At 34.6% G+C, this 44987-nt stretch carries 46 protein-coding genes, 1 tRNA gene and 1 pseudogene; 16 read left to right on the forward strand and 32 right to left on the reverse strand.

Going from position 1 to position 44987, the window contains the following annotated elements:
• Positions 1-167: 167 nt before the first annotated feature.
• From FGF67_RS10675 to FGF67_RS10710, 8 genes are all read right to left on the reverse strand, one after another.
• A tRNA-Val gene (locus tag FGF67_RS10675) sits at positions 168-242 on the reverse strand.
• Between the two features lie 64 nt (positions 243-306).
• Positions 307-1524 (reverse strand): bifunctional folylpolyglutamate synthase/dihydrofolate synthase, encoded by a 1218-nt coding sequence (locus tag FGF67_RS10680; RefSeq protein WP_139697578.1) that lies wholly within the window; start codon positions 1522-1524, stop codon positions 307-309.
• 6 nt (positions 1525-1530) lie between these two features.
• Positions 1531-2379 (reverse strand): energy transducer TonB, encoded by an 849-nt coding sequence (locus FGF67_RS10685; RefSeq protein WP_139697580.1) that lies wholly within the window; start codon positions 2377-2379, stop codon positions 1531-1533.
• Complete coding sequence (locus tag FGF67_RS10690; RefSeq protein WP_139697582.1) at positions 2379-2771, reverse strand: ExbD/TolR family protein; 393 nt, start codon at positions 2769-2771, stop codon at positions 2379-2381. The genes FGF67_RS10685 and FGF67_RS10690 overlap by 1 nt, the downstream gene beginning before the upstream one ends.
• A 1-nt stretch (position 2772) precedes the next feature.
• On the reverse strand, positions 2773-3474 hold the full coding sequence (locus FGF67_RS10695) for a MotA/TolQ/ExbB proton channel family protein (RefSeq protein WP_139697584.1): 702 nt from the start codon (positions 3472-3474) through the stop codon (positions 2773-2775).
• A 59-nt stretch (positions 3475-3533) separates the two neighbouring features.
• The gene (gene nhaD, locus FGF67_RS10700; protein WP_139697586.1) at positions 3534-4925 is read right to left on the reverse strand and encodes a sodium:proton antiporter NhaD; all 1392 of its coding nucleotides are present in this window, start codon (positions 4923-4925) and stop codon (positions 3534-3536) included.
• A gap of 8 nt (positions 4926-4933) precedes the next feature.
• Positions 4934-6160, reverse strand: coding sequence for a Glu/Leu/Phe/Val dehydrogenase dimerization domain-containing protein (locus FGF67_RS10705; RefSeq protein WP_139697589.1), 1227 nt, complete (start codon positions 6158-6160; stop codon positions 4934-4936).
• Between the two features lie 221 nt (positions 6161-6381).
• On the reverse strand, positions 6382-7446 hold the full coding sequence (locus FGF67_RS10710; RefSeq protein ID WP_139697591.1) for an anhydro-N-acetylmuramic acid kinase: 1065 nt from the start codon (positions 7444-7446) through the stop codon (positions 6382-6384).
• 95 nt (positions 7447-7541) lie between these two features.
• On the opposite strand from FGF67_RS10710, the gene FGF67_RS10715 reads away from it, so the two are divergent.
• The 10 genes from FGF67_RS10715 to FGF67_RS10760 all read left to right on the forward strand — a co-directional run bounded on the left by FGF67_RS10715 (position 7542) and on the right by FGF67_RS10760 (position 15985).
• Positions 7542-8684, forward strand: a complete 1143-nt coding sequence (locus FGF67_RS10715) for an acyl-CoA dehydrogenase (protein WP_139697594.1) — start codon at positions 7542-7544, stop codon at positions 8682-8684.
• Between the two features lie 331 nt (positions 8685-9015).
• Positions 9016-9351, forward strand: coding sequence for an arsenosugar biosynthesis-associated peroxidase-like protein (locus tag FGF67_RS10720; protein WP_139697596.1), 336 nt, complete (start codon positions 9016-9018; stop codon positions 9349-9351).
• Between the two features lie 65 nt (positions 9352-9416).
• The gene (gene arsS / locus FGF67_RS10725) at positions 9417-10472 is read left to right on the forward strand and encodes an arsenosugar biosynthesis radical SAM (seleno)protein ArsS (RefSeq protein WP_139697598.1); all 1056 of its coding nucleotides are present in this window, start codon (positions 9417-9419) and stop codon (positions 10470-10472) included.
• A gap of 10 nt (positions 10473-10482) precedes the next feature.
• Positions 10483-10980, forward strand: a complete 498-nt coding sequence (locus FGF67_RS10730; protein ID WP_139697600.1) for a rhodanese-like domain-containing protein — start codon at positions 10483-10485, stop codon at positions 10978-10980.
• Positions 10973-11602, forward strand: coding sequence for a TIGR04282 family arsenosugar biosynthesis glycosyltransferase (locus FGF67_RS10735; RefSeq protein ID WP_139697602.1), 630 nt, complete (start codon positions 10973-10975; stop codon positions 11600-11602). The genes FGF67_RS10730 and FGF67_RS10735 overlap by 8 nt, the downstream gene beginning before the upstream one ends.
• Positions 11595-12407, forward strand: a complete 813-nt coding sequence (locus tag FGF67_RS10740; protein ID WP_139697604.1) for a purine-nucleoside phosphorylase — start codon at positions 11595-11597, stop codon at positions 12405-12407. The genes FGF67_RS10735 and FGF67_RS10740 overlap by 8 nt, the downstream gene beginning before the upstream one ends.
• Before the next feature lie 74 nt (positions 12408-12481).
• Positions 12482-13450, forward strand: a complete 969-nt coding sequence (gene arsM / locus FGF67_RS10745) for an arsenosugar biosynthesis arsenite methyltransferase ArsM (RefSeq protein WP_139697606.1) — start codon at positions 12482-12484, stop codon at positions 13448-13450.
• Positions 13451-13474: 24 nt separating this feature from the next.
• On the forward strand, positions 13475-14359 hold the full coding sequence (locus FGF67_RS10750) for a sterol desaturase family protein (protein WP_139697608.1): 885 nt from the start codon (positions 13475-13477) through the stop codon (positions 14357-14359).
• 5 nt (positions 14360-14364) lie between these two features.
• Positions 14365-15207: a DUF547 domain-containing protein gene (locus tag FGF67_RS10755; RefSeq protein WP_233244059.1), complete on the forward strand. Its 843-nt coding sequence runs from the start codon at positions 14365-14367 to the stop codon at positions 15205-15207.
• Positions 15197-15985, forward strand: a complete 789-nt coding sequence (locus FGF67_RS10760; protein ID WP_139697610.1) for a glycosyltransferase — start codon at positions 15197-15199, stop codon at positions 15983-15985. The genes FGF67_RS10755 and FGF67_RS10760 overlap by 11 nt, the downstream gene beginning before the upstream one ends.
• Here FGF67_RS10760 and FGF67_RS10765 read toward each other — a convergent pair.
• The 5 genes from FGF67_RS10765 to FGF67_RS10785 all read right to left on the reverse strand — a co-directional run bounded on the left by FGF67_RS10765 (position 15982) and on the right by FGF67_RS10785 (position 20768).
• A complete protein-coding gene (locus FGF67_RS10765) occupies positions 15982-16713 on the reverse strand; it encodes a metallophosphoesterase family protein (RefSeq protein ID WP_139697612.1) in 732 nt (243 codons plus the stop codon). The genes FGF67_RS10760 and FGF67_RS10765 overlap by 4 nt on opposite strands.
• A 64-nt stretch (positions 16714-16777) precedes the next feature.
• Positions 16778-18043, reverse strand: a complete 1266-nt coding sequence (locus tag FGF67_RS10770) for a BamA/TamA family outer membrane protein (protein WP_139697614.1) — start codon at positions 18041-18043, stop codon at positions 16778-16780.
• Between the two features lie 16 nt (positions 18044-18059).
• Positions 18060-19067, reverse strand: a complete 1008-nt coding sequence (locus FGF67_RS10775; RefSeq protein ID WP_233244060.1) for a glycoside hydrolase family 113 — start codon at positions 19065-19067, stop codon at positions 18060-18062.
• Between the two features lie 36 nt (positions 19068-19103).
• Positions 19104-20027 (reverse strand): hypothetical protein, encoded by a 924-nt coding sequence (locus FGF67_RS10780; RefSeq protein ID WP_139697616.1) that lies wholly within the window; start codon positions 20025-20027, stop codon positions 19104-19106.
• A 27-nt stretch (positions 20028-20054) separates the two neighbouring features.
• The gene (locus FGF67_RS10785) at positions 20055-20768 is read right to left on the reverse strand and encodes a DUF547 domain-containing protein (RefSeq protein ID WP_139697618.1); all 714 of its coding nucleotides are present in this window, start codon (positions 20766-20768) and stop codon (positions 20055-20057) included.
• Positions 20769-20983: 215 nt separating this feature from the next.
• On the opposite strand from FGF67_RS10785, the gene FGF67_RS10790 reads away from it, so the two are divergent.
• The 5 genes from FGF67_RS10790 to FGF67_RS10810 are packed head-to-tail and all read left to right on the forward strand — an operon-like array spanning position 20984 to position 26542.
• The gene (locus FGF67_RS10790) at positions 20984-22291 is read left to right on the forward strand and encodes an NAD(P)/FAD-dependent oxidoreductase (protein ID WP_139697620.1); all 1308 of its coding nucleotides are present in this window, start codon (positions 20984-20986) and stop codon (positions 22289-22291) included.
• A gap of 3 nt (positions 22292-22294) precedes the next feature.
• Positions 22295-23887: a 4Fe-4S binding protein gene (locus FGF67_RS10795; RefSeq protein WP_139697622.1), complete on the forward strand. Its 1593-nt coding sequence runs from the start codon at positions 22295-22297 to the stop codon at positions 23885-23887.
• Entirely contained in the window at positions 23884-24366 is a 483-nt protein-coding gene (locus FGF67_RS10800) for a toxin-antitoxin system YwqK family antitoxin (RefSeq protein WP_233244061.1), read from the forward strand. The genes FGF67_RS10795 and FGF67_RS10800 overlap by 4 nt, the downstream gene beginning before the upstream one ends.
• Positions 24363-25055: a glycosyltransferase family 2 protein gene (locus FGF67_RS10805; protein ID WP_139697624.1), complete on the forward strand. Its 693-nt coding sequence runs from the start codon at positions 24363-24365 to the stop codon at positions 25053-25055. The genes FGF67_RS10800 and FGF67_RS10805 overlap by 4 nt, the downstream gene beginning before the upstream one ends.
• On the forward strand, positions 25052-26542 hold the full coding sequence (locus FGF67_RS10810; protein ID WP_139697626.1) for a cellulose synthase family protein: 1491 nt from the start codon (positions 25052-25054) through the stop codon (positions 26540-26542). Before FGF67_RS10805 ends, FGF67_RS10810 begins: the two co-directional genes overlap by 4 nt.
• A 4-nt stretch (positions 26543-26546) precedes the next feature.
• Here FGF67_RS10810 and FGF67_RS10815 read toward each other — a convergent pair whose 3' ends face one another.
• A complete protein-coding gene (locus FGF67_RS10815; RefSeq protein WP_139697628.1) occupies positions 26547-27326 on the reverse strand; it encodes a hypothetical protein in 780 nt (259 codons plus the stop codon).
• A 328-nt stretch (positions 27327-27654) separates the two neighbouring features.
• Positions 27655-27864, reverse strand: a complete 210-nt coding sequence (locus FGF67_RS10820; protein WP_139697630.1) for a hypothetical protein — start codon at positions 27862-27864, stop codon at positions 27655-27657.
• A gap of 568 nt (positions 27865-28432) precedes the next feature.
• Here FGF67_RS10820 and FGF67_RS10825 point away from each other — a divergent pair.
• Complete coding sequence (locus FGF67_RS10825) at positions 28433-29608, forward strand: mannosyltransferase (RefSeq protein ID WP_317128553.1); 1176 nt, start codon at positions 28433-28435, stop codon at positions 29606-29608.
• A gap of 20 nt (positions 29609-29628) precedes the next feature.
• Here FGF67_RS10825 and FGF67_RS10830 read toward each other — a convergent pair whose 3' ends face one another.
• The 17 genes and pseudogenes from FGF67_RS10830 to FGF67_RS17710 all read right to left on the reverse strand — a co-directional run.
• Positions 29629-29991: a hypothetical protein gene (locus FGF67_RS10830; RefSeq protein ID WP_139697634.1), complete on the reverse strand. Its 363-nt coding sequence runs from the start codon at positions 29989-29991 to the stop codon at positions 29629-29631.
• A gap of 120 nt (positions 29992-30111) precedes the next feature.
• Complete coding sequence (locus tag FGF67_RS10835) at positions 30112-30891, reverse strand: RMD1 family protein (RefSeq protein WP_139697636.1); 780 nt, start codon at positions 30889-30891, stop codon at positions 30112-30114.
• Positions 30892-30913: 22 nt separating this feature from the next.
• Positions 30914-31135 (reverse strand): hypothetical protein, encoded by a 222-nt coding sequence (locus FGF67_RS10840; RefSeq protein WP_139697637.1) that lies wholly within the window; start codon positions 31133-31135, stop codon positions 30914-30916.
• Positions 31136-31164: 29 nt separating this feature from the next.
• Positions 31165-31476 (reverse strand): hypothetical protein, encoded by a 312-nt coding sequence (locus FGF67_RS10845; protein ID WP_139697639.1) that lies wholly within the window; start codon positions 31474-31476, stop codon positions 31165-31167.
• A 35-nt stretch (positions 31477-31511) separates the two neighbouring features.
• A complete protein-coding gene (locus tag FGF67_RS10850) occupies positions 31512-32486 on the reverse strand; it encodes a deoxyhypusine synthase family protein (RefSeq protein WP_139697681.1) in 975 nt (324 codons plus the stop codon).
• On the reverse strand, positions 32479-33414 hold the full coding sequence (speB, locus tag FGF67_RS10855; RefSeq protein WP_139697640.1) for an agmatinase: 936 nt from the start codon (positions 33412-33414) through the stop codon (positions 32479-32481). The genes FGF67_RS10850 and speB overlap by 8 nt, the downstream gene beginning before the upstream one ends.
• Before the next feature lie 4 nt (positions 33415-33418).
• Positions 33419-34870: an arginine decarboxylase gene (locus FGF67_RS10860; RefSeq protein WP_139697642.1), complete on the reverse strand. Its 1452-nt coding sequence runs from the start codon at positions 34868-34870 to the stop codon at positions 33419-33421.
• A 571-nt stretch (positions 34871-35441) separates the two neighbouring features.
• Positions 35442-37220: a T9SS type A sorting domain-containing protein gene (locus FGF67_RS10865; RefSeq protein ID WP_139697644.1), complete on the reverse strand. Its 1779-nt coding sequence runs from the start codon at positions 37218-37220 to the stop codon at positions 35442-35444.
• A 231-nt stretch (positions 37221-37451) separates the two neighbouring features.
• Positions 37452-38294, reverse strand: coding sequence for a pseudouridine synthase (locus FGF67_RS10870; protein WP_139697646.1), 843 nt, complete (start codon positions 38292-38294; stop codon positions 37452-37454).
• A 172-nt stretch (positions 38295-38466) separates the two neighbouring features.
• Complete coding sequence (locus tag FGF67_RS10875) at positions 38467-39369, reverse strand: geranylgeranylglycerol-phosphate geranylgeranyltransferase (RefSeq protein WP_139697648.1); 903 nt, start codon at positions 39367-39369, stop codon at positions 38467-38469.
• Between the two features lie 60 nt (positions 39370-39429).
• A complete protein-coding gene (locus FGF67_RS10880; RefSeq protein WP_139697650.1) occupies positions 39430-40359 on the reverse strand; it encodes a mevalonate kinase family protein in 930 nt (309 codons plus the stop codon).
• 68 nt (positions 40360-40427) lie between these two features.
• Complete coding sequence (locus tag FGF67_RS10885; RefSeq protein WP_139697651.1) at positions 40428-41510, reverse strand: diphosphomevalonate/mevalonate 3,5-bisphosphate decarboxylase family protein; 1083 nt, start codon at positions 41508-41510, stop codon at positions 40428-40430.
• Between the two features lie 3 nt (positions 41511-41513).
• Positions 41514-42050, reverse strand: coding sequence for a DUF1697 domain-containing protein (locus FGF67_RS10890; RefSeq protein ID WP_139697654.1), 537 nt, complete (start codon positions 42048-42050; stop codon positions 41514-41516).
• The gene (locus FGF67_RS10895) at positions 42051-43262 is read right to left on the reverse strand and encodes a BaiN/RdsA family NAD(P)/FAD-dependent oxidoreductase (protein ID WP_139697656.1); all 1212 of its coding nucleotides are present in this window, start codon (positions 43260-43262) and stop codon (positions 42051-42053) included.
• Complete coding sequence (locus tag FGF67_RS10900) at positions 43259-43948, reverse strand: glycerophosphodiester phosphodiesterase (RefSeq protein ID WP_139697658.1); 690 nt, start codon at positions 43946-43948, stop codon at positions 43259-43261. Before FGF67_RS10900 ends, FGF67_RS10895 begins: the two co-directional genes overlap by 4 nt.
• The gene (locus FGF67_RS10905) at positions 43948-44811 is read right to left on the reverse strand and encodes an acyl-CoA thioesterase (RefSeq protein ID WP_139697660.1); all 864 of its coding nucleotides are present in this window, start codon (positions 44809-44811) and stop codon (positions 43948-43950) included. Before FGF67_RS10905 ends, FGF67_RS10900 begins: the two co-directional genes overlap by 1 nt.
• 66 nt (positions 44812-44877) lie before the next feature.
• A pseudogene (locus tag FGF67_RS17710) lies at positions 44878-44987 on the reverse strand (IS30 family transposase); the annotation flags it as partial.

A 44987-nucleotide genomic window follows, 5' to 3' on the forward strand; every position in this document is an offset into this window, starting at 1 on the left:
CACAACACATTTAAGACATGACTACAAAATAAGCATTTATTTACATAATCCTTATTGAAGGTCCGTTTTTTGCTTAAAACACAACAATTGCGCATGATCCCCTTTGATCCAGCATGATCCAAAAAAAACATTGAAATAAAAAAAGCTTCCAAATTTGGAAGCTTTTGTGGGCGCGAAGGGATTCGAACCCCTGACCCCTTGGGTGTAAACCAAGTGCTCTGAACCAACTGAGCTACGCGCCCTAACTGTTAGGCGGTGCAAATATAACCTAGTTTTTAAAACTGCAAAAGCTTTTTTTAAAAAATTTTAAATTATTTCTGCAACCACAAAGGTACTGCCACCTACAAATACCAAATCATTTTCTTCTGCATTTTTTAAAGCTGCATTATAAGCTTCATTTACAGAACCATACGCATCTCCATACAATTTATAAGGTTGAAACGCTAATTTTAATGCCTCGGCTTCTAATCCGCGTGGAATATCTGGTTTACAAAAATAGTACGTTGCTTCTTTAGGAAGCAAATCTACTATAGCCCTTAAATCTTTATCATTAACTACACCAAAAATAATATGCAGATTTTCAAAAACTTCATTTGCTATTTGTTTCATGACGTAGGTCAAACCTTCTCTGTTATGCCCAGTATCACATACTACTTTAGGTTTTTCTTGTAACACTTGCCAACGCCCAAGCAAACCCGTATTTTTAACCACATGTAACAAACCTTCCTTTAAATGAATGTCGGACACCTCATACCCTAAAATTTGCAACTCTTGAACAGTTTGTATAACCGTTTTTATGTTTTTAGTTTGATAACTTCCTTGTAAATCTGACTTCAAAACCTCATTTACTTCCTCATCCGCAAAAACAATCTTTGCATTCTGCTGAGTTGCTATTCTTTTAAAAACAGGCTTGGTTTCTACCTGAGATTCACCAATGACAACTGGAACATGTTTTTTAATAACACCTCCCTTTTCAGTGGCTATAGCTTGTAGTGTATCTCCCAAAAATTGCGTATGATCTAAACCAATGTTAGTAATCACTGAAACTTCGGGTGTTATAATATTTGTTGAATCTAATCGGCCTCCAAGTCCAACCTCAATGACCGCTATGTCAACTTGTTCTTTAGCAAAAAAATCAAAAGCCATTCCAACAGTCATTTCAAAAAACGAACATGAATTAGCTTCAAAAAAGGCTTTATTTTCTTCTATAAAACGCACTACAAATGCCTTACTAACTTCCTTACCGTTAATCTTAATGCGCTCTCTAAAATCTTTAAGGTGCGGCGATGTATATAAGCCCACTTTGTAACCTGCTTCTTGAAGTACAGAGGCCAACATGTGACTTGTTGATCCTTTTCCATTGGTTCCCGCTATATGAACCGACTTAAATTGTTGTTCTGGATGATTAAGGTGTTTTGCAAGGTTAATAGTGTTTGATAAATCTTTTTTAAAAGCCGATTTTCCTTGTCTTTGGTACATAGGAAGCTGTGTAAACATCCAATTGACAGTCTCTTGATAAGTCATGCTTAATTACCTTGGAGTAAAATTCACACTAACTTTTCCATATTGCCTACTAGGAGCATTAGAATCAGCTGGCCATTTACATGTAAAGGCAAACTTTTTAGCCGCTTTACTAAGACAATCTGTAATATTAGTTGTTCCTTTAGCTCCTGGTGTGGCCTCTATCACAATACCATCTCTATTGACAACTATATTTACCACCACCAATCCATATTCATTTACACAACCTTCAATCAATTCATATTTTGGATCACCTCTTCCATTCAATCCATAACCGATTCCTCCTATTCCAGATCCAGGCATCCCCTTATATGGGGCATAAGGGTTTCCGTCAAGTTGCCCTTTATCTCCAGCCACGTCATCATCACCTTCACTCCCTGTTGCAGTTCCCTCAGATTTACTAACACCTCCTATTAAAGCATCTAGTTTTTTCTTTTTTTCTTCCTGTTCACGCTTTTCTTTAGCTATACGTTCTGCTTCTGCTTTAGCCTTTGCTTCGGCAATAGCCTTAGCTTTTGCCTCTGCCTCTTTTTGTTTTTTTATGGCTATTTCTTCGGCATTATCTGCCGTCAATACTTCTTCTTTAGTTTCTGTAGATTTTGCTGGTTCAGGTTCTGATTTTGCAACATCAGGTTGCGGCAGTTCTTCAATCTTTTTAGGTTCTGATTTGACTGGTTTAGTGGGTTGAATAGCACCTCTACCAACACTGGAATTTCCAAAATTTACCGCTACCCCATACTCCTCTGGAGGATCCATATATGTTGTTCCTACCACAAACAATAAAAGCACCAAAATAACAGTTATAAGCGCTGTTAGTTTAGCAGAATCTCTTTCATGTTTTGTTTTGAAGTATTTCATTATTTAGGCTTTACAGCCAAAATTACTTTGAATTTATTCCTATTGGCAATGTCCATAACCTTTACCACATTTTCTACTGGCACTGATTTTTCAGCTCTTAATACTATGGTTGGTTTTTCAGAAGATGATAATGCTGCTAAAAGCTCATTCTCCAGCACACTTTCACCCACCCGCTTCTGGTCTATATAGTACGTTAAGTTCTTCTTTATACTAACTGCTACCGATTTTTTATTCTCTGTTTTCCCACTTGCTTTTGGTAAGATAATATCAATAGCATTAGTTGTTACCAAGGTAGAAGCAATCATAAAAAAGATAAGTAACAGAAATACAATATCTGTCATTGAAGACATATTGAATTCTGGTGTAACCTTATTTCTTCCTCTAAAATTCATATTAAGTAGGTTCGTTTAGGTGATCTAAAAACTCCAAAGAATTAGCTTCCATTTTATACACCACCTTATCTGTTTTTACCACCAAATGATTATACGCCATATACGCCACAATACCAACAATAAGTCCAGCAACAGTTGTTGTCATAGCCGTGTATAAACCACTGGCTAAAACATCCATTTGAATGGTTCCTCCAGCATTAGCCAATTCAAAAATAGCAAGTATCATACCAATAACCGTTCCTAAGAATCCTATCATTGGCGCCGCACCTGAAATAGTTGCCAGAATACTTACATTTTTTTCTAACCCATAAATTTCTAATCGTCCAGCATTCTCAATGGCAGTATTAATGTCTGCAAGTGGCTTCCCTATTCTTGAAATACCTTTACCAATTAATCTTGATACAGGCGAATTTACCTGAGCACAAAGCATTTGAGCCGAATCAATTTTACCATTACTTACATGGTCTTTGATTTGATTCATAAAATTGGCATCAACATTTGAAGCGGCTTTAATAGCAAAGATGCGTTCAAAATAAATATAAATAGCGCCTACCAAAAGTAAAAACAAAACAGCGATGATAACTTGTCCCGCAGCGCCGCCACTACTAATTAATTCTATAATTGAAAGCGTTTTTTCAACAGACTCTCCGTCAGTAAGAACTTCTGCACCTTCCTGTGCATTTTGTATCATTGTATTTAGCATATAGTATTACGTTTTTGCAACTGTATAACGTTTCTTTTCTTTATAAATTATGAATACTGTTAAAATAAAGTTCTGGTTACCATAAATCCAGCAGCTCCAACTAAAAACCCTATTAAGGCTAACCACGAAATCTTTTTAAGATACCAAAAGAAGTCAATTTTTTCCATACCCATAGCCACAACACCTGCTGCTGAACCAATAATTAGCATACTTCCTCCAGTACCAGCAGAATAAGCTATAAAATGCCATAATTCATTATCAATTGGCTCATGAAACATACCTAAACTTGCTGCTACCAATGGTACATTATCTATAACTGCAGAGCCTACCCCTAATAAAAGAACAACAATATCTGAAACACCTCCATGGTGCAACTCAGTGCCTAACATAGGCATACTTTCTTGTAATGAATTAGCAAAACCAAATAAAATACCTAATGATTCTAAAGCCGCAACTGCCATTAAAATTCCTAAGAAAAATAAAATACTAGGCAATTCAATTTTAGATAAGGAATAATGCACCGGACTATGATGGGCATGGGCATCGCTTTCTTCAGAATGATACTCAGTCATACTAAATTTAGAGCTACTATAAATTTCAGCAAAAATAGCTACAACACCTAAAGATAACATCATACCAACATAAGGAGGTAAGTGTGTAATCATTTTAAAAATAGGCACAAAAACAATGGCGCCTAAACCTAAGTACAGCATAAGTGAACCAAAGCGCGATTTCTTCTTTTCTTCAGTCTCTTCTATATCTAAATCACCTTTGAATGCAGGTAAAAACGATGCGATTAATGATGGTACCGCCATACATAAAAACGAAGGGAGCAATAAGTACCCTATTAAGTGCCCGGTGGTTACTTTTTTGCCAATCCACAGCATCGTAGTGGTTACGTCACCAATAGGCGACCACGCCCCGCCTGCATTAGCTGCAATAATAATTAAACCTGCAAACCATATACGTGTATTTCTATCTTTTACAATTTTTTGAAGTATAGAAATAAGTACAATAGTAGCCGTAAGGTTATCAATGATAGCCGATAAAACAAAAGCTAGAATTGAAAAAATCCATAAAATCTTAGTCTTTTTCTTTGTTTTTATAAAATCTTTAATGGTTGCAAACCCATCAAAATAATCAATGATTTCAACAATGGTCATAGCGCCTAAAAGAAACACCAAAATTTCAGAAGTTTTCCCCAAATGATGCAATAATGTTTCTTCCATCAGGTGCATTTTTTCTTCATAGGCCAATAAGCCAAAATTTTCTAAAAGCTCATGCTTACTTGAATCAAACCAACTAGGGAAGCTTTCAAGACCTAAAGCAATTAATGCCCAACAAATGGCCATCATAACCAGCGCTGGTATTAATTTATCTATTCGAATAGTGTGCTCTAGGGTAATGGCTAAATAGCCAATAACAAATACTAAGATAATTGCTGCTTCCATAAATTTAGTTAAATTAGTTGTTCTAGTGCTATTGTATATGCGGTTGCACTAATTCCTGTTTTTAATTTATTTTTATTGTAAACGTTTTCAATAGCTTGTTTTATTCTGTTGGAGGTATCTTTGAATATGGCTTCATCAGTCATTTGTACTTTGCGCTCCATAAAATATGCAAAAACACGAGCCATACCGCAGTTAGAGATAAAATCTGGAATTAAACTCACCTTATAATCGGTATGCTCCATAATAGGACCAAAGAAAATCTCTTTGTCAGCAAATGGCACATTTGCCCCACAAGACACTACTTCTAAACCACTATCAATCATTTCATCAATTTGATGAATCGTAATAAGACGAGAAGCTGCGCACGGTGCAAAAATTTCTGTTTTTAGTGACCAAATCGTTTTATTAATTTCTTCAAAAGGAATTAAATGGTCAGACACCAAAGTATTCCTTTCTTTCGCCAAAAACAAATTGGTTATTTGCTCATGGGTAAAGCCTTCTTCATTAATTAGTCCTCCAACCACATCAATGATACCTACAACTTTTGCTCCCATTTGAGACAGATAAAAAGTAGCGGCAGCCCCAACATTACCAAACCCCTGAACTACAGCACGCTTCCCTTTTATAGAACCTCCATAAATATTATAATACTGCTTTACAGCTTCGGCCACCCCAAAACCAGTAATCATATCAGCGATTTTATATTTTTTGGAAACATTAGGAGAATAATCTGGATTTTCAATCACCTTAATAACGCCTTGACGCAACTGGCCAATACGGTTTATTTTATCTGCCTCAGTAGGCCTAAAATGACCATTAAAAACGCCTTCTTGCGGATGCCAAACACCACTTTGCTCTGTAATAGGAATAACTTCATGCGTCTCATCAACATTCAAATCGCCACCCGTACCATAATAACTTTTAAGTAATGGAGACACTACAGCATACCAACGTTCGAGCACACCTTTTTTACGAGGATCTTTAGGATCAAAATTAATACCAGACTTAGCCCCTCCAATAGGTGGCCCAGACACGGTAAACTTAATTTCCATCGTTTTCGCTAAAGACAATACTTCATTCATATCAAGTCCTTTACGCATTCTAGTACCTCCACCAGATGCGCCACCTCGTAACGAGTTTATAACCACCCAACCTTCAGCTTCGGTTTCTGAGTCCTTCCAATTAAAGATAATTTCGGGTGCTTTATTTTCATATTTTTTTAATAATTCTTTCATCTCTTTTATTTTTTTAATAAAGATTTATTGTGGTTTACAACACCCTATCCAAAGATGTCTTTACCCCATATCTTTATAAAACTGATTCATTTATAGCCTGTTAAAACCTTAAATTAAAATTAAGCCTAGCTAAAGCTGAGTCATAACAAAATGAGATTAAAAATTTTTTCTGAAACAAATATAAAAAACTAAAAATCTTTAAGGGAATTTTAAAGCCTTAATTATGGTAGAAAAATTCTACCAGAACTATGATTTTTTGAAGCGCCCGTAACACTTTGAAGGCAGTTATTTTCATTTCTCAATTTAAGTACGCCAAGAAATCCAAAAATGAGTGCTTCTTTGAATTCAATAACCGATTTTGAAGGAATAACAACCTTTTTATTAGTAAGGCTTTCTATCCTGTTCATTAAAAAAGAATGGTACACACCACCTCCAGAAAATAACACGTTTCCTTCTGAATAAAGATTAAATACCGCTGCAATTTGTATAGCCGCGTGCTCAACATAGGTTCTAAGAATATCAGAAATACTCAATTGAAAAGCATCTATTACAGGAAAAACATTTTGCTTTACCCACTCTAACCCCAAAGATTTTGGGGGCGATTCGGTGTAAAACTCAAGTGCATTTAACGCTGCCAATAACTCTAAACTTAAGTCCCCTGAAGCCGCTATGCTTCCTTTATCATCATAATATAGCCCAAGTTGTTTCACATAATGATTAAGCACAATATTAACGGGACAAACATCAAAGGCTATGCGGTCATTTCCCTCCTCCATAGAAACATTTGCAAACCCACCTAAATTGACACAGAAGTCGTACTCTGGAAACAACAACCTATCGCCAATAGGCACTAACGGTGCTCCCTGACCTCCCATTTCAACATCCTGAACTCTAAAATCACAAACAACCTTTTCCCCAATCAAAATTGCCAAATCGGGTTGATTGCCTATTTGATACGTTAATTGTTTATGTGGCTGATGTAAGGCTGTATGACCGTGAGAACAAATGGCATCTATATGTTGTATCTTATTTTTTTTGATAAAATCTTTAATAATACCCGATAAGTAAACGGTGTAATCAAAATCTAATTTTTTTAAAACTTCATCAGGAAGCGCTACCAATTCACTCAGTTTTTTTTTCCAATGCGCATCATAATCCACAGTTTCTGCTTGAAGTATATCAAAGCGCCATGACTTATTATAATCAAAATTTACCTCAACCAGATCTACCCCATCTAATGATGTACCAGACATAACCCCAATAACATGATAACTATTTTTCTTCATAGGCTGGTAAAAATAAGAATCATCATTGATAAATTAACACTAAAAAGCTATATTTGTGAATATTTTTTACGAAATCATCATTATAATTATGAATTATGAATTTTAAACTTTCAGAAGAGCATATTATGATTCGCGATGCCGCTCGCGATTTTGCACGTACCGAATTACTTCCTGGTGTTATTGAACGTGATGAAAAACAGCACTTTCCTGATGATCTTGTAAAAAAAATGGGGCATTTAGGCTTTATGGGAATCATGGTCGACCCAAAATATGGAGGCAGTGGCATGGATGCGATTTCGTACGTGCTCATTATGGAAGAATTATCTAAAATAGATGCCTCCGCCTCAGTCATTGTATCGGTAAACAACTCATTAGTTTGCTATGGATTAGAAACATATGGCACCGAAGAACAAAAAGAGAAATATCTTACCAAACTAGCTACAGGTGAATTTATTGGAGCCTTTTGCCTAAGTGAACCTGAAGCGGGTAGTGATGCTACTTCACAAAAAACAACAGCTATTGATAAAGGTGACCATTACTTAATTAATGGCACAAAAAACTGGATTACTAGTGGCGGACGTGCCGATGTGTATATTGTGATTGCTCAAACCGACAAAGATAAAGGATCACATGGTATCAATGCTTTTCTTGTTGAAAAAGGCACCGAAGGTTTTCACGTAGGTCCTAAAGAAGATAAATTAGGTATTCGCGGAAGTGATACCCATACACTTCAATTTAATGATGTAAAAGTTCCTAAAGAAAATAGAATTGGAGTGAACGGCTCCGGATTCAGATTTGCAATGAAAACCCTTTCTGGAGGGCGTATAGGTATTGCAGCCCAAGCCTTAGGTATAGCATCAGGAGCTTACGAATTAGCATTAAAATATTCGAAAGAACGAAAAGCATTTGGCACTGAAATTTGCAATCATCAAGCTATTGCTTTTAAACTTGCCGATATGGCTACCGATATTGAGGCCGCTCGTCACCTTGTAATGAAAGCGGCCTGGGAAAAAGACCAAGGTTTAAGTTATGACTACTCTAGTGCCATGGCCAAATTATACGCTTCAAAAGTAGCTATGGAACATACTGTTGAAGCCGTTCAAATACATGGTGGCAATGGCTTTGTAAAAGAGTATCATGTAGAACGCCTTATGCGTGATGCTAAAATTACTCAAATTTATGAGGGCACGTCAGAGATTCAAAAAATTGTCATTTCTAGAAGCCTGTTAAGGGATTAAATGTTTGTTTTCAACACGTTTATGTTCACAAAGCCTTACCGAAGAAAAAACACTTGGCAGATTATTTTCAGAAACAAATGGCATCACATAAGTTTATTAATCCTAATTTAGTGCAGTACCATTTTTTATCCTGTTGGTTCTCGGCAAACTTATAATCGCTTTTTATAAAAAATTGATTCGTCATTTATCTCTTAAAAGGACGCCATTCATAACGTTGTGTTTTAAGCACTTCAATAAAACAAAAAGATCTTTATCTATAATTTATGTTAAGTCGCACTATTTATATCGACTTAAGTTTTTAGATTTATAACTTTAACCGAAAAATAACCTTATGCAGAAGACATACTACGACCCAGCTGATTTAAGAAAATTTGGAAAAATAAGTGAATGGAGTGAAGAGCTAGGCGATAAATTTTTTGAATACTACGGAAAAGTTTTTGAGGAAGGGGCTCTTACAGCACGTGAAAAAGCACTTATTGCCCTTGCTGTTGCCCACACAGAACAATGTCCTTATTGTATAGACGCCTATACCAAAGACACGTTGCAACGAGGCGTTACTAAAGAAGAAATGATGGAAGCTATTCATGTGGGTGCCGCTATAAAAAGTGGAGCCACTTTAGTACATGGTGTACAAATGATGAATAAAGTGAACAAGTTAGATGGCTAATATTCTTGCTTATGCTTTTAGTTCACCTCAAATAATTACAACCTCTTAAAAAGATAGCATATTAAATGGCAACAATCTCCCTTCATAAACGTGAAAATGCATTAGCACAAAGCAAAAAACAGCTAGAAATTCTCTCTAACGGTATATTCAAAAGTGGAGAACTACCAACATTTAAAACAAAACTAGCAGAAACAGGCCAATTTCCCCTTAAGGCTAAAACGTTAGAAATTCTCCAAATAAATTTGGGATACATGTGTAACCAAGTTTGCGAACATTGCCATGTGGACGCTGGGCCAGATCGTAAAGAAATTATGACCCAAGACACCATGCAACAATGTTTGGAAGTGATTAAAACTACAGACGCCCATACTTTAGACTTAACTGGTGGTGCCCCAGAAATGAATCCGAATTTTAAATGGTTTGTTGAAGAAGCAGCAAAAGCTGGAATAAAAGACTTCATTGTACGCTCAAATCTTACCATTATTACCGCCAATAAAAAATATCATGACTTACCTGAGTTTTTTAAAAAACATAACATTCATGTAGTAAGTTCTATGCCACACTGGACACGCGGAAAAACAGATAAACAACGTGGTGATGGCGTTTTTGACGCCTCTATAAAGGCATTAAAAATGTTAAATGATGTGGGGTACGGCATGCCAAATAGTACTTTAAAATTAGATCTGGTTTATAATCCTTCTGGAGCCTTTTTACCAGGTAATCAAGCCTCTATGGAAAAAGATTTTAAAAAAGCTTTGATAGAAGACTTTAATATTCAGTTCCACCACCTTTTTGCCATTACCAATCTGCCAATTTCACGATTCTTAGATTACTTAATGGCTTCGGATAACTATGAAGACTATATGTACGCCCTGGTAGAAGCATACAATCCTTTAGCCGTTCAAAACCTTATGTGCACCAACACGCTTTCAGTAAGTTGGGATGGCTTTTTATATGATTGTGATTTTAACCAAATGTTAGAACTACCCGTAAATAGTAAAATAAAACACATTTCTGAATACAATGCAGCGTTGTTAGAAAACAGAACCATTATTACCTCACAGCATTGTTTTGGCTGTACCGCAGGTGCCGGTAGTAGTTGTCAGGGCACAGTAGCTTAAAAGATTTATTATGAAACACTTTATAGTCATTGCCTTTATCTTCTTAATATCGTCTTCTAGTTTTAGCCAAAAGCAATTGGAAAAACTCCTTCAGAAAGAGAACAACGGTAGTATTCCCTATATCCATATCCGTGAATTAGTAAATTCAATTGACACTATAATTTTGCTTGATGCCCGAGCGCGCAAAGAATACAACATTAGTCATCTTAAAAATGCGCAATATATAGGCTATGATTTTTTTAATATAGACACAATTATTAAGCTTATACCTGAGAAAACTTCTCAAATTGTAGTGTATTGCTCATTAGGCATTCGGTCTGAAGATATAGCCGTAAAACTAAAACAAGCGGGTTATAGTGATGTAAAAAATTTGTATGGTGGTATTTTTGAATGGAAAAATCAAGGCCATAAGGTATACAACTTAAAAGAAATTGAAACCGATAGCATCCATACATTTTCAAAAGCGTGGAGCAAGTGGTTAAAAAAAGGCATAAAAGTGTATGACTGAAAAACTTGTTATTGTATTTGTAAAAAATTTGAAACTTGGAAAAGTAAAAACAAGGCTTGCTAAAACCATTGGTGACCTTGGTGCTTTTGAAGTATATACTGAGTTAGTTAAAGTCACCGAGAAAGCCACGAAACAGCTAGAAACCGATGTACGCGTATATTTTTCTGACGCTATTGTAGCATCCAAATGGTCACATGCTAAAAAAGCAGTTCAGCAAGGGGTAGACTTAGGTGAACGCATGCAAAATGCTTTCCAAAAAGGCTTTAATGATGGTTATAAGCATATTGTTCTTATTGGATCTGATTTACCTGAAATTACCGAACATCATCTTCGCGATGGACTCCAAAAACTAAAGCATCACGATGTAGTTTTTGGTCCTGCACAAGATGGTGGATATTATCTTATTGGTTTATCAGAAATGCACGAATGTATTTTTAAAAACAAGCCTTGGAGTCAGTCTAATTTATTAAGAGAAACCCTTGATGAACTACATGTAAAACAAGCAAAAATTGCTACATTAGTTACCCTAAATGACATTGACACTTTTGACGATTTAAAAGCATCATCGTTTTATCAATCAAACCCAAAATTACAACAACGAATACATCAATTAAATGACTAATTATATAGAAGAAACTACAAAATACCTCAAGGAAAAAGGATTTGATAATCCTGAAATAGGTATTATTTTAGGCACTGGTCTTGGTCAACTTCTTAACGAAATCTCTATTTTAAAAGAAGTGAGCTATAACCATATTCCCTATTTTCCAACCGCTACGGTAGAATTTCATAAAGGCAAACTTATTTATGGCGAACTGGCAGGAAAAAAAGTGGTGGTCATGCAGGGACGCTTTCATTTATATGAAGGCTACAGCTTGCAGGATATTACATACCCTGTAAGAATTATGAAACGTCTTGGCATAAAAACGCTTTTAGTGTCAAACGCCGCAGGAGCCATAAACCTTAACTACAACAAAGGAGAACTCATGTTAATTGAAGACCATATCAATCTTCAGGGCAGTTCTCCGCTGGCCTTCAAGGGTATTGAAGAACTTGGAACCCGCTTTGTAGATATGAGTGCGCCTTATAATAATGACATCAACCAAAGGTTTCTACATATAGCAAAAGAGAACGGCATCACTTTGCACAAAGGGGTATATGTTAGTGTTGTAGGACCACAGTTAGAGACCAGAGCAGAATACCGCATGCTAAAACTTATTGGAGCTGATGCCGTAGGTATGAGCACCGTACCAGAAGTTATTGTTGCCAACCACTTAAATTTGAAGGTTGCTGCCGTGTCTGTATTAACAGATGAATGCGACCCCGATCATTTAGAACCCGTAGATATCGCTGACATTATAGCCAATGCAGCTAAGGCAGAACCAAACATGATTACCCTATTTAAAGCACTTATAAAACTCATATAACGAGGGTAATATTTGTTACAATACCAATACCCTAAACTCTTTACATTTATAGTAAATTTTAAAAACATAAAATCATGAGCTATTTAGAAACCACACATAACGTTTACAAAGAAGCTGCTATAACCCCAGATATTGGTTTATGCTGCACAACCAATCCCATTTGGGAATTGCCTGGCTTAAGGATTCCAAAAATCATGCAGGAAATGAATTATGGCTGCGGATCAACGGTACATGCACGTGATTTAACCAATAACCCTAAAACCCTTTATGTTGGTGTTGGCGGCGGTATGGAATTGCTGCAGTTTGCCTACTTCAGCAGACAAAAAAACGGCGTGGTTGGTATTGATGTGGTTGACGAAATGCTGGAAGCTTCACGTAAAAACTTTAAAGAAGCTGAACTATTAAATCCTTGGTTTAAAAGTGAATTTGTAGACCTACGGAAAGGAGATGCCCTTAATTTACCCGTTGAAGATAATAGTATTGACGTTGCGGCGCAAAATTGTCTATTCAATATTTTTAAAGCAGACGATTTAAAGCAAGCTATAGCCGAAATGTATCGTGTGCTAAAGCCTCATGGACGTTTAGTAATGAGTGACCCTACTTGTGAACAACCTATGAATGACAACTTAAGAAATGATGAACGCTTACGTGCCCTTTGTTTAAGTGGTAGTCTTCCTATGGCTGAATATATAAAAGCCTTGACTGATGCCGGTTTTGGCACCATTGAAATTAGAGCAAGAAAACCATATAGAATTTTAGACCCCAAACACTATCCTACCGATGAATTGATTTATATAGAATCTATTGAAGTGGCTGCAGTTAAAGATCCTATGCCGGATGATGGCCCATGTATTTTTACAGGGAAAGCCGCTATTTATTATGGAGAAGATGATTATTTTGATGATAAAAAGGGACATCTATTATTAAAAAATCAGCCCCTTGCCATCTGTGATAAAACAGCCGCTGCTCTTGCAGCACTAAATCGTGATGACATATTTTTTAGTCCGTCAACCTTTCATTATGACGGTGGTGGATGCTGTTAAGCACAAAAACGTAAATAGATAAGTTTGCAAAAGTATGTAGAACTCATAAAGAAAAGTTATTCAGAGTATTGGGAATATCTTAAACATGAAATTATTTTCCCGAATCACTGGGACAATTATTTTTACGGCCTCATTCTAATTTCGCTTTTAGTTTGGGGCCTGGAAATTTTATTTCCTTGGCGAAAACAGCAATCTATTTTTAGAAAAGATTTTTGGCTAGACACCTTCTACATGTTTTTTAACTTTTTTCTCTTAAATCTTATAGTTTTAATAGCACTTTCAAACGTCGCCGAACAACTCTTCAATGATTTTTTAGGTTTATTTAACTTATCTACAACAAGCCTAAAACTATTTGATGTTAGTGTATTACCAAAGTGGCAAGGGCTATTCATTTTTTTTGTGGTAGCCGATTTCATTCAATGGAATACCCACCGCTTACTACATCGAGTGCCTTGGCTTTGGAATTTCCATAAAGTACATCATTCTGTAAAAGAAATGGGCTTTGCTGCACATTTACGGTATCACTGGATGGAACCCGTAGTTTACAAATCACTACTTTATATTCCTATTGCCATTATTGGCGGATATAACGCGCAAGATGTTGCTATAGTTCACTTTTTCAACATTGCCGTTGGCCATCTTAACCATGCCAATTTAGGCTGGAATTATGGCCTTTTAAAGTATATTTTTAATAACCCTAAAATGCATATTTGGCATCATGCTAAAGTCCTGCCGAAAGGTGTTAGGTTTGGTGTGAATTACGGACTAACGCTTAGTATTTGGGATTATATTTTTAAAACAAATTACATTCCTCATAGTGGTAGAGATATTGAGCTAGGTTTTGATGGTGATGAATCTTTTCCTGATGATTTTATTAGTCAAGAATTGTATCCCATAAAAAGAAAATAAATCCTATGAAGTATGTTTTATTCTTCGCAATGTTTTTTTTAGCATTTTCTTGCAAAAGCCAAGACACTTCAACGACTTCAAAAGATAATATCTCTCAAATTATTAGAGATACCTTTACCATCATTTCTGTTCAAAATCCGAAATCACATATAAGCATTGATTCTTTTGAGACTGCAACTAGTAAAAACCGCAAGCAGTCATCAAATGAAACTCATCACATATGGAACGACCTTTTAAAAGCCTATGTGTCTGAAGATGGTCAGGTAGACTATAGTGGGTTCAAAAAAAACCACACAAAACTTCTAGAGTATTTTAAAGTTTTAGAGGATTATTTTACCGAAAGCCAATTAAACAAAAATGAAAAATTGGCTTATTGGATTAATGCCTACAACGCTTTTACCATAGATTTAATACTGCGCCACTATCCTATAAAAAGTATAAAAGACATTAAAAACCCATGGGATCAACGCCTCTGGAAACTAAAAAACACTTGGTATAGTTTGAATGATATTGAGCATACTATTTTACGCAAAATGCAAGAACCACGTATTCACTTTGCTATTGTTTGTGCATCAGTGTCTTGCCCGAACCTTCAAAATGAAGCATTTCAAAGTAGTATTCTGGACAAGCAATTAACCATAGCTACAACATCTTTTCTATCAGATACTTCAAAAAACAAAATAGAAAAGAACCATTTAGAACTTTCAAAAATATTTCAATGGTTTAGCAAAGATTTTAAGCAAAATGGAGGCTTGATTGATTTTTTGAATCAATATGTTCCTTTTGAAATTTCTGAAAAGGCAACAAAACGTTTTAAAACCTATAATTGGAATCTCAATGAATTATAAAATTTCAATTATAATCCCAACACTAAACGAAGAGGTGTATATTGGCAAGCTCCTTGAGCATCTGCTATCTATTGGATCTGAAAAACATATTGCTGAAATCATTGTGGTTGATGGTGGTAGCCAAGACAAAACCTCTTGTATAGTTAAGGCATTTTCGAACGTAAACACTTTAAAAAACCTTGAAGCCTTTCATTACATACAAAGTCATGGTGAAACAGACCAAAAGCAGACCGAGTTAACCACTAAAATTCCTGTTATTTTTGTAAAAAGCCAAAAAGGACGCGCCATTCAAATGAATCTGGGTGCCAAAATAGCTCAAGGATCTGTACTTTATTTTTTACACGCCGATTCTTTTCCACCTCAAGATTTTGACACGTTGATACTTCATGAGATAGAACAAGGGCATCTTGCAGGTTGCTTTAGAATGCAATTTAATAGCAATCATTGGTGGCTTCGCTTGGCAGGTTGGTTTACACAGTTTAATTGGAGAGCTTGCCGAGGTGGTGACCAAAGCCAGTTTATAACGTCATCTTTATTTCAAAACATTGGTGGCTTTGATGAACGCTTTAAAATATATGAAGACAATATTTTAATTAATGCACTATACCAACGTAAAATGTTTGTTGTGATAAACAAACCTCTTAAAACCTCCTCTAGAATGTATGAAAAACATGGGGTTTGGAAACTGCAATATTTTTATTGGACTATTTATGTAAAAAGATGGTTAGGAGCCAGTGCAGAAGACCTCTTTCAATACTATAAAAACAACATGACTTAACTTTTGTTTCTTCCCTTTTCATTGGGGTACAATGCGGGTAAATTATCACTTTGAAACACGTCTTTTGAATGGACATCAACCGCTGATAATTTCCCTGTAAAAGCGGCTCCCGTATCAATATTCCAAACATTAACAGCCTGCATTGGCATGTCTTTACCAAAATTAATAGTTGGCGTATGGCCAATAAAAATCTCTTTGTAATGTTTTAATCTATTGGGGTACAACAATGAGGTTTTTGAAATGCTCTCATCCATTGTCAAGGCCATTTCCCAGAGCGTTCTGTCATAATAAAACGTTTTTGGATTAGGCTCTTTAGTAATACCGTGCATAGAGGTAAATCCAGCATGTAAAAACAATCTGTTCTCATCATCTAGATAATAAAGTGGCATAGCTTCAAAAAACTCTAAATGTATCTTTCTGTCTTCTTTTGAAAACCCTTGGTAACTCTCCATCGTTTCTTTTCCTCCATGCACATACCAAGTCATATCAACATGACCCGTTTTTAACCAATCTTCACACCAAACGTCATGATTTCCTTTAATAAAAACGCATTTTATTTTTTCTGAAAGCTCCACTAAAAATTGTACTACTTGGGCTGATTCACTCCAGCCATCCACATAATCACCCATAAAAACAAGGGTATCATCATCTTTAACCTGCACTTTATTGAGTACTTGAATTAATGCTTTTAACCCCCCATGGATATCACCAATTGCTATAACCCGCATAACTTTTTTTTGGCTAATCTAATGGATTTAGGCCAAAACAACTAAATGAAAGTGGCTTTAATACCTAAAAATATTGCCCTATTCCAAAAACAAACCCTTGACTGGCATTTTTGGTAACACCATAGCCATAATCTATTCTAAAAATGGCGTTATAAATTTTTTTATGAATGAATCGGAATCCAAGACCTGGATAGACTTTTATATTGTCACTAATAAGAAAATCAGATAATGGCCCACCAGGGTTGCGCCAAGAACCGGCATCAATAAAAGCATTACCTTGTAAAACAAACCAGCCTTTCTCTACTAAAGTAGCTCTATACTCAGTATTTAAAACCACAGAACCCGTACCACGATCAATCACATTTCCTACCCCACGAATATTCACATTATTATCAACAGAAAATGGCGCAAAAGGCGTTTTATCATTAGTAGCCAAACCAAAACGTAATCTATTTGCCCAATTGCCATGTTTACCAACACGCTGAAACCAAAAAAAGTCGTTCCAGCCCACAAAAAAATCTGGTAAAGTATCGTTGGTAGAGGTTACATATTGAAAGGTAAACCAGCTTCTAAACCCTGATACGTATTGATAAAAATAATCTAACTTATTATAGTCGTACACAAAGCGTAATAACCATTTTTTTACGTTCAAATCTTGCGGCACATTTGGACTGGTAGCTCCAAATTGGTATTCATATGCCTCCTTAAAGTAATTTAAACCCAATTCAAAACGGTTATAAAAATTCATTTCATACAAACCCAACACCTCAAAAGAATCATTATTATAGCGATAGCTTGAAGAGGTGTTATCAAAAAAAACGGGCTCTAGTGTTGTTAAATCTTGCCTGTTTATAGCGAGCCCCCATTTGTTTGAAAACAGATAAGGCGCCCTAAAATTAATAGCATATGAACTGTAAATATCTTTTTGATAAAACCCACCAAAAATAATGCCTCTGTCTAAAGTATTAAACTCATAAAGCCCTAACCTATACGCAAATTCATCATCATTTGTAGTATACACATTAAGCGAAGGTATAAGGGTAAAATTTTCTTCTATATTATATAAAACATGATACCCCTTTGCTTTATCTGGAAAAACTTGATAGTAAGCATGAGCAATTGAAGGTAAACGCTTCAACCTAACAATATCTTTATCAAGCATAGCTGAATCAAGCGCAGCGCCAATTTTTACTGTTGAAATTCTTTTAATAAAACTGGCTTTAACGCGATTATTCCCTTGAATTTTAAAATTATGAATCACCCTTTCTTGTCCGAAAACGTTCTGGAACAATAATAAAATAAGACCAAATAGAAATTGTGCGCTTTTCATTCAAACAAAACGGGTGTTATTGCAATTGATATTGTTTTCTAATGACTTCTTCAGCAGGTTTGTTTTGAGGTGTAAACCTATTATTTTCTAGACCTCCAACCTCGGTATGATTATGAAACCATTTCCAAACAAACCCTCCTGCAAACCAAGGCTCATGCCAAAAGGTTTCATACAAGGCTGTCATAGCATTTGTTTGGGCTAATGGATTATTACCTCCCGACGCTCTGCTAGTTTGCCAAGGTTCTTTCCCTGTATAGTCAACACTTCTATAACCATATTCAGTAAACAGCACAGCTTTATTATACTTTTCTGCCATAGTCTTTATCACTAATTTATAAGGTTCCCAGCCTTTTAAGCAATCTTCAATAGTTGGGGTCTTTGCTTCACTTACTGGAAAATAAGCATCAATACCTATAAAATCAAGTTGATCCCAAAACAGTGTACGCTTAAATTCATCCCAGTTGGCGGCATAGGTGAGTTTTCCTTTGTAAATGGCTTTTATTTTTAAGATTAAATTCTTCCAATATTCTGGTCTGTTTTCTATAAATTTTTCTAATTCGGTTCCAATACAAAATATAGGGACTTTCATAGTTTCTGCCAACTGCGCATACTCTAAAATAAAACGAGAATATGCTGTTTCTAGTAGCTGCCAATGTGCTTCGCTCTCCATTTTAATGAGACCTGTATATTTACCACGCCAAACCCATATTTGAGGTTTTAACATGATTTTGATATTATGCTTTCGTAGTGTTTTAATATACTGTATCACGCCATCTTTTCGTTCCCCAAACCACTGCCTGTCTGTATTAAATATAATATCTGGATGTGATATATCTTCAATAAATCCAAAAGGCATAATAGCCGCATAATTGGCATTAACTTTAACAACAGGTTTAATGTTAGTATGGTCAATCTCATGTTTTGAAGCCACAAAACTAACGCCATTAATCTTCTCTGTTTGTGGTTTACAAGCACCAAAACTAAACATCAAAATAAGGGTTACGGCGTGTTTTAAAGATGTCATGAATACAATTTTACATTCCTAAATTACCATAATTACTCAAAACAATGCTCTAAGTCCTAAACTAAATGTTTGCCCTAAACCTTGAAAACTATAACCTCTAATAAATTTTCCAAATGATGCCTCAATATTAAGTATTTTGGTTATTTGGTATTTACCACCAAAACCTAATTGGGTATAGTTTTGTGAAAAATTGTTTCCTAAATCAATTAAAAAGGCCTGTTGACCGTTAATAAAAATAGTTGATTTTGAAGTTGGAAAATAACTCAAAAAAGCACTTATAGGCATAAACAAGCTATTATTTGCATAACGCTCTGATATATTTGCGGTATTAAAATCAGCATCTGTTGATTTTTCTCCAAAATTAAAACCTAAATCTATTTCGGTAAAAATTTGCCATTTATCAGCCCCAAAAGTATTATCATAAAAGAATTTTGTTTCCCAAAACACACTTCTTTTATCTAAATACACAGGATCATTATTCTCACCTGGAAATGCCTCGTCTTTAAACACAGGAAAATACACCGATGAGGTCACAGAAAATGTAGGCAAACTTACAAAAGGTTGCACTCTAATGGAAGGTGCTAAAGTGGTTAATCCGCTTCTCGAATTCACTAAATCGTTTTTAAACTTAAAAACATCAAGCGCACCAGCGCCGTTAAATGTGTTTGACCTTATTTGAAAAACAAGCCCAATATTCACTCGAGCCTTAGCACTTATACCAGTATAAATTTCAGTAGTATTTGTAAAAAACGTTTCTCTTGGTATTGTAACGGACTTAGTCCCGGCATCTGTTCTTTCGGTTTGTGTATAAACACTATTAAAAAATTTAATATCCCACTGCCCCTTACTTAAAAGTTTAGATGGTGTGTAGGTTTGTATATTACTTCGTTCTTGTTCATTTTGAGAAAAACCGTAAAAAGTGAGGGTAAACATAAAGGCAAGGGTACATAGTCTTTTCATTTGAAATAGTTTATTTGGTTTCTATTTTTATTGTTTGTTTATACTCCAGTTGTAAGGAAAATAGCGAAGTTTAAATGTGCTGGATATTACATCAGCTCGGTATTGGTTAATAAAATCAATCTCTGTGCTACCATGCATAGTAAAGTCTTCTTTATACCATTCCATAATTTGAGAGACTTCTACGCGATTTTTCTTGAAATTTACGCGAATAAAATCACCATTTAAGGCCAATTTAGTTTGTTGTTCTAGTTGTGTTTCTAGGGTTTCAGGTAGGTAGGCTTCACTAATTAAAGGCGGACACCCAATAGCTCCGCAAACCAATACAAAATGAAATCGGGCATCATTAAATTGAGCTCTTAATAGTTTATGCTCTATATCATTTAATGTAACTTTTTTACTTGCTAAGTTGAAGGTTGTTTTATCAAAAAAACCAGAGACATCAAGAGGCGAGTTGATTGGATAATTATCAACAACACCTTTTATAACGGCCAGATTATAAGCATTTATCCAAAAAGATTGATAGACCAATTCTTCCGATTTTTCAATTGAAATTGTCTCTCCTATATTCATTAATTCTTCAAGCGCTTTAGTATCCTTTTTAATAGCTTCATAGGCTACTTTGCCGTTAACAACATGGATTTTTAAGAATGTATCCGTTTTATTAAAAAAAGCTTCAACATTCTGGGCTCGCAAAGAGAAAGCAGCCCACAGGAAGACAAAAAATAGTATAGATTGTTTCATCTGTTTTTCTGAAAGTTTGAGTTAGTTATCACGTTTACCATAACTAAGTCCTATTAATCAACTTAAACTTTCATAAAAAGTACAGAAAATTTCTCGTCTTAAATTCAAGTATGTCCTTACAAAGGAACTTCAATTTAAATCCGTTCTAAATTAAACGTCAAATATTAAGTTCTTATCTTTAGGAACGACCGAAATGACTCAACTACCAAACAAATATGGAAGAACACACTGTTATAATAGGCAACGGCATATCTGGTGTTACAGCTGCCAGACATATTAGAAAGCTTTCAAAAAAGCGTATTACCATAGTTTCTTCAGAAACAGATTATTTCTTTTCTCGTACCGCTTTAATGTATGTTTATATGGGACATATGACTTTTGAGCATACCCAGCCTTACGAAAATTGGTTTTGGAAAAAAAACAAAATAGACTTAAAAAAAGGATTTATAAAACAGGTGGATACCGACAATAAACAACTTCTCTTTTCAAATAATGACACGCTTAACTATGACACTTTAATTATTGCTACAGGAAGCAAACCCAACAAATTTGGCTGGCCTGGTGAAAATCTAAATGGCGTAATGGGCATGTACCATAAACAAGATTTAGAAAACCTTGAAAAATACGCTCCAAACAATTCTGTATGTAAACGTGCCGTGATTGTTGGAGGTGGTCTTATAGGCATAGAATTAGCTGAAATGCTACATTCAAGACGTATTCCTGTAACGTTTTTAGTAAGGGAAAACAGTTTCTGGAATGGTATTTTGCCCGAAGGCGAAAGTGCTATGATAAACAGGCATATTAAAAATCACCATATTGATTTAAGACTTAGTTCCAATTTAAAAGAAATTATAGCTGATGAAAACGGAAAAGTTAAATCTATTATCATAGAGGAAACTGGTGAAGAAATACCGTGTAATGTGGTTGGACTAACCGCTGGGGTATCTCCAAATATAGATTTTTTAAAAGACTCCAATATTGAAATAGGTAAAGGAGTTAAAGTCAATCGGTATTTAGAGACCAACATCACCAATGTCTATGCTATTGGCGATTGTGCCGAGCAACATGCCCCCATAGGGCAACGCAGACCCATTGAAGCCGTGTGGTATACTGGACGCATGATGGGAGAAACCGTAGCACAGACTATTTGCGGCAACAAAACAAAATACACCCCTGGGCACTGGTTTAACTCCGCTAAATTTTTTGATATTGAATACCAAACCTATGGTTGGGTACATGGCGCTAAAGGGAAGCCTGATTATGAAACGCATTTCCATTGGAAACACCATGATGACACCAAATGTATTACCATAGCCTACCATAGCCAAAATAGAACTTTTTTAGGCATAAACACCTTTGGTATTAGAATGCGGCATGACACCTTTGACCGATGGTTATCGGAAAATAAAAGTGTTGAATACGTAATTCAACATTTAAAAGAAGCCAACTTTGACCCTGAATTCTATAAATGTTACGCTCCTGAAATACAGACCGCATTTTACAAAAACCTTGAAACTGTCTAACTTATGAATAGCAAGATTAATCATAGTATGTCATTAGCAAAACCTGATGCTCTTGGTATTTCCAATATGCATAAAGTGGCTTTGTGCATTGGAATTGTTGGACTTTTTATTTTGATTTTAGCTTTATGCCATGTTGACTTCCCAAATAAGGGGCTGTTTCTTACGTTATCACTAGGGCTTATAGCACTTGGCATAGTACTTTATTCAAGAGCATCCTATGTTAACACTATGGGAGGCATAAAAAATGATGGCGTTTGGTTTAAATCTGTTTCCTCAAGAGGGATTTGGGGATGGATGGCAGGCGTTATACTAACCACTTTTTACATAGTTCTTTACTTCTTTCCTAAGTATTTAGGCTTGGGTGAAAATGGCGCAGAAAATGAGGGACTTATTGGTTTATTTGACCCTCTAAGTCAGTTATTAAGTAATCGTCCTGCAAGCCAATGGTTTGTATATGGCACACTTTATACACTCGCTATTTTAACGTTTGGCGTTAAGTTTATTCTCAAATATAAACACAACAAATACCAACAATTAAGAACCTTGTCCGTAATGTTTTTTCAATTAGGTTTTGCTTTTTTAATTCCTGAATTTATGTACGTCATGAACAATGACTTGCCTTATTACGATTTAAAAAACATTTGGCCACTAAACTATTATCTGTTTGATGAATGGTCTGTAAAAGCTTTTTTATCTAGCGGAAATATTGGTTTAGGCTTATTACTCTTTGGCATTATTTCCATTTTTGTAATCACCCCTATTTTAACATACAAGTACGGAAAACGATGGTACTGTTCCTGGGTTTGTGGATGCGGCGGTTTAGCTGAAACTGCGGGTGATTCGTTCAGACAATTATCATCAAAGAAACGCTATGCCTGGCAAATTGAACGGTGGCTAATTCATCTTGTTTTGGTGTTCTCTGTGGTTATGACCACTGCTATGATCTATACCTATCTTGGTTATGACAGTAATGATTTCTGGCTTACAAGAGGACTTTTTATCAGTTTGGTGATCGGGTTCTTAACTTTAATTTTTGTAGGTGTTATGATTTTTAAACGTCAAGAACTAGCTAAAGATGCCAAATATGGAGCCCTTGGATTTTTTACTATCATTTTGCTTTTGGCTTTTATGCATACTACAAGCACAACAGAGCACTTATTCTATATTAATTCAGGCACACTAAGATCGGCTTATGGGCTTTATATTGGTTCCATTTTTTCTGGAGTTATTGGCACAGGATTTTACCCTATTTTAGGCAACAGAGCTTGGTGCAGATTTGGCTGCCCTATGGCTGCCGTATTAGGATTTCAACAAAGGTTATTTTCAAAATTCAGAATAACAACAAATGGCGGACAATGCATTTCATGTGGTAATTGTTCTACTTACTGCGAAATGGGAATTGATGTACGTGCCTATGCTCAAAAAGGAGAAAATATTGTTCGCTCTAGTTGTGTGGGTTGTGGTATCTGCGCTGCGGTATGTCCTCGTGGCGTACTCAAATTAGAAAACCAAAGCATGAAAGGACGCATAAACCCCAATGATGTTTTATTAGGTAATGACGTTGACCTTATGCATTTTGTAAACAAAAAAAATTGATACGATTACCTCTATGTTTAGCTTTTTTTGTCGGTGTAGTTTTTACAGTTAGCGCCCAAAAGGTCTATCAAAAAAATTATGACCCCCAACAGCTTTTAATCTCGGAAGGCTGGATGCAAAGTCACAAAAAACAAAACTACTGGTATTTTTACCATCCAAATGGCAAGATCAAAGCGGAAGGACATTACACTGAAAATGTAAAGACAAACTACTGGATTTTTTATAACTACAATGGTAAAAAGGAAAAAGAAGGCAGATTTCTTCAAAATAAAAAATCAGGATGGTGGCTATTTTATGATAAAAATCAAAATATTGAACATAAATGTCAATTAAAAGACAATCTGAAAAACGGATTTTGTTTAATATATAAAAATGAGGTTTTAGTGGCTGCTTCTAAGTATAAATCTGGCAAAAAATTAAAAGAATGGACTAACTTTGCCGACTTTAAAAGAGACAATAAATTAAGTAATCTCAAATGACCAAAATAAAAGTTATCATTCCTGCTTTTAATGAGGCTGACTCCATTGGTCTGGTTGTAAAAGACATCCCTAAACAGGTTGATGAAGTTGTTGTTGTAAATAATAACTCTAATGATAGTACTGAACTTAATGCAAAAAAAGCAGGTGCAACCGTTTTAAAAGAGATACACAAAGGCTATGGTCATGCCTGTTTAAAAGGTTTAGCTTATATAGCTAATTTACCTCAAAAACCAGACATCATTGTATTTCTTGATGGTGATTATAGTGATTATCCTGAAGAACTTGATAACATTGTCGCTCCAATCATAGAAAAGAATATTGATTTTGTTATTGGAGCCAGAGTAAAAGCATTGAGAGCATCAGGATCAATGACTATACCTCAAATTTTTGGCAATTGGTTGGCCACAACACTTATGAAGCTATTCTTTAGAGCGCAGTTTACAGATTTGGGACCATTTAGAGCTATTAAATATGATAAACTTGTAGGATTAAACATGGAAGACAAGACCTATGGTTGGACAATAGAAATGCAACTAAAAGTCTTAAAACAAAAATTATCATATACAGAAATACCTGTTAAATATAGAAATAGGATTGGTACCTCAAAAGTTTCTGGCACGATAAAAGGAGCGGTTTTAGCGGGTGTTAAAATCTTAGGGTGGATTTTTAAATACAGTTTTAAAAAATGATTTTACAAACATTAATTATTTTTATTTATAGCATATCGCTACTACTAATTTTCATGTATGCCTTAGCACAATTAAATCTTCTGTTTAATTATTTGTCTTCAAAAAAAGTTAAAGACAACTGCCCTAAATTAGACTTATCTAAACCAGAAGAAACACCTTATGTGACCATTCAGCTTCCGGTATATAACGAAATGTATGTCATGGAACGCTTGTTGGATAACATAGCCCAAATTGAATATCCTAAAAACAAACTAGAGATTCAGGTATTAGACGACTCTACTGATGAAACTGTATTAACCACCAAACAACATATTGAGCAACTTCAAGCCACAGGACTCGATATAAAACATATTACCAGAACAAACCGAAAAGGATTTAAAGCAGGTGCTCTAAAAGAAGGCCTTGAAATTGCCAAAGGCGATATAATTGCCATATTCGATTCAGATTTTTTACCAAAAAAAGATTGGCTAAAACAAACCGTGCCTTATTTTAAAGACCCTGAAATTGGTGTAGTACAAACACGCTGGGGGCATATTAATAGAAACTATTCCATACTAACCAAAATTCAAGCTTTTGCCTTAGATGCTCATTTTACTTTAGAACAAACAGGCAGAAACAGTAAAGGCCATTTTATAAACTTTAATGGTACTGCTGGTATATGGAGAAAAGCATGCATCATTGACGCCGGAAATTGGGAAGGTGATACACTTACTGAAGATTTAGACCTAAGCTATCGTGCTCAATTAAAAAATTGGAAATTCAAATATTTAGAAGATGTTGAAACACCTGCTGAATTACCTATAGTTATTAGTGCGGCAAGATCACAGCAATTTAGATGGAATAAAGGCGGTGCCGAAAACTTTAGAAAAATGTTGGGTCGCCTAATAAAAAGTTCTAATATTTCGACAAAAACAAAATTACATGGTTTGTTGCACTTACTAAATAGCACCATGTTTTTAAATGTACTCATTGTTGGCGTATTAAGCATTCCCATGCTTTACATTAAAAATGAATATGCCCATTTAAGACCGTATTTTTATATCATGAGTTTCTTTGTGATGAGTACCATAATTTTCTTTATATGTTATTGGTTTATGTACAAGAATATTTATGGTGGAGGCTTTAAAAACTTCTTTCGGTATATAGGCATGTTTTTCGTGTTTTTCTCAATAGCTATGGGTTTTTCCCTTCATAACTCTATAGCGGTTTTAGAAGGCCACTGGGGAAAGAAAAGTGAATTTGTACGTACCCCAAAATTTAATCTAAAAAAGTATAAAGACAACTGGAAGCACAATAAATACCTGAGAAAAAACATTTCAGTCAATGTGGTTTTTGAAGGCTTGCTTATGCTCTATTTTGGTTTTGGTATGTACAGTGCCTTTATTGTAGGCAACCAAGGAGGTGATTTTGGGCTTTTTCCGTTTCACCTGATGCTTTTCATAGGTTTTGGTTATGTGTTTTTTAAATCTTTAGCCTCAAAAGTTTAAAGTCTCAAAACGATTTAATAACTCTTAATACAGCAGAAGCTTCTGGGGTACTGCCTTTTGCAAATTTAGGTCCAAAGCCCAATTGCGTAGCGAAACCACTTCCAAATTCATAATGTACTTGCGGAAGCACAAGTAGTTCCATGTCATTACTATCTATTTTCTGAATCATAGGATTGGTATTATTCAATTCTAAGCCTACAACCGTATGTTCATTCACATCGGCAAAAAGCGAAGCATTCAGAACAATGGTGTTTTTCTTTCTTGCGGCATCTTTACCTGTTTCAATCATAACACCAAACAGACCAATAGCACTCCAAACCTCATTGAACCGATAGGCCGGAACGTAGAGAAAATTTAGTTCTAAAATATCATCGTGAATATACTGTTCGGCAATAACCTGAATACCATGTATAAACTGATTGTTTTTTGATGCGCCTATAGTCCATTGAATAGCTGCTTTAAACGCTTCTAATTCAAAATTCTCCATAGGAAATTCTAATTCTACGGCGAAACCATCAAACATAGCATATTCAATCTCGGGAGCCCATTCCACTTTTCTGCTAGACGTTTTATTTAACGGAAAATCGGCCAATGAATTTATTTCTAATTCGCCTTGTTTTGCACCCAAACCACGCACCAAATCAAACATTAAAGGCTCTGGAATGCGAACAGTTTCATTGACAACTTCTTGACAATGAGACGAATACCCTAAAACAAAAAGAATAACCCATAAAACAGCTGTCTTATTAAAAGGGCTAAAGACGCTTATTTTTAAAAAACTCATACGATTAAATTTTTTGAGTGATAACCCAGTAAAACCAAATAATATCCGTTAACACCTTTTATTTTCTTTAGGCCGTTCAAAGTTTTAAACGGCAATATAAATCAGTTTTAACGAAATTAAGATATTTTTTTTTCAGCGCAAAGCTCGTTGAAGTTTCAAGACCTCAACTCCTTTAATAAAAACACCTAAATTAAAAGAAGGCCTAGTCAAAATATCCTTAAACTTAATATTTTTTTTGAATACAAATACAATTCAAAACATAAAAAACAGTAAAGCCTAACTTTACTGTTTTTATTTTCACTACTTCGATTAGGTGATTTACAAAACACTACAAACACATCATATATGCGGTAATAGCCCTTTTCTCTTCTTTTGTTAATTTCAGTCCAAAAATTAAATTAAAAAACTCAGTCGCATCGTCTAAAGTTGGCAACCTTCCATCATACAAATACAGTAGAGAATCCTTTATTCCTCTAAAAAGAAAAGTTTTATCAGGGCCTTCTGGCCGTCCTTTGTAAAAGCGGTCCCATAATGACATATAGCACATGTTGCTTTTCCTTTAAATAAGTTTTTAATTAGGTTGTCCACTTAAAACAGTTTGAAAAAAATGATCGAGTCTATGAAGATCAATCTGGGCATCCTTTGAAATCTTTTATTTTTCCAAATAAGGTGTCTCCCTTAAGGTAATGATATAACCAGCATTATAGCCTTTTTGAGCTACAAGCATATTACACATCACACAAAATAAGGGTATCAGCAAGATTCTGTTCTTCATATAACGTTTTTAATCTTGTCTCAAAAATTATACCTCATTGAATTACACACTGTATTTAAGGGCCAAATCTCATATTTACTTGATTATTAGATTTTATAAATGAAACTAACAATAGTATTATATTTGATTCATGCTAACACATTCCAATCTTCTTAAATGCAACAATCTTTTTATCATCGTGGCGCTTTTGTGCGCCTCACTTTACAGCTTTTTTGCATATATAGTAGTTAGAACAGATTACATAAAACTGGTTGGTCTTTACGCTATTCTCTTTGGCTTATTTTATTACAGTGTTAAACACTTTAATAATAGTCCAAAAATCTTAACCTATATGGCCTTTGGATTCAGAGTCATTTTTATTGTAGCCATACCTAATTTATCACAAGATTTTTTCCGATTTATTTGGGACGGCAGGATGATTTTAGAAGGTTACAATCCTTATCTATACACTGTGCAATCTTTTTTTGACAACGGGCAACTACCTATCCATCAAGCCGAAGCATTGCGCCATGGGATGGGCGATTTAAACGCTAGCCATTTCACAAATTACCCTCCTGTAAACCAATTATGTTTTGCCGTAGCGGCGCTATGGTCTTCTAAAAGTATTTTAGGATCTGTGGTTATTATGCGCCTATTGATTATTTCGGCCGATTTTGGAACACTTTTCTTTGGTCAAAAACTACTTAAACAACTTAAAATGCCTTCTTATTATATCTTTTGGTATATTTTGAACCCTTTTATTATCATTGAACTTACAGGGAATTTACATTTTGAAGGAGTTATGATTTTCTTCCTTGTTTGGAGTCTGTATTTGCTCCATATCCGCAAATGGTATTGGGCTGCTGTTACTTTAGCTTTATCCATTTCGGTAAAATTAATACCACTCATATTTCTTCCATTATTTCTTCAATGGTTTATTAATCTATATGGAATAAAACCAGGGATAAAACGCTTAATCGCTTTTTATGGGTTAGTTCTTTTATGTACCTTATCACTTTTTGTACCTTTTTATTCTTCTAAATTTGTTCATAATTATACACAGACAGTAGCACTTTGGTTTCAAAATTTTGAATTTAACGCTAGCCTTTATTATATAGCAAGAGAGCTAGGCTATAAGTTTAGAGGCTACAATGAAATAGAAATTATTGGAAAGGTAATACCCGTATTGGTTTTAGCGGTTACGCTCACTATAACTTTTTTGCGAAATAATAAAACCACAGCAAGATTAATAACAGCCATGCTTATGGTGTTGACCCTTTATTATTTTATGGCAACAACTGTTCATCCTTGGTACATAGCTACTTTACTTATACTGGCTGTGTTTACCAAATATAAGTTCCCTTTAGTTTGGAGTGGTGTTATTATACTTAGCTATTTAGCTTATTTAAACTTAAATAAACCAGATAAATCTGAAAACTTCGTGATTATTGCTCTTGAATACCTTCTTGTTTACGGTGTTTTTATCTGGGACATTTTTATAAAAAAAGCCCCAAAAACAGGAGCTTAATGTTGTGTAATTTTCTTTTATCAATGTTTTTCTAAATCAGTAATAATATGCTTATCATCATGCTCTTCTTTTGTAAAATTATCGTCTTTATTAAACGTAATTTTAAAAAACGTTCCTACCAAAGCATCTGATTTTAAATCATACTTTTTCAACGCTTTGGGTTTTATTTCATGAAATGTGAAAGTCGTTATATTCCCCTTTTTGTCTTTTTTCTCAAAAGTATAGCCTGTATCTGTATACCCCTTGTAGTCCGCATAAACAACTAAACCTTCTTGGTATACCTCTATATTACAACTTTTATTTGTTTCAATATCTGCTTTAAAACTTGAAAGCGTCATAATACTCAATGCGAAAACGCTCAGAACCATTATTTTTTTCATCATTTTTATTTCAGTTTTTAATTATACATTGGTGCTTGCAAAGAAATTTCAAAAACCATACCACAAAAACAGTTATAAACTACCTTTTAAATATACGGCTTATTATCCTATTGAAAAAAACGCCTATGTAAAAAACTTTACCACAAACAAATCTAACACCTCAATAACGATAAGAATAATGATGATCCACTCCAGCAAACTACTCTCTTTATGATCCATAATATCTTTAAAAAGCTCTAGATTTTCTTTAATGATTTCTATTCTGTCGTGGATTAATCGATACCTATCTTTTAAATCAAAAGAGCGTTTTAAATCTAGATTAAGCCTATTAAGCGCTTCATTTTCCCAAGTGATATCGGGCGAATCAAAAATATAAAGGTTTTCAGAAATCTTGTTTTTTATGTTAAGTACCTTACCTATAAAGCGCTTTAACTTATGTCCAGAAATATCTAACTTCCCTTTCTCCTCAAGGTATAAGGTATGTTTATTCGTTTCTATTAATAATTCTTCAGTAATTTCTGAATACCTATTTAGAGCGACAGACTGTGAGGCATTTAACATCACCAAACGAATCATTTCCTGATCTAAACTAGGAAGAATAACACTGTCAAATTGAACTTTTAAGATACCAGATTTAACAAAGACTTGTACTGAATCAGATAATTTTTCGGAAAAGTAATGACTACAAAAAGGGGTTATTTCTTTTAATGCCATTTCAATTTCAGCACTGGTCATATTGAAAAAACAGACCATGCCATACTGAAATATGTAAACAAACTGATTGTTTGAACTTTTATAATAAAGTTCGTCGCTATCTTGAAACAGCAGTTGCCACGGCAACTGCTGTTTACTAGTTTTTATATTGATAGCACTAGCTACTTGGTAAGCAACTACTGAATACATTATGAATTGTAATAAACATGTTTTAGAGTGGCTTTAAACTTTCTACTCTGTATATGGGATTATCATCATCACCATCTTCTACAAAAGATATTCTAAAGTTTAAATCAATTAAGCTTTTGTCATTTTTTAAATCGAATTGTTTTAATACTCTTGGATGCACTTCCTCAAAAGCCAATTCTTCTCCATTTTCAAACCAAAAATTGTAATAACCGTTTTTGTAAGACTTAAAAACAGCAGTTCTCATGATGTATAATTAATTATATTAGTGTTTATTTATTCTTCTTCATCATCCATACTAGGGGGTTGAATGGCTTCTGGATCATCATCAGCAAAATCTTCATAATCTTCAACATCATAATTCTCCATCGTTACAGATAATTTAGAACTTACCTTTACAAGGTATTTAGTGTCTTCTGTAGTTACTTCAACCGCTTCAATCATATCGTTATGTTGATTTCTAAAAGATATAATATCGTCATCATCATACCCATCAGGATAACGTTCTACCAATAAGGCCAATATTTCTGGCGTAAGCTTTTTGAAATCAACTATAACACGCTTTAAATTATCATTTCTATGTTTCATGTTCGGTTTTATTGTTTTTTCTGATTTGGTCATTTTTACTTGCCCAAAAGATAAGCAAAAATTAAAGGCGCAACAATAGTTGCATCACTTTCTATGATAAATTTTGGGGTATCTATATCTAGCTTTCCCCACGTGATTTTTTCATTTGGTACTGCTCCAGAATACGAACCATAGCTTGTTGTTGAATCACTTATTTGACAAAAATAGCTCCAAAAAGGGGTATCTGTACGTTCCATATCTTGATACAACATAGGTACAACACATATAGGAAAATCTCCTGCAATACCACCTCCTATTTGAAAGAAACCAATGCCTTTTTCTGAATTCTCAGTATACCAATCTGCTAAAAAGGTCATATACTCAATACCAGATTTCATGGTACTTGCCTTTAATTCACCTTTTAAAACGTAGCTTGCAAAAATATTTCCCATAGTACTATCTTCCCAACCAGGGCATACAATAGGTAAATTCTTTTCGGCAGCAGCATACATCCATGAATCTTTTATATCAATTTCATAATACTGTTCTAATACGCCTGACAACAACATTTTATACATATACTCATGAGGCAAATAACGCTCTCCTTTAGCTTCAGCTTCTTGCCATATTTTAAAAATATGTTGTTGTAATCTGCGGAAGGCTTCTTCTTCGGGAATACAGGTATCTGTTACACGATTTAATCCTTTTTCTAATAAATCCCATTCTTCTTGAGGCGTTAAATCACGGTAATTAGGCACACGTTTGTAATGCGAATGTGCTACTAGATTCATGATATCCTCCTCAAGGTTAGCACCTGTACATGAAATAATTTGGACTTTATCTTGACGAATCATTTCAGCAAAACTTTTCCCTAATTCAGCTGTACTCATTGCTCCTGCTAATGACACTAACATTTTTGCCCCACTATTTAACTGCGCTTCATAACCTTTTGCTGCATCAACCAATGTTGCAGCATTGAAATGCAAATAATGAGTTTCTATAAATTGTGAAATAGGCCCTTTGCTAGTAATCATTTTCTTCAAATTTTAATGGGTTCTTTTTTTGTTCTGTTATTTGAAAGGCGTTATCATATTCATCATTTATTTCATCATTCATAAACTTATAGCTTAACATTTTATAATATAATTTAGCCGCTAAAAAGTCTGATGATTTTTCCTTTTTGTTCGGACAAAGCTCAACAATATCAAAACCTACTACATTTTTTTCTTCAAACACTTGCTTTAAAAAGTCTAAGGTTTCATACCACAAAAGGCCGCCCGGTTCTGGGGTTCCTGTGCTTGGTAATATAGACGGATCAAAGGCATCTAAATCAAATGTGATAAACACATTATCTGTCATCTGATCAATAGCTGCATCCATCCAAGAATCATCAACAGCCATATCATGTGCAAAATATGTTTTATCTTCATCCATCACGGTTTTTTCCATAATATCCATAGAGCGTATACCAACCTGAATTAAATTAGTGGTTTGACTCGCTTCATAAACGGCACAAGCATGATTACAGGTAGAGCCTTCGTATGACTGACGTAAATCGGCATGCGCATCAATATGTAATACGGTTAAACTAGGATACATTTCATTAAATGCTCTAATTGTTCCTATTGAGATGGAGTGCTCGCCACCAAAAATGGTTACAAACTTGTTCTTTTTTATGTATTTTTTTGTGGTTTGATGCACCGCTTCAACCATAGCTTCTGGCGACGCATTTTCTGTAACAGCTTCAGTTAAATACACCCCTTGTTGGTATACTTCTGTACCTGTTTCTATATCATAAAGCTCCATATTCTCTGAAGCTTCTAAAAAAGCTTTTGGTCCTTTATCTGCTCCTTTTTGCCACGTACTTGTACCATCATAAGGCACTGGGATTAAAACAATTTTAGCCTGTTCTAATTTTGCAAATTCCTCTGGAATTCCTGCGTATGTTTTCACTTTCATGGGTTTAATATTCTACTTCGGTTAGCTCTATTATTGGTTTTTCAACAACTTTCTCCTGAGCCTTTTGGTACCCTAATATTTTTAATAAATCTTCACTCTTTTGCTGTTCGCTAAATACTTTTGTGGTGAGATTCCCATTAGCATCTCTGTTAATTAAAATATGCTTTGGCGTAGGAATTAAACAGTGTTGCAACCCGCCAAAACCACCAATGGTTTCTTGGTAAGCTCCTGTATTAAAAAACCCTATATACAATGGTTTCTCTTTATTGTATTTAGGCAAATAAATGGCATTCATGTGTTGCTCACTGTTGTAGTAATCATCACTATCGCATGTTAGCCCTCCTAGAAGTACGCGTTCGTAACTATCATTCCATCGGTTAACGGGCAGCATAACAAAACGCTTATTAATAGCCCAGGTATCTGGTAATGTGGTAATGAAGGATGAATTAATCATATTCCACTTTTCGCGGTCGTTTTGTTGCTTTTGGTATAGCACCTCATAAATAGCTCCACCACTTTCACCCACGGTAAAACTTCCAAATTCCGTAAAAATATTGGGTACATCAACTTCTTCTTCCTCACAGGTTAATTTAATTTGATTGATGATTTCATCAATCATGTACTCATAATCAAATTCAAAAGCTAATGAATTCTTTATAGGAAAACCGCCTCCAATGTTCAAACTATCTAATGACGGACAAATCTTTTTTAAGCTCGTATAAACCCGTAAACATTTTAAAAGTTCATTCCAATAGTAAGCGTTATCACGAATGCCTGTATTAATAAAAAAGTGAAGCATTTTAAGCTCAACCTTATCATTATTAGCGATTTGATTTTTGTAAAAAGGCACAATATTTTTATAGCCAATACCTAAACGAGAGGTATAAAACTCAAATTTTGGTTCTTCTTCTGAAGCAATGCGTATGCCTACATTAAATTTACCCTTAATTTCTTGAGATAGTAAATCAATTTCCTCATAATTGTCTATTATAGGAATGGCATTTCTATGTCCGTTGTTAATTAAACGGGCTATATTGGTTACATACTGTTCACGTTTAAACCCATTGCTAATGACATAGGTATCATCAGTTATTTTACCAGCTTCTTTTAAATTTTCTACAATATCAATATCAAAAGCAGATGATGTTTCAATATGAATATCGTTCTTTAAAGCTTCATCTAAAACATGCTTAAAATGGCTACTCTTTGTACAGTAACAGTAGTTATAAGTGCCTTTGTAATCATGCTTTTCCATGGCATTAATAAACCACTGTTTTGCCTTATTAATATTGTTAGATATTTGAGGCAAATAGGTAAACTTTAATGGCGCACCATACTGTTTTATTAATTGCATTAAATCAATGCCATGAAAATGTAATTGTCCTTTATCAGTTTTAAATTCCTCTTGAGGGAAATCAAAAGTCTGATTGATTAAATCTGTATATTTTGTATTCAATGTATGTTGTAATTATATGAGTTAAAGATGTATGGTGCAGATTAACTACACGTTAAGTCAATAAAAAATAATTACTATCAAATACGGAATTCTTGACGCGTAGTAGGCACAAAAGCGTATTCATGCTGTATAGCATGTATAGGAGACACGGAAGTTAGCTTTAAAATTCGGTTACTTAATCTATAAGCTGCTTTTGAATATGACTTCCTAATTTTCAAAAGCCCGAACACAGAAACAGGTTTCAATTTGTTCAGCTAATACGTTAAACCAAAATCTTAAGGGGTATTAAACCATGTCATTTTAAAATTTTGGTGCGGCAAATGTAGTTTATTTTTCAATACACCAAGCTTTTTTTAAAAAAATTTTAAGCTTTTTTTAGTGTACTTTAAAAGATCTAACTATCTGGTTTTCTGAATAAAATAAACATCAAACATTTTTAAATCGCAATAATAAAGAAGATATTACTTCTTTTTAATTATTGTTTTCATAAACTGTTTAATCTAAATACATTAACTCATAAGAACAAAGAAATATAAGTACGTCATTTTTTAAATTTGTCTTCTATTTTGACTTACTGTTTAACTATACGCTTTACGATAGTTTGTGAATTTAATTGAACCATTAGCAAATAAGCGCCTGAAGAAACACCTTCTAGATTGATATAGTCAGTTTTCAGATTACCATAGCTAACAACTTTACCCAAAAGATTAATCAACTGATATGAACCACCTTGTTCATTTAAACTCAAATATAATTTGTTTTTCGTAGGGTTGGGAAAAATACTGATTGGACTTTTAATAAGAGTGTTATTTGATAGAGTAATTCCTCCAGAAATATTGGAAAACGAAGACGCAGAAAAAGTGTTATCTATAGCTTGCACAGACCATGTATAATTACCATTAGGCAAATTATCTGTTATAAAAAACAAATTGGCTCCTGCATTACCAGGTTCAACAATAGTTCTGAAACCATCTGAATTACTTAATGACGGAATATACAGTTCTCCATCTTTGTAAAGATTCACACTATAGGTAATAGCACTTTGCATTGTTTTATCGTCAGAGGAGGCATTCCAAGTCAGCTTTAACTTATTACCGATAATTTCTTCTGAAAGCCCAGAAGGGGTACTTGGAGCTGTATTGGTCACTTTTAAAGATTCTTGCTCTTTGCTAGATAATTTTTCTGAAGATATTAATGTTGTATTTAAATAAATAGCTGCTTCTAAATCAAAATTTGACTTTTGTCCATTTATAAAGAAATCTAAATAACCGTCATTATTAAAGTCAGCCCACCCTCCAGAAGACTGACCTACTCCCTCAACTGAAAAGACTTCTGTAAAAGTAAGTAGATCATTTGAGAATACTTTACAAACCTTATCATCTGGCCAAGGAACATTTCCCGTAATTAAAATATCTAAATCACCATCATTGTCATAGTCAGCCCACTTAGCAAACCCCTCAATTACATTTGGAAGCCCTGTATTCATTTCTGTAAAAGATGTAATGTTATTTATATAAAGGCCTGTGTAATTTTGAGATGAAGCAGTCAAACCTGTAAGCAGTAAATCCAAGTCTCCATCGTTATCCGCATCACCCCAATCTATAGAGCTAAGTCGAACACCTTCAAATGTATTTTCAAAAACCAACTCAAACCCGGTTTCTGTTTGACGGTATAAACGCGTAATAGGGTCTCCTGTATTAGGAGCTACACCTGTAACTCCTGTAATCATAAAATCCAAAAGGCCATCACCATCATAATCAACCCAAGAAGCACTCCCAAAAGAAACACCTTCTACGGAAGGCAAGTCTATTTCAGTAAATACTGAATCTTTATTTTCAAATATTTTAGTAATTGAAGCACTTGAGTTGTCTTGACCAACAATTAAAATATCCTCTTGCCCATCATTATTATAATCACCCCAATCTATAGAACCTCTACTTACTCCAGGAAGCTCAATATTAGAATCAACAAACTCACTCTCATAAGTAAGAACCCTACTTATTGCACCATTATTTTCAGGAGAATGCCCAATGATTGCCAAATCCATTTTTCCATCATTATTGTAATCTGCCCAATCTAAATTACCATCATTTAGATTCGGGAAATTGTCAATCCCATTTTCAGTCAATTCTAAATTATCATTTAGATACAGCAGAGAATAAACATTGGCCAAAATATCATTACCAAATATTAAAATATCCAAATCTCCATCAGAATCAAAATCTGTAAAAGTAACAGTACCATTCCTCAACCCCCTAACACTACTCTTTGTGCTAAGTTCAAACTGCGCGTTAGCCTGAAAGATAAAACATATAGAAATCAAACAGGTTATAAAAATTAGGTGCTTCATAAAATAATTGTAGTCTTTTAGCTATAGTTTATCAATAAAAATAACAAAAAATGCAATTTCCTACAATATTTTAATAAAAAGACTATTAGGTATATATGTTTTTTTTTACAACTATAAACATTAAAAAACCTCTAAAATCGAATTTACCCACTAGTTTGTCAGTAGACTTGCTTTCGATATATTAAGACCAGTCACTTTCTGCACTGCTTTTAATTTGAGATTATAACATCATTATAGCATTTGCAACGTATTAACTTCCTGAGTAGTTAAATGTTTCCAATGCCCTCGTGGAATATCTTTTTTGGTTAAATGCCCAATAGCCACACAGTCAACACTTAAAAGATCGTATTTAAAATGATCAAAAATAGTACGAATAATGGTATTTCCTGTATTCTTAATTTTTAATCCAACTTCTTTTTTACTTGCACCATCTATATAGCTGATTTCTTCAACTTCTATAAGTTTATCTTCTATTTTAAAACCGTTTTGAATCTTTTTTAAATCTTCAAGTTTTAAATTTTTATCCAATTCAATATGAAACAAGCGTGGAACTCCATTTTTTGAATTGGTAAACTTTTTAGCCACCGTATCGTCATTGGTGAACAACAATAACCCTTTTGAGTTTCTTCCTAATCGCCCTATAGGTTTTATTTTAGCATTTGTAGCATTGGCCACTAAGTCCATGACCGTTCTACCTTTACCCTCACTTGTGGTGGTTGCAAATCCTTTGGGTTTATTTAATAATACATACGTCTTTTTTTCCGGACTTATTCTTGAACCATCATAACGCACTTCATCACCTGGCTTTACTTTATAACCCATCTCGGTAACTACTTTCCCATTAACCGAAACCAAGCCCGTAGCAATATGTACATCAGCCTCTCTACGCGAACAAACTCCTGCATTTGCTACATATTTATTCAGCCTTATTTCATCAGAATCATTTGCTTTTTTGGGCTGGGGGCTAGACTTTTTTATAGGAGCATTTCCTCTGGCGTAACTTGTAAAACGCTTATTTCCTTGACCACGTCCTGATGGTCTCCCCTTTCCTTTTCCTCCTTCTTGTCTATTCATAATGATAATTTTTATGCAAAGATATACTTAATATTACGATTCTATATTTTATGTTACATTTTGTTTTTCTGCATTAAGGATTGAGGCATTTGTTGAAGCCCCCCGACGCTAGGAGGGAGCGACTGCCGAAAGCCTGCCCCTTAACGTGTTAAGGGTAACGCCCAAAACTTTTTTAAATACGGTTCAAAATCACACTTGGGTCTAATAACAGTATACTAAACACCCCAGCTAGAATAATACATTTTAAAATATTGTGCAGTATCAAGTAGTGTATTTTTGTTTGTGATTTCCAGAGCAAAAACAAAAACACTCCTAAAAGAAAAATACTGAAATAAAAAAAGAGCGCCATATAACCTACTTCAAATTTAAATATGAGCAAGTATGCTGGAACTAGTGTTAATACTGCCAAAAGCGTTAGCATAATTTTTGAAACCTGTTCACCATAAGCCACTGGAATAGTAATGTAATTTTGAGCCACGTCGCCTTTTATGTTTTCTAAATCTTTAGTCAGCTCGCGCATTGAAATCATAAGAAACAAATAAATAGCATGTACAAAAATGACCGCTTCAAAATTTTTGTAGTACAAAAAAATAGCAAAAAAAGGTGTAATGGTTAAGATAGCCGAAATTAAATTACCTACAAAAGGCAACTTTTTGAGCTTGTGTGAATAAAACCAAATACCAAAAATATAAATAGAAAAAAATACTACCGCATTAAAAGATACATAACTAGCCATTATAACCGCTAGAAAATTAAGCACAAAATAAAAGGACAATTTGGTGTTTTGACTCACTAAGCGATCTAGCCTTGATTTTATAGGTCGATTGATTAAATCCTTTTCAGAGTCGTAAAAATTATTAATGATGTAGCCCCCCGCAATAGTAGCCGCAGAGGCCAAAACAAGCATAAATAAATTTATATCAAAAACCACTTGTCTTACCGGTATGTCATGCGCCAAAATATAGACCGATGTAAGGTACTGAGCTAACATAACAATAAGGATATTGTATCCTCTTACAACCGAAAACATGCTAAAGAACTTAAGTAGAATGTGTTTCTGTTTTCTAGACAGCATCTTAAAACAATTTGATAAAACCTTGAAAAAGCTCAGGTAAACCTTAAAGGTAAATGAAATTTAGAAGTTATAAACTACTTCCAATTTATAATCAGATAATGATTTTTTAGCCTTATCTATATCTTCTGTAAAACCTAAAATATACCCGCCGCCGCCAGATCCGCAAAGTTTAAGAAAGTATTCATTGGTTTCAATACCCTTTTTCCACAACTCATGAAATTGTATAGGAATCATGGGCTTAAAATTATTTAAAACAATTTTAGATAACTGCTTTGTGTTTTTTATAAGCGATTTAACATCGCCATTTAAGAAATCCTCTACACAAGCATCGGTATGCTTTATAAATTGTGTTTTCAGCATATTACGAAACCCCTCTTGCTTCATTTTTTCCATAAACAAACTCACCATGGGTGCTGTTTCACCAACTACACCACTATCAATTAAAAACACGGCTCCTTTACCTTCGCTTTGTTGCGCTGGAATACCGGTGGCCTCAATATTATCTTTTGAGTTTATAAGAATAGGAATACTTAAATAGCTGTTTAAAGGGTCAAGACCTGAAGATTTTCCGTGGAAAAAAGATTCCATAGATGAAAAAATAGTCTTTAGTTTCAATAACTTTTCACGTGTTAAGTTTTCAAGCACCGTAATTTTATTGAAGGCATATTTATCATAAATAGCTGCTACTAAAGCACCACTACTACCAACACCATAACCTTGGGGTATTGAAGAATCAAAATACATTCCTGAATTCACATCGTGCTGAAGGCGTTCAATATCAAACTGTACAATATCCTCATCAATATGAGCTATATATTCGGCAAAACGTTTTAGGCTTTCGTTTGATTTTAAGGCTTGCTCTGAAAGGTTTTCACTCTTTTTTAACGCACCATTATAAAAGTTATACGGTATAGATAAGCCTTTAGAATCTTTAATGATTCCATACTCGCCAAACAGGAGAATCTTCGAATAAAAAAGTGGTCCTTTCATAAAATTAATACGGTTCAAACTTTATTTTGTTTACTAAAAATACAAATTTTTTAAACAAAATAAGGTTATTATTCTATTTTATTTGCACCGAAACCGATTTGGTCGCAAATATACTGTCCATTTTGGCAATATGCAACTAATTCATTTTGAATGAATTTCAAAACAACTTCTTTTTCGTTAAAAGGATATAGCACATGTACATTAGCACCAGCATCCAAAGTAAAGCATACTTTTGAACCAGTTTCTTTTCTAAAGTTCCAAATTTTATTTATGATTTCCAAAGTATTGGGTTTCATTAAAATAAAATAAGGCATACTGGTCATCATCATAGCATGAAGTGTGAGCGCCTCACTTTCAACCATAGAAACGAAACTATCTAAATCCCCTTTTTGCAAAACTTCAGACAATGCCGTTAGGTTCTTGTGTGCTTGTTTAAAACGTTCTTGAGCAAACGGGTGCCCATGCATTAAACCATGCCCCACCGTACTACTAACCTGTTTTTCACCTTTATCAACTAATAAAATAGTATCCTGAAAATCTTTAAATATGGTGTTGACTTCAAGTGGATATTTGACCCCATATAAATTAGAGCTTCCTTGAATAGCCTCATGCTTGCCCCAAACCACCAAATCGCCTTCAAGACTTCTGCAAGCACTTCCTGAGCCTAATCGCGCTAAAAAAGAGGCTTTTTGAATAAAAAATGCTTCCTCTAAGGTATCACTCAGGGCGCTTTCAACACTCATTAAACACAGAGCCAAGGCACTCATCCCCGAAGCTGAAGAAGCAATACCTGAACTATGCGGAAAGGTGTTGGAGGTTTCTATTGTAAAATGGTAGTCTTTTAAAAACGGTAAATAAACCTCTACCCGCTTAAAAAACGTTTCTACCTTTGGTTTAAAATCGTCTTGTTGTTTCCCATCTAAAAACACCTCAAATGAAAACCCTTCACTGTGTTGTTTTTTTGAAAAGCGCAAGGTGGTTATTGTTTTACATTCATTTAAAGTAAAACTAATAGACGGATTTTCTGGAATCTGATTTTTCTTTTTCCCCCAATACTTTACAAGCGCTATATTGCTTGGAGAAGACCAAGTAAAACAACCGCTTTCAACAGATGTTGTGTAAGGCTTAGGAATAAAATAAGTTTCTGTCATGTTTTAATTTTCAGCGCTCAAAGATAATAACTTTACCATAGTTTTATAATTTCTAGCGGTAGCTGTTACTTTTAATTTTTTCTCAAAGAAATTATTACTACACTTGGCTCTGCCATAACCCAGTGCACTATAGAAATAAACACAGTGTTCTGTAACTACAAATTCTTCATTAGGATAGCTTACTTTATACAGGTCTGCTACAAGCTCTTCCTTTGGAGCATCATACAACAGCATAAAATAACTATTCTGTTTTTTATTGGGTGAAAACGGACAGGCATCAAAAATGTATTGTAATGCTTCAAGTTGTTGTATCAAAATTGGAACATCAAAACCAAAATGTGATTGAATAGTATCATGAATCTGTGCTTCTAACTGCTTTATGTTTGTTTCAACAGATTGAAATACCACATTACCACTTTGAATATAGGTACTCACATTAAACAATCCTGAGTCTGAAAGCAGTTGCCTTAATTCAGCCATGGGCACTTTCTTTTGTCCGCTCACATTTATCCCTCTAAGCAAAGCAATATATGTTTTCATTTATTTTGAAATGTTCTGAGCGGCAATATAGGCTCCTGTCCATGCATTTTGAAAATTAAAACCTCCAGTTATAGCATCTATATTTAAAACTTCTCCTGCAAAATATAGATTTTTTACTTTCTTACTTTCAAAGGTTTTAAAATTAACCTCTTTTAAATCAACACCCCCAGCGGTTACAAACTCCTCTTTAAAGGTACTTTTACCATCCACTTGAAAAATAGCTTCTGTTAACTGCCTGGCCAACTCCTCTAAATGCCCCTTATTCATATCTGCCCAACGTGTATCTTGGGTCATTTGAGAAGCTAACACCAATTTATGCCACAATCTTTTGGGTAAATCATATTGTGTAGACTTATACACGGTTTTTTTTGCTAAATTTTGTTTTAATAGTTTTAGTTGGTTTAAACAACTTTGATAGGCTTCACCTATAAAATTTATTTTGATTTGAAATTTGTAATTGCATTGAGCTAACTCAAGAGCCCCAAAAGCTGAAAGTTTTAAAATAGAAGGTGCACTCATACCCCAATGCGTGATTAAAAGTGGTCCTTCGCTATATAAATCAGTCCCAACCACCTCAACTAAAACATGAGACACCACAACACCAGGAATGCCATTAATACGTTCATCTGCAATGTTAAAAGTAAATAACGAGGGTACTGGTTTTGAAATGGTATGCCCTAAGCCTTCTACTACCTGCCATATTTTAGGATTACTACCTGTAGCTACTAAAAGTGTTCCAGCTTCAAACGTGTCATGAGTTGTATTTATGCAGAACCCGTTTTCGTTAGGCTGAATTGTTTTTACCGCATGATTGTAGAACACAGCTACCTGATGCCGTTCTGCTTCACTTAGAAAACAATCAATAATAGTTTGAGAAGAATCGGTAACTGGAAACATACGCCCATCCTCCTCTATTTTTAATGCAACACCGCGCTTTTCAAACCACGTTATAACATCTCCTGTCATAAACTGATGAAAAGGCCCTAGTAGCTCTTTCGCACCTCTAGGGTAATTCTTTATGAGTTCTTGCGGTATAAATTCGGCATGGGTCACATTACATCGCCCACCACCGGACACCTTTACTTTGGCAAGACCTTCTTTACTTCGCTCTAAAATAGCAACTTGCAGCTTAGGGTTTTGTTCTGCAATATTGATAGCTGCAAAAAAACCTGCTGCACCGCCACCAACTATAATTACATCTTTTTGCATCATAATCTATCGGGGTAATCAGAAATAATACCATCCACCCCATATTTTTTCATACGTTCAATGGTTGCTTTTTCATTCGCTGTCCAAACATTAACTGAATAGCCCAATTCTTGAACTCGCTTTACATTAGACCGCGTGACTAAGGCAACATTAGGGTGAATGGCCACCGCATTAACTGTTTTTGCAAACTCCAAGGCTTCATCCATATTCGCCTTTGTTAATACCCCCAATAGAATATTTTTGTCATGCTTAAAAACATGTTCCAGCTCATGATGTTGAAAGCTGGATACAATTATGTTATTATAAGACCACTTTTTCCCTTTGACAGCATCTTTAATTATTTGTACAGTTCCTTCTGCTGTGTTTTTCCCTTTTAATTCTATATTTAACAGGCACGAGTTACAAAGCAAATTTAAAACTTCTTCAAGTGTTGGAATCTGATAATAGGTATCTATCTTAAGTTTTCTTAAAGCTTCAAAACTATGCGCTGCCATTTCACCCGTTCCGTTGGTCATTCTATCTAAGGTAAAATCATGGAACACCACCAACTCTCCTGTAGCACATCTATGCACATCAATCTCAATACCATCAACATGATATTCTAAAGCCTTTGTAATAGACTCTATGGTATTTTCAGCGAGATGCCCTTTGGCTCCTCTATGTCCTATTTTTAAATACTTTTGTGTCATTATTTTATGGGGCGAATTAAGCCTTCCTGAGCCACGGATGCCACTAGCTTACCTGCTCTAGTAAATATATTACCTCTGGTAAAACCTCTGGCTTTTGAAGCGCTAGGTGACTCAATGGAAAACAGCATCCAATCATCAAACTCAAAATCTCTAAAATACCACATAGAATGATCTAAACTAGCGGTTTGTGTATTTCCCCAGTGTGCTTTGCTGGCATGTGGATTCATGGTTGAAATTAGTATATTATAGTCTGAAATATATGTAAGAATTTGTTGTTTTGTTGCCAAATCCAGATTGTTAGTATTTCCCTTTAGTTTAAACCACACATCAAGATACGGTGGCAAGTCTTTAGGTTCTAACGGGTTTATCAACTGTTGAGGCTTAAATTCTATAGGGCGATCTATTTCAAAAAAAGCTTTTAAACTTTTGGGCAAAAAATCACCAAACTGATGTAAAATATCTGTCCAACTCAACAAATCTTCGGGTTGCTTCAGGTTCGTTTTCATTTCTATTTGATGGTTATAACCCTCTTCATTTTTATGAAAGGAAGCCGACAATATAAAAATAGTATTCCCTTTTTGATGGGCGGTTACTCGCCTTACCGAAAAACTCCCACCATCGCGCACAATACTCACTTGATAAGTTATAGGATAACTTAAACTACCCGCCTCAAGAAAATAAGCATGCATAGAATGCAATACTCTGTTATTAGTAATGGTTCTACATGCTGCATTTAAAGCCTGGGCTAAAACCTGACCACCAAACACAATTGGACTCCCTACACTTTTACTTATGCCGTTAAATTCGTGATCATTTATTTTTTCTAGTACCAGCACATTGATCAGGTCGTCAACTGTAGTCATATCTTATTTTTTGTTTAAAACTATTAAAATAAAGAAGGTTTTAAGTATCATTTATAAATGCTGAGTTCAACCCATAAGTGCAACACACTTATTATTTAGGACTTCAATAGGGTTATTATAATTAAACTTTCTAATAGGTCTGTAATTTAGTAATTTTTCAACTTCTTTTATTCTTT

It is taken from the genome of Allotamlana fucoidanivorans (assembly GCF_006265225.1).
Classification (GTDB): Bacteria; Bacteroidota; Bacteroidia; order Flavobacteriales; family Flavobacteriaceae; genus Allotamlana; species Allotamlana fucoidanivorans.

Bases quoted from the DNA above. Each gene is read 5' to 3' on its own strand.
- FGF67_RS10680 (WP_139697578.1), bottom strand. From the start codon at position 1,524: ATGACTTATCAAGAGACTGTCAATTGGATGTTTACACAGCTTCCTATG.
- FGF67_RS10685 (WP_139697580.1), bottom strand. From the start codon at position 2,379: ATGAAATACTTCAAAACAAAACATGAAAGAGATTCTGCTAAACTAACA.
- FGF67_RS10690 (WP_139697582.1), bottom strand. From the start codon at position 2,771: ATGAATTTTAGAGGAAGAAATAAGGTTACACCAGAATTCAATATGTCT.
- FGF67_RS10695 (WP_139697584.1), bottom strand. From the start codon at position 3,474: ATGCTAAATACAATGATACAAAATGCACAGGAAGGTGCAGAAGTTCTT.
- nhaD (WP_139697586.1), bottom strand. From the start codon at position 4,925: ATGGAAGCAGCAATTATCTTAGTATTTGTTATTGGCTATTTAGCCATT.
- FGF67_RS10705 (WP_139697589.1), bottom strand. From the start codon at position 6,160: ATGAAAGAATTATTAAAAAAATATGAAAATAAAGCACCCGAAATTATC.
- FGF67_RS10710 (WP_139697591.1), bottom strand. From the start codon at position 7,446: ATGAAGAAAAATAGTTATCATGTTATTGGGGTTATGTCTGGTACATCA.
- FGF67_RS10715 (WP_139697594.1), top strand. From the start codon at position 7,542: ATGAATTTTAAACTTTCAGAAGAGCATATTATGATTCGCGATGCCGCT.
- FGF67_RS10720 (WP_139697596.1), top strand. From the start codon at position 9,016: ATGCAGAAGACATACTACGACCCAGCTGATTTAAGAAAATTTGGAAAA.
- arsS (WP_139697598.1), top strand. From the start codon at position 9,417: ATGGCAACAATCTCCCTTCATAAACGTGAAAATGCATTAGCACAAAGC.
- FGF67_RS10730 (WP_139697600.1), top strand. From the start codon at position 10,483: ATGAAACACTTTATAGTCATTGCCTTTATCTTCTTAATATCGTCTTCT.
- FGF67_RS10735 (WP_139697602.1), top strand. From the start codon at position 10,973: ATGACTGAAAAACTTGTTATTGTATTTGTAAAAAATTTGAAACTTGGA.
- FGF67_RS10740 (WP_139697604.1), top strand. From the start codon at position 11,595: ATGACTAATTATATAGAAGAAACTACAAAATACCTCAAGGAAAAAGGA.
- arsM (WP_139697606.1), top strand. From the start codon at position 12,482: ATGAGCTATTTAGAAACCACACATAACGTTTACAAAGAAGCTGCTATA.
- FGF67_RS10755 (WP_233244059.1), top strand. From the start codon at position 14,365: ATGAAGTATGTTTTATTCTTCGCAATGTTTTTTTTAGCATTTTCTTGC.
- FGF67_RS10760 (WP_139697610.1), top strand. From the start codon at position 15,197: ATGAATTATAAAATTTCAATTATAATCCCAACACTAAACGAAGAGGTG.
- FGF67_RS10765 (WP_139697612.1), bottom strand. From the start codon at position 16,713: ATGCGGGTTATAGCAATTGGTGATATCCATGGGGGGTTAAAAGCATTA.
- FGF67_RS10770 (WP_139697614.1), bottom strand. From the start codon at position 18,043: ATGAAAAGCGCACAATTTCTATTTGGTCTTATTTTATTATTGTTCCAG.
- FGF67_RS10775 (WP_233244060.1), bottom strand. From the start codon at position 19,067: ATGACATCTTTAAAACACGCCGTAACCCTTATTTTGATGTTTAGTTTT.
- FGF67_RS10780 (WP_139697616.1), bottom strand. From the start codon at position 20,027: ATGAAAAGACTATGTACCCTTGCCTTTATGTTTACCCTCACTTTTTAC.
- FGF67_RS10785 (WP_139697618.1), bottom strand. From the start codon at position 20,768: ATGAAACAATCTATACTATTTTTTGTCTTCCTGTGGGCTGCTTTCTCT.
- FGF67_RS10790 (WP_139697620.1), top strand. From the start codon at position 20,984: ATGGAAGAACACACTGTTATAATAGGCAACGGCATATCTGGTGTTACA.
- FGF67_RS10795 (WP_139697622.1), top strand. From the start codon at position 22,295: ATGAATAGCAAGATTAATCATAGTATGTCATTAGCAAAACCTGATGCT.
- FGF67_RS10805 (WP_139697624.1), top strand. From the start codon at position 24,363: ATGACCAAAATAAAAGTTATCATTCCTGCTTTTAATGAGGCTGACTCC.
- FGF67_RS10810 (WP_139697626.1), top strand. From the start codon at position 25,052: ATGATTTTACAAACATTAATTATTTTTATTTATAGCATATCGCTACTA.
- FGF67_RS10815 (WP_139697628.1), bottom strand. From the start codon at position 27,326: ATGAGTTTTTTAAAAATAAGCGTCTTTAGCCCTTTTAATAAGACAGCT.
- FGF67_RS10820 (WP_139697630.1), bottom strand. From the start codon at position 27,864: ATGTCATTATGGGACCGCTTTTACAAAGGACGGCCAGAAGGCCCTGAT.
- FGF67_RS10825 (WP_317128553.1), top strand. From the start codon at position 28,433: ATGGCCTTTGGATTCAGAGTCATTTTTATTGTAGCCATACCTAATTTA.
- FGF67_RS10830 (WP_139697634.1), bottom strand. From the start codon at position 29,991: ATGATGAAAAAAATAATGGTTCTGAGCGTTTTCGCATTGAGTATTATG.
- FGF67_RS10835 (WP_139697636.1), bottom strand. From the start codon at position 30,891: ATGTATTCAGTAGTTGCTTACCAAGTAGCTAGTGCTATCAATATAAAA.
- FGF67_RS10840 (WP_139697637.1), bottom strand. From the start codon at position 31,135: ATGAGAACTGCTGTTTTTAAGTCTTACAAAAACGGTTATTACAATTTT.
- FGF67_RS10845 (WP_139697639.1), bottom strand. From the start codon at position 31,476: ATGAAACATAGAAATGATAATTTAAAGCGTGTTATAGTTGATTTCAAA.
- speB (WP_139697640.1), bottom strand. From the start codon at position 33,414: ATGAAAGTGAAAACATACGCAGGAATTCCAGAGGAATTTGCAAAATTA.
- FGF67_RS10865 (WP_139697644.1), bottom strand. From the start codon at position 37,220: ATGAAGCACCTAATTTTTATAACCTGTTTGATTTCTATATGTTTTATC.
- FGF67_RS10870 (WP_139697646.1), bottom strand. From the start codon at position 38,294: ATGAATAGACAAGAAGGAGGAAAAGGAAAGGGGAGACCATCAGGACGT.
- FGF67_RS10875 (WP_139697648.1), bottom strand. From the start codon at position 39,369: ATGCTGTCTAGAAAACAGAAACACATTCTACTTAAGTTCTTTAGCATG.
- FGF67_RS10880 (WP_139697650.1), bottom strand. From the start codon at position 40,359: ATGAAAGGACCACTTTTTTATTCGAAGATTCTCCTGTTTGGCGAGTAT.
- FGF67_RS10885 (WP_139697651.1), bottom strand. From the start codon at position 41,510: ATGACAGAAACTTATTTTATTCCTAAGCCTTACACAACATCTGTTGAA.
- FGF67_RS10890 (WP_139697654.1), bottom strand. From the start codon at position 42,050: ATGAAAACATATATTGCTTTGCTTAGAGGGATAAATGTGAGCGGACAA.
- FGF67_RS10895 (WP_139697656.1), bottom strand. From the start codon at position 43,262: ATGATGCAAAAAGATGTAATTATAGTTGGTGGCGGTGCAGCAGGTTTT.
- FGF67_RS10900 (WP_139697658.1), bottom strand. From the start codon at position 43,948: ATGACACAAAAGTATTTAAAAATAGGACATAGAGGAGCCAAAGGGCAT.
- FGF67_RS10905 (WP_139697660.1), bottom strand. From the start codon at position 44,811: ATGACTACAGTTGACGACCTGATCAATGTGCTGGTACTAGAAAAAATA.